We start from the raw sequence: 57,671 nt of genomic DNA on the forward strand, positions 1-57,671 counted from the left end.
GGCGTCATCGTAGCGTTTGGCTTGTGGCACCGGCGTCGCCGCAGTCGTGTGCTTGGGTTCAGCAGTCTTGAGCTTGTTCATGTGCGCTTTCTGTTAGCGCACCGCCCCCAAGGTGTCCATCAAACCGGGTGAGGCCCAGGCACTGCGTTCCGCGAATCCTCCGGCGACGATGCTCGTTGCTCGCCCGTGGGGCTCGCACTGCGCGTCTGGGCCTCCGTTGCCATCCGACTCGCTTTCGCTCCCCAGGACCGCCCTCGGCGCGGAAAGCTGCGGTGCCGCGCCTTCGCATGCCTTGCCGAAGGCCGGCAATCTCTGGCGGCGGTCTCGGGCCGCCGTTCAGCCCGGGCCGTCCCGTGGCTGGAAAGTTTGTCCGCCACGCGCACCAGGGACCGCTCCGCCCCCAGCTCCAGATAGATTTTGAATGCCGCAAATGCCCGGTCGCTCTCCTTGGGTTGCTGTTCAAATGCCATTGCCATGCATCCTGCTCCTTTCCGTGTTGAATACTCCCGGCCCTGATTCGTCGAATCTTGCCGTATGGTTCGTCTGCGTCGTCACTCGCAACAATTGCTTCCGGAGAGTCTTTCAACCCTCCGCCGTTTTCACTTCAAGCAGAACCAGCGGCTGCCGGTGGTGCCAGTCGTTCGCCTCGAACCGGAGTCGCACCCCGCGCGGCCACTGCCGGAAACGCAAGGCACCGCGACCCACCCGGTCTGAATCCCCCGCCGCCGCCTGCGGGCCCGCCGCACTCTCACTCCTCTGGCAGTGCGGAAAGGACAGCCCGAGCCTGACGAGGGCTGTTCCTTTCCACTGCCCGCCGTTGAGTCCTTCTCTCCTCTCTTTATAGGGATGTGAGAGTGTGAGAGTAAACCACCTGCTCACGACGCAACCTCCTGATGGCTGGCCCAATACAGCCCGCCGGAATGACCAATCATTCCGGCGGCCTTCAGCCGGTTCAAATAACGGTTCGCCGTGGCCTCGCTCATCTCCAGTTGCTCGCGGGCCTGACCAATCACCCGCTTGTAGCTCAAGGACTCCGCACCGAGCACGGTGTCGATGAATTCCCGGTCTGAGCACACCTTGTTCTTGGACTGGGTCCGGCGCAGCGCATCCGGGTTCAGATCCTTCGCGACCCGCATCAGGGGAAACTCCCACGCCACGACGAACTCGGGCAGTTGCGGCAGGTTGCGCAGAATGCTCGTCACCGTGAAGCAGTTCTCCTCCTCGTGCGGTGTGAGCACCACAATGCTGTCCGGGTCGCGGGACCACGCGCCGGCTCCGCTCATCCGGTCCATGGCGCTCTTCGTCGTGCTGTCCCCCTTGGCAAAATGATGCGCCACCACCACCGCGGCACCCGTGCGCTGGGCCAGGCCCTCCAGCTCGTTCATCAGCCCGGCAATCTCGCCGTTGGCATTCTCATCGCGGTTCCCCAGCACCTTGTAGGCCGGGTCCAGGATGATGAGGCCGAAAGGATGCCGCATGAGCTGCTCCTCAAGCTTCGGACGGAGCAAGGTCAGGTCCGCATTGTGTCCCCGCAGATTCCAAACGTGCAGCGTCTTGCCCATCGCCTTGCACTCGGGCCGGGCGCCGCACAACGCATTGATGCGTTGCGCCACCGCCCAGGTGTGCAGCTCGAAATTGATGTAAACCACGGGCAGCTTCGCGCAGGCTCGCCCCCACCACGGTTGCCCGCTGGCCACCGCGAGGGCCAGGTCGAGCAGACACCACGACTTGTTGCTCTTGCTCGTGCCGCCGAGGATCATCTTGCAACCCTGGTGCAGGATGCCCTCGATGATGAGCGGCGGCGGTGGCGTCGCCACGGTGCACAACTGCTCCAGCGTCAGGATTTCCGGCAACGCGGGCGCGGCGGCACCCAGGTCCACCGCAATGTCCACTTGCTCGCTCATTTGTAGACCTCCATGCTGGAGCAGGCATGCACGAGGATCTCCTGGGAAAGCTTGATGAGATTGAGGCTGAACTGAAAGCCATCGGCTTCTGGGAAGGGGAGCCCAACCACAAGCCCGTCTCGCCCCAATTCGAGTTGTGGCTTCAGAAAACATTCCTGCCCAATGCACGGTCTGCCGTTTGTGACAGTAAGCTCCCGCACCAGAGTCAGGTCGGCCTGGTGGCCATGCGCCAATACGACTATCACTCCACCGTGGACCGGGCCTTGAATCTCGTGCGCCTGCTCAATGAATTTGACCGTGCGGTTGAAAGTCGTGCTTCCCGCACGTGAACCGTCCTGGCGCTGACCCTCCGCGCCTGCGCGTCTCGGCGGTTGATTGGCCCAGGCGGCTCGCCTTCTGTGGCCGTCCGTGTTCATCCGTGGTTTAACTTTTTCCCTGCGGACCGAACGGGTCGCCTGGCAAAATTCTTTTGCCTCCGGTTCCAAATCGCTCATGCTGCCATCGTGATCTCGAAGCGGCGAAAGTGGGTGCTGGCTCTGGCGGGCGTGCTGTCCATTGCCGCTGGGATTGCCTTGCTTCTCAACCGCGAGGAGGGGCCGTTCTATCAGGGTAAGCGCCTTAGCGAATGGGTTTCCATTTACAGACTGGAGCCGGATGACGACGTCTCCAGGCAGGCCATTCGCAGCATTGGTGCCGAGGGTTATCCTTATTTGATAAAATGGATCGATTATGAGAGACCAGCGTGGCGCATCAAGCTGAGCCAATTGATTCCGTATCAAATTGTAGTCAACCGCGCCGTCGCCCGCTTGGTTTATGGTGATGACTCCAGAGCAACGGCAGCCGCGAGTGCGTTTCGTGCCCTCGGAACCAACGCGGCACCCACCATTCCCGCCCTCGAAGCGATGATGAATAATTCCAAACGCCCAAGCGCCGCCAGGCTGGCCCTCTTCGCCCTCGGCTATATGGGTGAGCCTGCCCTGCCGGCCTTGACGAACGCCTTTGCCAACCCACATCAAAACTTGCGATATATGATACCCGTTGCCCTTGATTTGATGGCCGCCAACGCGAGCAACTGCATGAGTCGTTGCACGTCTGTTCTGCGCGAACACTTGAACGACCCGGATCCAATGGTGAGCCTCTACACCACCATGTGCCTCCGGGATATTACCCATGAACCCCTCACCAATGCGCCCACCTCCGCACTTCCGCGGTGAATTGTCCCAGCTTCCTGTTTTCCTGATTTCCAAATTCACAAGCTTGCTCGTGCGGCTCGCACCTTTGTGTCTCTGTGCCTCTGTGGCTAATCATTGAGCCACACCAGCCGTTGCAGTTTGCCGTCCCGCGCGCGCCGAAGGAACTGCCGGTCACGGCACTCATTGGCAACGCGCACGGCGTTGCCGAGTGGAAGTTGTTTCTGAACGAATAAGACCACGAGAGGGCGGGTGTCAAAGCTCGCTCTTGGGCCTGCCGGAGTAGTGGCTACTGGCGGCGTGCTGAGGCGTGCCGTGAAAAGGCGATTGAAATGGGAATCGTGGCGAAGCCGACCGCAAGAGTGATTTCGGCGCCGCTCATCTTCGAGGAAAACAGCACAGCGGAATGATCCGGGCGCGGGGGACTCGCGCCGGGAGGACGACGGTCTCCGATGTCCGTGAGCGAAGCCAATGCTCGACGCCGTTTTGACGGAGCACGGGAAGAAAGCGCGGCCGGTCATGCCGGCCGGTCGCCGTGGGAATTCAGCCGCCGTTGGCCGCGTCAAGTGCGTGCGAGCCGACGGAACTGATACAGAACGAGGAACGCCAGGCCCATCAAGGCCGCAGTGGCTCCGCCATCCGGGACTGAAACCGGCGTTCCGGCAAAAACCTGCCCGGTGTTGAGGGTGCCGGCCGTGGCGGTCTGTTCCGAACTCCAGGTGAAATCGGCGTATTTGCCACCCGTTCCAACCAGCTGCAAAGACGATCCCGTGACATCGCCCGGTTCGGACACACCAATGTCCGTGCTCAACACCCCATCCGCCGCCCCGCCCACCGCAGTGAAGGTGCCTTCGTAACTCAAGAACTGAATCAGCGTGGAGCCATTCACCAACGCCAGCCCATCGGGCGCTCCGTTTTGAATCCCGTTGGACGCGTAGAAGAACGCCAGCGTGCCAAAGCCGTCCTGCAGATCGGGTATCACGCCCGTCAACGCAGTGGTGTTGTAGAGCGCGCCACCGCTGCCATTGTATAGCAGTATCGAATAACCTGAGAGATCCGTCCCGGCAAGCCCGGCAATTTCGACAAACTCGCCGGTGTCTGTGCTGGTATTGTCGTAGTGAATTTCGTTGATCCACGGAGATTCAATGGCGTCGACCGAGAACATGGCAACAGTCAGAACAAGACATGTGAAGAAGCTTTGTTTCATGGTTTAAGACCTTTCTGATTCCCAACACTATGAGCGCCAAAAGGTCGAGCAGCTTTAATACCGCAGCAACGGGAGACCGGCGAGCAACAGGACTTAACGATTTCAATACGTGGGCGTTACAAACATACCAACACGCTATTCTCAGAGAGTTTGAGCGCCCCAATTTGTAAACCTTACCGACATCGCATTGATGGCACACAAGCAGGCCGGCAGCGGATTTCCATTCTTATGGTCACCACCACACATATCGATGGGCCGCCTGGCCGACGTGGCGGAGCCACGGTTTATGTCTGCTTCGGACGGGTGTTGGGCTGGATGACCTTCGCTCCGGGCTGCGGCGAACTGCAATTGAGGGATGTCCATGGCGCCGGCGCGCGACGCACGATCCCAAGGCCGGCAACCGGCAGTTTTTAAATCGGCAACGCATTTCACTTTCACACCAAATCGAGGGTTTTTTGATATTGATGATCAGCCTTCAGTTCAAAGAAAACCTCAACAGTCCAAGGCACCGTTTCCTTCCTTCTCAAAAGAAGCTTCGCAGGCTACTCTGGTGCCATTCACCTCCCTGAATATGTTCCCATGAGTTACAAGCGAAAAACCTGGAACGAGAAGCTGGCCGACAACAAGGGCCTTCCCAAAGTGTGCGAGGCGATGGCGAGCAAACGAGGCGGCATCGGCACCTTTGTCATCCCTGCTCCGAGCGAAGTGGACGCGCTCATGCGCCGCGTGCGCAAAGGCAGGTTGACCACGATTGATGAATTGCGACATGTGCTTGCTCGACAGCACGGCACAAACAGCGCCTGTCCGATTACAACGGGCATCTTCGCCTGGATAGCAGCACACGCCGCCGCGGAGTCAGCGGCCGAAGGCACGTCGCGAATTACGCCCTATTGGCGCACCTTGAAGTCGAAGGGCGAGTTAAATCCAAAATACACGGGCGGTGTTCCGGCGCTAAAGAAACGGCTGCATGCCGAAGGCCACAAGATCGTGCAGAAAGGGAACCGATTTTTCGTCAAAGATTTCGCCAGGCATTTGGCCGCGTTCAAGGAGGCTTAACGCGAAATACCAAGTGTCACATCCAACCATTCAAATTCCCGACATGAAACAACACCTGTTGGCCGGGCTCCTGGCCACCGGCATTTTGAGCGTATTATCAGCCGCTTCGGCTGCATCTGCTGCGGACGAAAATCCGGTGGAAGATTTGCCCCCCTATATCACGCAAGTCACCTGGTTTGGCGAACGCGCGGACTGGTCGCACGATGGCAGCAAGATTCTCTTCCTTTCGAAAACATTTGGCGACGCCATGGAACTCGATGTCGCTTCAAAACGGATTCGCAATCTCACCGCGCATTATCCTCATCACGGCTACACTCGCGCGCTTTACCTGGCAAACGGGGATATTTTGCTGTCCGGGCCGGAAACTTTCGAGCCCAAGCGCGCAGGCGAGGCTCGCGTGCAATGCTGGCTCTACGTGCTGGATAAAAGCCTGACTCGTCCTCCCATCCCGTTGGGCACCAAATGCAGTGAAGGCCCGGCCGTATCGCGCCGCCGGATGCACATCGCCTGGACCCACGTTGCAGCCGAATATCCGGACGAAATGGCAGCCGGCAGTTCGCGCATGCAGGAAGCGGACATTGTCTATGAGGACGGCAAGCCGAAGCTCGCCAATCAACGGCTGATCATCAGCAGCCGAGACCTGCCGTTTCGTTGCACGTTGGAAACCCAAAATTTTCGGCCACCCGACGAGAAGGAACTGACCTTTAGCGCGTATGGCTACCAGGGCACCGACGTTTGCGGCATCGACCTCACGACCAGGAAGGTTACCAACTACTCCAACTCGCCCGACCAATACGACGAACCGGAAGGCATCTTCCCGGACGGACAGTTTACGCTGGTGGAGTGTGACAAGCAAAACCACCAAGGCCCGAGTCACGTGGACCTCTGGAAACTGAAACTCGATGGAAGCGGCAGTTACGAACGCCTCACTCACTTCAGCGACTACCCGGGCTTCAAGGCGTCCAACCCTGTGGTCAGCGACGATGGAAAATTCATCGCCTTTCAAATGGCGAAATCGCGCGAAGCCGCGGGCGTCGGCCACGGCCTGTTCATTTACGACATCGCAAAGGCAAAGAATGCGGAAAGTAAATGACCCAGGTTGCGCCGCGGCAAACTTTCCTTCACGCCTGGCGTTTTAAGCCCATTTTTTTCATGCGGGAGAGCAAGGTGGTGGGCTTGATCCCCAGCAGTTCCGCCGCCCCACCGCGCCCTTTGATTTTCCAGCCGGACTTTTCCAGCACAGCCGCCAGATTCTCCCGTTCACGCTGCTGCATTTCCAGTTCGGTCAAGAATTCAATCTGATTACCCGCTTCACCCTGCGGTTCAGCTAAAGGGATGGACAGGGGTGCGTTCGCGCCGGGCAAATCGAATTCAAGCAGGCCACCCCGAGCCAGAATCACGGCGCGTTCGATCACATTCCGAAGCTCACGAATGTTGCCCGGCCAGAGATAACTTTGAAGCTGAACAACCCCCGCACGAGTAAGACGCGGCTGGGCGTAACCGAGTTCCTTTACCGAAGCTTCGATGAAATGCCTGGCCAAAAGCGGTATGTCTTCGCCGCGCTCCCGCAAGGCCGCGACTTGAATGGGGAAAACATTTAGCCGGTAGTAAAGGTCTTCGCGAAATCTTCCCGCCGCAACCTCCTTCTTTAAATCACGGTTCGTGGCGCCAATGATGCGCACGTCGGCATGCCGCGTGCGATCTTCGCCGACCCGTTCGTAACATTTCTCCTGCAAGACACGCAGCAGTTTGCCCTGCAACTCCAATGGCACCTCGCCAATTTCGTCCAGAAAAAGGGTTCCGCCTTCGGCTGTCTCGAACCGTCCCGCGCGGTCCTTGATGGCTCCCGTGAACGCACCCTTGGCGTGACCGAAAAATTCACTCTCATACAGCTCCTTGGGAACCGAGGCGCAGTTTACGCGAATCAATGGCTTGTCTTTCCGCCGGCTGCGGCGGTGAATCTCATGCGCGACCAGTTCCTTGCCGGTGCCGGTCTCGCCAAGGATGAGCACCGAGGCATCGGTGGGCGCCACCAGGTCAATCTGGCTGACAACTTGTTTTAACGCGGCACTCTGGCCAACCAGATCTCCAAACGCCTTGGCTTCGATGACTTCTTCTTGAAGGTAGGCGTTCTGCTGTTCAAGTTGAGTTTTGAGCCGCTGGATTTCTTCAAACGCCCGCGCGTTTGCGATGGCTCCTGCGACGTGGTCCGCGAAGATGCGTCCCCAAATTTCCGCGCCCGCAGGAACATTCTGCCGGCTGAATACCGCAATAACGCCAAGCACCTCGCCCTTGAACGAAATCGGCACGCCGTTGAACCCCCGAATTTGTTCCGGCTTGAGCCAATCAATGTAAGCGAGTTCGCCGGGTTCCTGGTCCAGATCCCGCAGCACGAGTTGCTTTCCGTCAGCTCCAATCCTGCCGACCGGGCCGGCCCCCAGCGGAATGCGCGCGAAACGATCCGTCATGCGCGCGTATTCCTCTTCCTCTCCGTGCTCTATCAAGTGGCTGCCACCCGCCACCGCATGGAGACATCGCGTTTGGTCGGGACAATCCTTCCGGCGCACGCAGGTTGCGCAGATATCTCCTTTGTAGATGAGCCAGATCCGGACCCGCGCGACCGCTGGCCGTTCCAGGATCCGCGCGACCAGTTTTTTGAGCAAAGCCTCCAACGACTGCTCCTGCGCAATCTCCAAGAGCAAAGCACTTGCAAAGGCGGGGTCAAATTTGTCGTTGTCGCCGGATTCCACGTTCTGCTAATAGCCGAAGCTCGCCTTCAATTCAACCTGACAAACGGTTCGCACTGAAACGGCAAACTTTGGGCGTCATGTCTGGGGTTGCAATGCTTAACGTGTTGCAAGCCGCGACGTCAGCGCCCCAACGGCCAGCAGCAGAAATGCGACCGCCAGCCCGAATGAATAATCATTTGCATGCAAATGGACGATGATCGCAGCAATGAAAAACAGGGTGGCATGAATCACTCTCGTGCTTTGTCATGGATTGGCTGGCAATTCGCTCAAGCATTAAAGGAGACGAACTGGGGGGAAATTCTGTGACAAGTCCGCTCGACTTTTATCCCGCAACTGATCTGCGTCCCGAGTCGCAAACCCGATTAAAGAATCGTCCGCTTTGTGTCGAAAAAGGAACGCGAAAGGCATGGCCCTCCAGGAAGTTTGGTTTCGCGTGTCTCGCAGCCAATTGGCAACACAGGCTCGAATGATCAGGACGAACTCTCGACCATTACCAGTTCAATTTATCGCACGTTCAACATTTCGTCCCATTGCTTCCATCAAATCAACAATCTCATCTTGCTTACAATAAGCATATTACGAATTAAACTCCAGATGGCACGAAATCTGAGAAGGGAGGGACAAAGTAAGAACAGAACACGGCCAATGAAAGTAAATGACACCATGAGCACTGCGACAGCCACTCTCCCAGAAACCATCTCCCCGCGAGCCGTTGATTCGTCCGTTACACCCGGCAGCCGCGCGGTAGAAGTGCGTGAAACCACCGAAACGCTGACCAAGGCTGTAAACGGACATTCCCATCCGGCTGCCGCCCCCCGGAAAACCAATCGGCAACGCCATTGGATCGTTGGCGTCGCCGTGTTGGCAGTGGCCGCAGCAGTCGGAACCTATTATTGGAAATTCGTGGCGCCATACGAATCCACCGACGACGCGTTTATCGAGGCTCATGTTGCGCCGATTGCGCCGCAGGTTGCCGGCCGAGTAACCCGCGTGTTGGTGAAGGACAACGAAGACGTGAAGCAAGGCGATGTGCTGGTGGAAATCGACGCGAGCGATTATCAAGTGAAACTGGATCAAGCCCGTGCCAATCTCGCCGCCGCGCAAAGTCAGCTGGATCAAGCCAACGCGCAGTTCTCCGTCGATCAGGCCAAGGCGGCGCAGGAGAAGGCCAGTGTGGAGGCTGCCAAAGCCGAAGCCAATCGGGCCGAAGCCGATTTGAAGCGGTATCAGGCGGTGGGTGATCTGGGTGTTTCAGCCAGCCAACTGGATCTCGCCGCGACCGAAGCGCGTTCCACTGCGGCGCAAGTCGAAGTAGCGCGCAACAAGGAGCTGGCCGCAGAAGCGCAGCTGGGCCTGAGCAAAGCCAACATCCGAACCGCCAAGGCGGATGTTCAGCGAAATGAAGCGGCGGTGCACCAGGCGGAACTTGATCTCTCCTACACGCAGGTCAAAGCGCCGGAAGCGGGATTTGTGACGCATCGCACTGTCGAGGCGGGCGCCTACGTGCAAACCGGTCAGCCTCTGCTCGCGATTGTGCCGCGACACGTCTGGGTGGTGGCGAATTTCAAGGAGACGCAGTTGACTCACATGCATCCCGGCCAGCCAGTCGAGGTCAAGGTCGACGCGTATCCACAGATCAAGTTTACCGGTCATGTGGACAGCATCCAGTCCGGTGCCGGTGCGCGGTTCAGTTTGTTGCCGCCGGAAAACGCCTCCGGCAATTATGTCAAGGTCGTGCAGCGCGTGCCGGTGAAGATCACGCTCGATAACGCGAACGCCAGTCAATATGTCCTGGGCCCGGGCATGTCGGTCGAACCCGAGGTTCGGGTGAAGTAACTGCAACCGCACCCGCCCACACTTCATCGTCATGAACACCAACGAAACTCAGCCGAGCGTGAATCCCTGGACGATCGCCGTGTCCGTGATGCTGGCCACGTTCATGGAGGTGCTGGACACGTCGATCGCCAATGTTTCGCTGCGGCACATTGCGGGCAGCCTCTCGGTGTCCACCGATGAATCCACATGGGTGCTGACGACCTACCTGATTTCCAATGCCATCGTCATCCCGACCACGGCATGGTTTGGACAGAAATTCGGCCGCAAACGTTTCCTGATGACTTGTGTGGCCATCTTTACGGCGGCTTCGTTCCTGTGTGGTGTTGCCACCAGCCTGCCGATGTTGCTCGCGATGCGTGTGCTTCAAGGTGCCGGTGGCGGCGCGCTGCAGCCGATCGCGCAATCCATCCTGCTCGAGAGTTTTCCGAAGGAAAAGCACGGCACCGCGATGGGCGTGTATGGACTGGGTGTGGTGACCGCGCCGATTCTCGGGCCGGTGCTTGGTGGCTGGATCACCGACAACTACAGTTGGCGCTGGATTTTCTTCATCAATGTCCCGGTTGGAATATTTGCGTTGATGTTAATGCAACGCTTCATCCATGACCCGCACTGGATTCGCAATGCCCGTCCCGCGCGCCTCGACGTGATCGGCTTCAGCTTCATGTCGCTCTGGCTCGGCTGTCAGGAAGTGCTGCTGGACAAGGGGCAGGAAGACGACTGGTTCGGCTCACACTTCATCGTGATCATGGCTGCCCTGGCCGTGGCCGGCTTCATCGCCTTTATCTGGCGGGTATCGAGAACGGAAAAGCCGTTCGTGGACCTGAGCGTCCTGAAGAATTACAACTTCAGCCTCGGCCTGGGTTTGATGTTCTTTGCCGGCCTGTCGCTCTACAGCCTCACCGCGTTGATTCCCTTGTTCCTGCAATCATTGATGGGTTACACGGCGTTGCAAAGCGGTTACGCCATGATCCCGCGCGGCCTGGGCGCCTTGGTGGCGATGCCGCTCGCCGGACGGCTCGTGACCAAGATTCAGGGCCGTTACCTCGTGGCCGGTGGCTTTCTTTCCTTTGGCGGCGCGTCGTTCGTGCTGGCGCACCTGTCGCTCGACCTGTCGATCTGGGTTCTGTTCTGGCCGTTGTTCTTCAGCGGAGTCGCCATTGCGTTCATGTTCGTCCCGCTGAACACAATTGCGCTGGGCTCGCTCAAGCCGGAGCAAATCGGCAATGCCAGCGGCATTTTCAATCTCATGCGGAACGTCGGTGGCAGCGTGGGCATCTCGCTGGTCACAACCTTCGTGGCGCGCAGCGCCCAGGCACACCAAACAATATTGGCCGCGCATTTGACGCCCTACGACACAACTTACCAGTCCACCTTGCAAACCATGACCTCTTCGTTTGCGGCTCACGGCAATGCGGCAGCCCATCAATTGGCCGTTGGTTCCATGTATCACACGCTGCTGAGGCAGGCCAACCTGCTGGCGTATCTGGATAACTTCCGTTGGTTCGCGCTGTTGTGCTCTGTCTGCATCCTCGGTGCGCTGCTGTTGAGAAAAGTCAAGGTTCACGCGCCGGTCGCGGCTCATTAATGGAGAACAAAATCATGAAAGCAAATCAAGTGCTGCTCTTAACCCTTCTGGCGCTCGCCGCCATTGTGGCCATCTTAAACTCGGGTTGCGCTGTGGGACCGAACTATCACCGGCCTGAAACCAGCACTCCGGCGCACTGGAGTGAACCCCTTGCCGGCGGCGAAACCAATTCAACGGCAGCGGTCGTCATGTGGTGGAAGACTTTCAACGACCCCGAACTGGATTCGCTGGTTGATCGTGCGGTGCAGTCCAATCTGGATTTGCGCATTGCCGAGGCACGTGTGCGCGAAGCCCGGACACAATACCGGATTGCCTCGGCGGATCTTTGGCCGACAGCCAGTGCATCAGGTTCCTATGCGCGAGCGGGGACGAGTCATCACCAACCTGTGCTGGGGTCTTTGCCCCGTCCTGCGAATGTTCCCTTTGAAAATGACGTTTACCAGGCGGGGTTTGATGCATCGTGGGAACTCGACGTATTCGGCGGAAAACGCCGGGCCGTGGAGGCAGCCAAAGCAGATGTCGCGGCCATCGAATTTGGTCAGCGCGCCACCGTGATGACATTGTTGGGCGATGTGGCGCGAAATTACGCCGATCTGCGGGGGTATCAACGGCGCCTGGCCATTGCGAACGAGAACATCACGGCACAGGAGGCGGCGCTGGCCATCACACGCAATCGTTTCACCAACGGTGTCACCAGCGACCTGGATGTGCAGCAGGCGTCCACGCTGCTGGCCAGCACACTCGCCGAAGTTCCAACACTGGAGAGCGCAATCCAGGCCAGCATTCATCGGCTAAGCGTGCTGCTGGGCCAGCCGCCCGGCGCTCTGCAAACCGAACTATCAAGTTCAATCCCCATTCCAGCCGCGCCGCCGGAGGTTCCGGTTGGACTGCCCTCGGACCTGATGCTGCGTCGCCCAGATGTGCAAGCAGCGGAACGCCAGCTTGCCGCGGCCACAGCCAATATCGGCGTGGCGACCGCGGACTTGTTTCCAAAATTCTCACTCACCGGTGTGGCGGGATTCCAAAGCGTGAGCGCAAGCGACTGGTTCACGAGCGGCAGCAAGTTTTGGTCGGTCGGTCCTTCCATCCAATGGAAGATTTTTGACGCCGGTCGCATCCGCGCCAGTATCAAGGTCCAAAACGCCCGACAGGAACAGGCCCTGGCCAATTATGAACAAACCGTGTTGGCGGCTTTTGAAGACGTGGAAAACGCGCTGGTATTTTATGCCAAGGAACAGGTGCGCCAGCGCTCGCTGGGAGACGCCGTCAAATCCAGCCAGAATTCACTGGTGCTGGCGCAAAAGCTTTATGCTAACGGCCTGACCGACTTTCTCAATGTCCTGGAGGCCGAACGCTCGCTATACCAAGCACAGGATCAGTTGGTCCAAAGTGAGCGCACCGTTTCGGTGGATCTCATTGCGCTCTACAAGTCACTTGGCGGCGGCTGGCAAGTGGCAGCCCCGCAAACCGCGCTTATTTCGGCCAACAGCTCCATGCGTTGGAATCAAAGGCACTGACAAAAAGAATCATGAAAGCAATTTACCTGAACCGTAAAGGTGGTCCTGAGGCCTTGAGTTATGGCGACATCCCCAAGCCAGAGGCGGGTGAAGACACCGTGCTGGTCCGGGTCCAGGCCACGGCAGTTACTCCCACCGAGCTGGCCTGGTTTCCAACATTTCGCACACCCGCAGGTGGACCACGTCCGTTCCCAATCGTGCTGGGGCATGAGTTCTCAGGCGTTGTTGAATCCGTCGGGCTGAACGTGAAGACGTTCCGGCCCGGAGATGCCGTTTATGGGATGAATGATTGGTTCAGCAACGGAGCGCAGGCAGAATACGTCGTTGCTCCGGCTGGCGCACTGGCCCGCAAGCCAAGATTACTCGAACCCGGCCGCGCCGCCGCTGTGCCCATCTCCGCGTTGACGGCATGGCAGGGCTTGTTCGAAAAGGCAGAATTGCATTGCGGGCAAAGCGTTTTAATTCATGGAGCATCAGGCGGTGTCGGTCTGTTTGCCGTGCAACTGGCGCGCCGTCGCGGGGCCCACGTCATTGCCACGGCATCAGCGCCGCATCTCGATTTTATTCGGGCGATGGGCGCCGCAGAGGTAATTGACTATCGGGCCACACGGTTTGATTCCCAGCTTCGCGACGTGGATCTCGTCTTCGACACAATCGGCGGCGAAACGCTGGACCGCTCCTGGGCTTTGCTCGCGAATGGTGGCAGGCTGGTAACCATTGCCACATCCAGCGCCAGTTCAGCCGACGCCCGTGTCCGTGACGCCTTCATGTTGGTGCGCGCAGACGGAGCCGAATTGGATGAAATCGGGCGACTGATTGATGCTGGTGAACTTATGGTGTTTGTTGACAACGTGTTCCCGCTGGCCGACGCCCCCGCCGCTTACGAGCGAGCCCGGCGCGGCGGAAGGCGTGGGAAAATCGTCCTGCACGTGGCGGATTAATCCAAAAAAGCCGCCGTTCGGTCGAAGGGAAAATAATTGTCCAAATTCGGCTGGCTCATACGTCGTTACTTCGAGTAAGACAATATCACCTTACAGGAGCATCAATATGAGCAACACATCAGAACACGGATACATGCTGATTTTTCGCGGCACAGACTGGTATAAAGGCCTTTCGCCCGGGGAGATGCAGCAAATCACTGACCGCTGGATGGCTTGGTTCAACGGCTTGAAGGACGAGGGCAAATGTATTGCCGGCAATCCACTCGAACGCGAAGGCAAAATTATTGCGGGTAAAAATGGCCGCCTCGTTTCCGACGGGCCCTTCGCCGAATCAAAAGAGACCATTGGCGGTTATTTTCTACTTCGGGTAGGCACGCTTGATGAGGCGGTGGCCATCGGCCAGCAATGCCCCGGCCTGCCTTACGGCATCCGTGTTGAAGTCCGGCCCGTGGCAGGCGAATGCCCAATCGCCGAAGAATTACGCGCCGAAGCCCGACTGTCCCATGCTTAAATAACATGAGCACAGAATTTTCCGCCCGCCCTTCCAAGGTGCTCTTTTGGACAGGATGGGTGCTGACCTTGTTGCCGGCAGCATTGCTGGTGTTTAGCGCGGTAATGAAACTGATGAAACCGCAGCCCGTCGTGGAGGGGTTTGCGCACTTCGGCATTCCCGAATTGGTCATCGTTCCGCTCGGCGTTTTGGAACTGGGCTGCACGGTCATTTATCTCATCCCGCGGACGGCCGTGCTGGGCGCGATCTTGCTCACCGGTTACCTCGGCGGTGCCACCTTCGCAAACGTGCGCATCGGCGATTCCTTCATTATGACCGTCGTGGTCGGCATCGCTGTTTGGGGGGGACTCTTTCTCCGTGACCCGCGCGTGCGACAATTGATCCCCTTGCGTTCTGGCGGAGCACCGGCGGGAAAATAATTGAACTTCGTTGTCCCAAATCAGCGCCCTGGTTCGTCGTCATTGGGACGGAGACAAACATCAAACGAAAAGAAATCATGAGCACCAACAATGATCGTCACCTGGTTCAACCCTACCTCTTTTTCGACGGGCGCTGCGAAGAAGCCGTCGAATTCTACCGGCGCGCGCTGGGCGCGGAAATACAGATGCTGATGCGGTTCAAGGACGCTCCCGAGCCGCCGCAACCGGGGTGTGCGCCTGGTTCCGAGAACAAAATCATGCACGTCAGCTTTCGCATTGGCGGTTCTGTGATCATGGCGTCGGACGGACGCTGCGAAGGCAAACCAACCTTCGCCGGCTTTGCCCTGTCGCTCACCGTGGCCAATGCAGCGGAGGCGGAAAAGTCGTTCAACGCGTTGAGCGAAGGCGGGCAGGTGCAGATGCCGCTCGGCAAGACGTTTTTCTCCCCCAGCTTTGGCATGGTGGCCGACCGTTTCGGCGTGTCATGGATGGTTTATGTTGCGCCCTGACGCGGGCAACATTCCGTAAGCCTCAACAGCAATCAAAACGAATCCGCCATGACTGCTGAAACAATCACGCCGGTTGGAAGCCCGTTTGTCATCGCCCAGGTCTTCGACGCACCGCGTGAACAGGTCTGGCGCGCCTGGACCGAACGGGCGCGCCTCATGCAATGGTTTGGTCCAAAGGGATTCACCATGCCCGCCGCGAAGATGGATTTTCGCCCGGGCGGCATGTTCCATTACTGCCTCCAGGCCCCCGACGGCACCGAAATGTGGGGCAAATTTGTTTATCGAGAAATCGTCCCCCCAGAGCGCATCGTGCTCATCAATTTCTTCTCAGACGAGGACGGCGGCATCACGCGGCACCCCATGAGCGCGACCTGGCCGCGCGAAACCTTGTCCACCACGCGCTTCCTTGAACAGGACGGCGGCACGACGCTGGCCATTGAGTGGTCGGCCTGGAACGCCACGCCGGAGGAGCAAGAGACATTCGACGGCGCACACGACGGCATGCAGCAGGGCTGGCAGGGCACATTCGAACAACTCGCCGCGTATCTGGCCAAAGCGACGCAAGCCGGCCCGGCATCCGCCAACGCGGCGTCCGGCCAGCCCGCCCAATAACCCGCAACGACCCGTCACCGCATTCCACGCTACAACCGCAAAAACCAATAGGAGCATCCATGAGCAAAGTTCGAGTGTTGGTCGGCACAAAAAAGGGCGCGTTCATTCTTACGGCGGACGGCCGGCGCCAGAACTGGGAAATCACCGGTCCGCACTTCGCGGGGTGGGAGATTTACCACCTGAAGGGTTCGCCTGTGGATCCCAATCGTCTCTACGCGTCACAATCGAGCGGTTGGTTTGGCCAGATCATCCAGCGCTCCGATGACGGCGGCAAAACGTGGATCACGCCCGGCAGCAGTGCGGAGGAACTGAAGAGTCCGGATGGCTTTCCCAAAGGCGAGAGCAACAAGTTTGTTTACGCGGGCGAAGCCGGAAAACACCTCTGGTATGACGGCACGCCGCATCCGTGGGAGTTCAAGCGCATCTGGCACGTTGAGCCTTCGACAACCGATCCCGACACCGCCTACGCCGGCGCGGAAGACGCGGCGATTTTCAAAACCGCGGATGGCGGCAAAACGTGGCAGGAACTGCCTGGATTGCGCAACGTCAAGAGCCATCTCTGGCAGCCGGGCGCGGGCGGCATGGCCGTGCACACCATCCTGCTGGATCCGAAAAACCCAAACCGGATTTACGTCGCCATCTCGGCAGGCGGCTGTTTTCGCACGGATGATGGCGGCAAAACTTGGAAACCCATCACGCGCGGACTGAAGTCGCTTTTTGAACTGCCCGACCCCGACGCCGAAGTTGGCCATTGCGTGCATCGCATCGCCCTGCACCCCACTAAACCTGACGTGCTGTTCATGCAGAAACACTGGGATGTGATGCGCTCGGACAATGCCGGCGATCAGTGGGCCGAAGTCAGCGGCAACCTGCCAACGGATTTTGGTTTTCCCATCGATGTGCACTTCCACGAGCCGGAGACGATTTACGTCGTCCCCATCACCAGCGATTCGCTGCACTACCCGCCGGACGGCAAGCTGCGTGTCTATCGCAGCAAAACCGGCGGGAATGACTGGGAGCCACTGGGCAAGGGGCTGCCCGAGAAAAACTGCTATGTGAATGTCCTGCGTGACGCAATGGCGGTGGACCAGCTCGATGATTGCGGCATTTATTTCGGCACGACCGGCGGGCAGGTCTATTGCTCGCCCGACGGCGGCAACACGTGGAGCGCCATCGTGCGCGATTTGCCGCCTGTTTACTCGGTCGAAGTGCAGACGCTGCCATGATCCGGGTTCAACTTCCATTTCATCTGCGCACGCTTGCCGGGGTGAATGGCGAAGTGCAGCTTGCGGTCCCCGCCCCGGTCACGTTGGGTGCGGTGTTGGAGGCCGTGGAAACGCGATACCCCGTGTTGCGCGGCACCATTCGCGACCATGTCACCTTGAAGCGCCGTCCGTTTGTCCGGTTCTTCGCCTGCAAGGAAGACCTTTCGCTCGAACCGCCGGAAACGCCGCTGCCCGCGCCCATCCTCACCGGCGAGGAACCGTTCCTGATCATCGGTGCCATGGCCGGCGGCTGAGTCCGGACCGTTTCCAACCGCAACCAACCAACGTTCTCCCGCCATGCGCCAAAAACCTTTGCTCAAAACCATCCTCATCACGCTGGCCGCGCTGATGGGCATCTTTCTCATCGTGGTGGCGTTCCAGCCGTCTCAGTTCCGGGTCACCCGGTCGATCCTGATTGACGCTTCCCCCGCCGCGGTTTTCCCGCACGTGAACCAGTTGAAAAACTGGGAAGCGTGGAACCCGTGGGGCAAGGTGGATCCGGAAATGAAGCTCACCTATGACGGCCCGGCGGGCGGAGTCGGCGCCAGCTATGCGTGGGTGGGCAACAAGGATGTTGGCGAAGGCCGCGCCACCATCACGGAGAGCCGCACCAATGAACTCGTCCAGCTCAAACTCGAATTCTTCAAGCCGATGGCCGGCGTCAGCACGGCGGTGTTCTCCTTCAAACCCAGGGGCAATCAAACGGAAGTGACGTGGCTGATGACCGGCGAGAACAACTATCTCGCGAAAGCGCTCTGCCTGTTCATGAACATGGACAAGATGATCGGTGGCCAGTTTGAAAAGGGCCTGGCCGCGCTCAAAACAGCAGCCGAGACCGCTCAATGAGCACCCACGCCCCAAAATGTCATGTCCTAAAATCCCGGACTCGTTCGTCATCTTCATGAAGCGGCACAACCGCCGCGACCCAAAGAAAACCATGAACACATCTGCAAAAAACGAATACCTGCTGCTGTTCCGGGGCACGGCCTGGTATAACCACCACTCGCCCGAAGAACTTCAGCGCGCCATGAGCCAGTTCAAGGGCTGGTTCGACCGGCTGGCGGAACAAGGGAAAGTCAAGGCCGCGCAGCCGCTGGTCCGTGAGGGCGCCATCATTACGGGAAAAACTGCCCGTGTGGTGGCGGACGGCCCCTTCGCGGAAACCAAGGAAGCCGTCGGCGGCTATCTCCTGCTGCAAGCGGACAGCCTTGCCGAAGCGATTGCCATCGCTCAGAGCAGCCCGGCCCTGCAATACGACACGCAGATCGAGGTCCGGCCCGTCGCCGAAGAATGCCCCATTGAGGCCCGCATCCGCACCGCGGCCGCGGAACCGCAACTCGCCGCCGCGTGAATCCGGCCGCGCCTGCCAGCGACACCCCCACGCCACCACCCGGAGAAATCTCCGCGGTGGTGGAACATCTGTTCCGCCAGGAAGCGGGCAAGATGGTCGCCACGTTGACGCGCATTTTCGGCATCGAGCACCTCAGCCTCGCCGAAGACGTGGTGCAGGAAGCACTTTCCCGCGCGTTGCAAACCTGGCCGTTCTATGGCATCCCGCAAAATCCCGCGGCCTGGATCATGCGGGCCTCGCGCAACCTTGCACTGGATGTGTTGCGACGTGAAAAGGTCTTTCGCGACAAGGAGCCCGAAATCACCCGGCTGACCGAACTCCACGCCAGCGCGCCCGCCGAACCGGTCTTCACCGAACAGGAAATCCGTGATGACCGGTTGCGCATGATGTTCGTGTGCTGCCATCCGCTCATCCCCGCCGAGGCGCAGGTGGCGCTCGCGTTAAAAACGCTGTGCGGTTTCAGTCCGGCCGAAATCGCGAAGGCCTTTCTCACCAGCGAAGCCGCCATCGCCAAGCGGCTGACCCGGGCCAAACAAAAAATTCGCGAAGCGCGCATCCCGTTCGAGATTCCGGCGGGCGAAGAACTGGCGCGCCGGCTCGACGGCGTGCTGCAATCGCTTTACCTGCTCTTCAACGAGGGCTACAAGGCGTCCATGGGCAACAAGCTCGTGCGCGAGGATGTGTGTTTTGAAGCGGTTCGTCTGGCCACCCTGCTCGCCGAACATCCCGCCGGCAACCAGCCCAAGACCCGGGCGTTGCTCGCTTTGATGCTGCTGAACGCCGCCCGCCTGGCGACGCGCGTGGACAATGAGGGCAATCTGCTCCGCCTGCAGGAACAGGACCGAAGCCGCTGGGATCAGCCGACCATCGCCCGCGGCCTGTTTCACCTCGCCCAATCCGCCGCCGGTCAGGAAATCAGCGAGTATCATTTGCAGGCGGGCATCGCCGCGTGCCATTGCGCCGCGCGGGATTACGCGGCCACGGACTGGCGGCAAATCCTGAGCCTCTACGACCGGCTCGTGGAGTTTGACGATTCACCGGTCGTCGCGTTGAACCGCGCCGTCGCGCTCGCGGAAGTGCACGGGCCGCAGGCGGGCATCGCCGCGGTCAGCGCCATTCGCAATCTGCAATCGCTTGATTCATATTACCTGCTCCACGCCGTGCTCGGCGAATTTGAGTCGCGCCTGAACCATCCGCAGGCCGCCGCGAATCACTTCCGCCGCTCGCTGCAACTGGCGGAAATCAAGTCCGAGCAGGTCTTCCTCGCCAAACGGCTCCAGGCCTGCGAAGCCGCCGGTTGATCCGGTTCGCGTTCCCGGCTTGCGTCCCGGGGTGGGTGGGCGAAAGTTTGGCCCAGCGGGCATGAAGACATTCGACAGCTTGACGGAACGGGAAATTCTCGCGCTGGCCATCTCCCTCGAAGAGGAGGACGCGCGCATCTACGAGGATTTCGCGGACGGATTGCAGGACAACCACCCCGAGCAGGCGGCCAAATTTCGCAACCTGCGACGCGAGGAGGACGGTCATCGCCACCGGCTGCTGGAACTTTACCAGCAGCGTTTTGGTGAGCATGTGCCGTTGATCCGCCGCCAGGATGTGCGCGGCTTCGTAAACCGCCGGCCGGTCTGGCTCGTGCGCCCCCTCGGCTTGACCGCCGTGCAAAGGGCTGCCGAAGGCATGGAACTGGAGACGAAACGATTTTACGAGGCCGCGGCCGCGCGCGCCGCCGACACGGGGATCCGTCAGTTGCTCGGCGACCTCGCCGAGGAGGAACGCAACCACGCGCACACGGCGGAACAAATTGGCAAGGCGAAGCTCAGCGAAAGCGAAGAGGCCCGGCGCAAGCGGCTCTTTGTGTTGCAGGTGGTGCAGCCCGGGCTGGCGGGGTTGATGGACGGCTCGGTTTCCACGCTGGCCCCGCTCTTCGCCGCCGCCTTTGCCACGCACAACAGTTGGGCCACCTTTCTCGTCGGGCTCGCCGCCAGCGTGGGCGCCGGCATCAGCATGGGATTTGCCGAGGCGTTGTCGGATGACGGCAGCCTCACGGGGCGCGGCCACCCGTGGGTGCGCGGACTGGTGTGCGGTTTGATGACGACGGCGGGCGGCATCGGCCACACGCTGCCGTATTTGATTCCGCACGTGCGAACCGCCACCACGGTCGCCGTCTGCGTGGTGCTCGTGGAGCTGTTCCTCATCTCGTGGATCCGCCACCGGTTCATGGACACGCCGTGGTCGGCGGCACTGTTCCAGGTGGCGCTGGGCGGCGCCCTGGTCTTCCTCGCCGGCATTCTGATCGGCATTTCCTGAGTGGCGCCGCGGCGCGCCGCACGTTAAGAAGATACGCATGAACGAGAAAATTGGTTTTGTCGGGGTCGGCCGCATGGGCGCCAACATGGCCCGGCGGTTGCACGACCGTGGCCACGCCGTGACGGCCGTTTATGATCTCAACCGGGAGGCCGCCCAGGCGCTGGCCGGCGAAATCGGCGCCGCCGCTTGCGGGCAACTGGCGGACGTGACGGCGCGGGCGGACTGCATCATCACCGTTGTCAGTGACGACGCGGCGATGCGGCGGATTTTTTCCGAAACGGAGGCCGACAGCCTGCTGCGCAACGCACAGGACAAATTGTTCATCAACTGCGCAACTCTTTCGCCAGCGGTGCACGTTGAAGTCGAACAGGCGGCACGCCGCGCGGGCGCCGACAGCCTCGAAGCGTGCATGGCGTCGAGCATTCCGCAGGCGCGGCAAGGCACGTTGTATCTCATGTGCGCCGGGAGCGAAGCCGCCTTTCGCCGGGCGACGCCGGTGTTGCAGGAGCTCAGCGCATCCATGCGTTTTGTGGGCGGTGCCGGCCAGGCGGCGCAGGTGAAGGCGCTCGTGAACATGGTGATGAACATCAACACCGCCGGTCTGGCAGAGGGCCTCGCGCTCGGCGATGCGTTGGGACTCGACCTGACCCTGCTGCGCGAAGTGCTGTCGCAAACCGGAGCCGCATCGCGCGTGCTGGAGACCGACGGGGCGGACATGCAGCAGCGTGAGCATTCGGTGTTTTTCTCCGCCGCCCACGCGGCCAAGGACAGCGGGATCGCCCTCCAGCTCGGCGAGCAATGCGGCCTGCGCCTGCCGCTGGCGCGCGCCACCAAGGAGCAATACGACCGCATGGTCGCCGCTGGTCTTGGGGGCCTCGACAAATCCGGCATTGCCGAACTAACCTTCAAAGGCCGTCACGCCGGCCCACAGTCATGAACCCCCTACCCACCGTGAAATATCCCATCCCGGATTACCGGACACTGATTGTCCGCGGGTGGCGGCGCAAATGCCCGCAATGCGGCCAGGGACCGATTTACCGACGCTGGCTGAACTTCCACGAACGCTGCCCCGTATGCGGACTGCTCTATCTCCCAAACCAGGGCGATTTGTTCGGGCCGCTCGTGTTCCTCGACCGGGCGCTGTTTCTCATTCCGTTCATCGTGCTTTTTTACTTCCGCGTCTGGCATCCGCCGCTGGCGGTTTATCTGGTGTGCGGCGGGGCGATGATTTTTGGGCTGATTTACACGCTCCCGCACCGCAACGGTGTCAGCCTTGCGTTCGATTACCTGATGCGTCGTCGCGGCGGCGACTTGATGGATCCGAACGAGCCGGACGCAAAATAGGACGAATTCGCCGCCCGGCGCGGCCGCAAAAAAACTGTTCGCGGGCGGGTTGCGCGACGGCGCTTTGTAGTTCACCTTGCGCGCCTATGGAGCCAACCTTCAAAGCTTACGCCGCCCTCAACAAGGGCGAACCACTGCGCCCCTTCGAATTCAACGCGGGCGAACTCGGCGCCGAACAGGTCGAAGTCGCCGTCGAATATTGCGGCATCTGCCACTCGGACCTTTCCATGCTCGACAATGAGTGGGGCATGGCAAAATTCCCGTTTGTGCCCGGCCACGAAATCATCGGCAAAGTCGTGGCCGTGGGCCCGCACGCGAAGAACCTGCGCGTCGGCCAGCGCGTGGGCATTGGCTGGATGTCCGGCAGTTGCATGGCGTGCAAGCAGTGCCTTTCCGGCGACCACAATCTTTGCGCGCACGGCGAAGGCACGATCGTGCAGCGCCACGGCGGCTTTGCCGACCGGGTCCGCGCGCATTGGGCGTGGACGATTCCCCTGCCCGATTCGCTCGACCCGGCCCGGACCGGGCCACTGTTCTGCGGCGGCATCACAGTGTTCAACCCGATTTTGCAGGCGGGCGTCAAACCCACCGACCGCGTGGGGGTGATTGGCATCGGCGGGCTGGGCCACATGGCGCTTTCGTTCCTCGCCAAATGGGGCTGCGAAGTGCACGCCTTCACGTCCAGCGCGGCCAAACACGAGGAGGCCAAACGCCTCGGCGCGCATCACGTGGTGAATTCCCGCGACAGTGCCCAGATGAAAAAACTCGCGGGCGCCCTCGACTTCGTGCTGGTCACGGTCAATGTGCCGCTGGATTGGGACGCCATCATCCAGACCCTCGCGCCACGCGGACGATTGCACTTCGTGGGCGCGGTGCTGGAGCCGGTGCCCGTGGCGGCATTTTCGCTCATCACGGCGCAGCGGGCCATTTCCGGGTCGCCGACCGGCAGCCCGGCCGCCGTCGCGGCGATGCTCGACTTCTGCGCGCGGCACAACATCGCCCCCATCACGGAAACCTTCCCGATGTCGCAGGTGAATGCCGCGCTGGACCACGTGCGCGCCGGCAAGGCCCGCTATCGCGTCGTCCTCCAGAACGATTTCTGATCCACCCCGTCATTGTTTCATGAGCCAGGAAAACCTTTCCGCGCCGCACCTGTTTGCCCCGTTTACCCTGCGCGGGGTCACGCTCCGCAATCGCGTTGGCATGTCGCCGATGTGCCAATACTCGGCCACTGACGGATACGCCAACGACTGGCATTTCGTTCACCTTGGCACGCGGGCCGTGGGCGGCGCGGGGCTGATCCTCGTGGAAGCGACGGCGGTGGCGCCGGAAGGCCGCATCACGCCGGGCTGTCTCGGCTTGTGGGACGATGCCCACATCGCGCCACTCGCCCGCATCGCCGGCTTCCTCAAACAGCACGGCGCCGTGCCTGGCATCCAAATCGGTCACGCGGGCCGGAAGGCCTCGGCGGCCCTGCCATGGCGCGGCGGCGCGCACTTGTCCGAAGCCGAAGGCGGCTGGCCCACGATCGCGCCGAGCGCGATTCCCTTTGGCGCTGATCTGCCCAAAGTCCCCCGCGCCATGACCGCAGCAGACATCGTCCGGGTGAAAAACGACTTTGTGGCCACGGCCCGGCGCGCGTTGGCGGCCGGATTCGAGTGGCTGGAGTTGCATGCCGCGCACGGCTATCTCTTGAACGAATTCCTCTCGCCGCTCACGAACCAGCGCACCGATCAATATGGCGGCAGCCTCGAAAACCGCATGCGACTCCTGGTTGAAATCGCCCAGGCCGTGCGCCAAGCCTGGCCGGACAATCTGCCGCTCGCGGCGCGCATTTCGGCCGTTGATTGGGTGCCCGGCGGATGGCAGATCGAGGACAGCATCGCGCTGGCGAAACAACTCAAGGCGGCGGGCGTGGATTTGATTGATTGCAGTTCGGGCGGACTGGTGCCGGACGCAAAGATCAAGGTGGAGCCCGGCTATCAGGTGCCGTTTGCCGAAAGCGTCCGGCGCGGCGCGGCCATTGCGACCGCCGCCGTCGGTTTCATTACCGAGCCACAACAAGCGGACACCATCATCCGGCAAGGCCAGGCGGACCTGGTGCTGCTTGCCCGCGAAATGCTCCGCAACCCCTACTGGCCCATCCAGGCCGCACGCACCCTGGGCCAGAAACCGGCGCTGGCCACGCCCGTGCAATATGGTCGCGCGCTCAATTGACCGGCAGTTACAGAACAACCCGCAACCCAGAAAGGACCAGACATGAAACGCAAGGCATCCGCCGTTTGGAACGGCAGTTTGAAGGACGGCAAAGGCGCCATCTCAACGGAAAGTGGCGCGCTCAAGGCATTGCAATACTCGTTCGGCACCCGGTTTGAGAACGGCGTGGGCACGAATCCCGAGGAACTTATCGGCGCCGCGCACGCCGGCTGTTTCGCGATGGCCTTCTCGGCCGAACTGGGCAAGGCCGGGCTGACACCAGCCTCCATTCAGGCCACGGCCACGGTGACGCTGGACAAAACGGACGCCGGCTGGACGGTTACCGCCTCGCATCTCGACGTGGCGGCCCGGGTTCCCGGCGCCGACGCGAACCAGGTGCTGGCCATCGCCAACACGGCCAAGGCCGGCTGCCCCATTTCGCGCCTGCTCAAGGCCGAGGTGACCCTGACGGCCAGGGTGGAATCATAATCCTCTTCAATTGCCCCCCGGGGACCGGGCGGACCGGGCCCCGCGGGGCGGCGCTTTTTGGTGGCCAGCGGCCGGGCGGCGGGTGATGATGCGCCGCCACCGATGAATGGGCGAACGCAAGACGGCACGCATGCAGGACGCCGGAACGTGCTGCCAGCCACGGCTCCCAAATTCCGCGCCATCCAGATTCTCCTCAGCATTGTGGGGCTGCTGATCGGCCTGCCCGCCACGCTGCCCGCGCAGCCGGTCACCAACGCGGTCCTGCGCGTGGTAATGGACGACAATTACCCGCCCTATGTTTTTCGCAACGCCCAGGGAAAGCTCGAAGGCATCCTCATTGATGAATGGAAACTCTGGGAAAAGAAGACCGGCAGCCGGGCGGAACTGCACGGCATGGACTGGGGCTCGGCCCTGCAACGCATGCGCGCCGGAGATTTTGACGTCATCGACACCATTTTCCAGACCGAGGATCGTTCCGCCCTCTACGAGTTTTCCAAACCCTACGCGCGGATCGAGGTCCCCATCTTCTTTCGCAAGGATCTTTCGGGCATTACCGACATCGACTCACTGCACGGCTTTCCCGTTGCGGTGAAGCGGGGCGACGCCGCGGCCGACCTGCTGCAAACCCACGGCATCAACACCCTGCTGCTGTTCACCAACTACGAGGACCTCGTCACCGCCGCGGCTTCCGGCAAGGTCAACGTGTTCGTCGTGGACCTGCCGCCGGCGAATTATTACCTGCACAAGCGGGGCATCGCGGGCGAGTTCCGCCATTCCGCGCCCATCAACGTGGGCGCGTTTCATCGCGCCGTGCTCAAGGGCGACCACGCCACGCTGCAATTGGTCGAGGACGGTTTCCGCCGCATCAGCGCGGCCGAGCACCAGCAGATTCAGGACAAGTGGATGGGCACCTCCCTTGAGAACACGCCCATTCTCCGGCATGCGCTTTACGGCATTGGCGCGGCCGGGGTGTTGATCATCGTGCTGGTCATCTGGAGCTGGACGCTGCGGTTGGAAATTCGCCGGCGCACCGCGGCGCTCGCCGCCAGCGAAGAAACGCTGCGCCTCGCGGTGACCGGCGGCCACGTCGGGATTTGGGAATGGAACACCCGCACCGACGTGCTGTTCTGGAACGACGAGCTGAAGCAAATCTTCGGGCTGCCCGAATCCACCAGCGACCTGACGTTGCTGCAATTCGTGAAGGCCATTCACCCGGAGGACCGCGCCTGGGTTGAAGAATCCTTTCGCCAGGCGCTCGCGGAACGGACCGGCTTCGACCTCGAATTCCGCATCACCCGCCCCGATGGCCGCATCCGCTGGCTCGGCTCGCGCGGCCATGGCGACTACGACGCCAAGGACAATCCCACGCGCATGATGGGCGTCGCCCTGGACGTCACGGAACGGAAGCAAAACGAGGCGCTCGTCGCCGGACAAAGGAAGGCGCTGGAAATGATCGCCACGGGCGCGCCCTTGCCGGAAATCCTCGAGCATCTCCTCAACGTGCTCGAAGCCCAGTCCCCCGAGATGGTGTGCTCCATTCTCCTGTTCGATGCGGATCAGGGCCGTCTGCGGCACGGTGCCGCGCCGCGGCTGCCCCGCGAATTCGTGGCGGCGGTGGACGGCATGTGCGTCGGGCCGGAGGTCGGTTCGTGCGGCACCGCCGTGTTCGAGCGAACACCGGTGCTGGCGGAAAACATTGCCACTGACCCGCGTTGGACGCATTTCCGCGAACTGGCGCTGGCCCACGGGCTGCACGCGTGCTGGTCCACGCCGATTTTCGACGCCCAGAACCAGGTGCTGGGCACCTTCGCCGTTTATTTCCGCGAACCCGGCCGGCCGACGGACAAGCACCGGCGCCTGATGGAGGCCGCCACGCACACCGCCGCCATCGGGATTGTGCATCATCGCAACCGCCAGGCCCTGCTGACCCTGAATGAGCGTTACGCCCGGCAGGAGGCGGCACTGAGCACGCTGACACGCAACCACGCGCTGCAGGCCGGCAATTTCAACACCATCCTGCAACAACTCACGGAGATTGTTGCCCGGACACTGGACGTGGAACGCGTGAGCGTGTGGCGTTACACTACGAACAAGGCGGCAATCGTTTGCGCGGAACTGTTCGAGCGCGCCGCCCGGCGTCATTCCAGCGGCACCGAGCTCGCTGCCGCGTTGAATCCGCCGTATTTCCGGGCGCTGGCCGACTCGGATGTCATTGCCGCCCACGACGCCGCGCACGACCCGCGCACGGAACAGTTCACCGCCGCCTACCTCCAGCCGCTCGGCATCACGTCCATGCTGGACACGCCCCTGCACCTGCGCGGCGACACGGCGGGCGTGCTGTGCTGCGAACACATCGGCCCCGTGCGCCAGTGGACACCGGACGAACAAACGTTCGCCGTGGCGGTGGCCAACCTGGTTTCCATGCTGCTCGGCCAGCTCGAGGAGCAGCGGCTTGAGGAACAACTGCGCCACTCGCAAAAAATGGAGGCCATCGGCCAGCTCGCCGGCGGCGTGGCGCATGATTTCAACAACATTCTCACGTCGATGATGATGCAGGCGGACCTCGCGGCCCTGCACGAAGATCTGCCCGCGGAAACGCGCGATGCGCTCGCCGACATCCGCACCGCAGCCGACCGCGCCGCCGCACTGACCCGGCAACTGCTCATGTTCAGCCGCCGCCAGGTGATGCAGCCGCGGCCCGTGGACGTGGACGAAATCGTCACGCACCTCGTCAAAATGTTGCAGCGCATCCTGGGCGAGGATATCCGCATCGAGCTCAACCTCCACGCCTCGCCGGCGTTGACGCAGGCCGACGCGGGCATGCTCGATCAGGTGCTCATGAATCTGGCGGTGAATGCGCGGGACGCGATGCCGGACGGCGGACGGCTCACCATCGAAACGTCGCTCCGCCAGGTCGTGGCCGGCACCGCCGGCGAATTCCCCGACGTGGCGACCGGAGCCTATCTCTGCCTTGCCGTGCAGGACACGGGTTGCGGCATTCCGCCCGAGAATTTGTCGCGCGTCTTCGAGCCGTTCTTCACCACCAAGGCGCCGGGCAAGGGAACGGGCCTCGGACTCGCCACCGTGTTTGGCATCGTCAAACAGCACGGCGGCGCGGTGCGCGTGCAAAGCGAACCGGGCCAGGGCGCGCGGTTCGAAATCCTGCTGCCGCAACTGACCACGTCCCGCGAAACCGGTCTCGACCCGGCGAAGCCCGCACCCACGCAAGGCGGCCGTGAAACCATCCTGCTCGTGGAAGACGAGCCCGCCGTGCAACGCCTGACGCAGGCGGTGCTCGAGCGTCACGGCTACCGCGTGCACGCGGCGGCCGATGGACCGACGGCACTGGGGCTTTGGCGGGAACATCGGGAACACATTGACCTGCTGTTGACCGACCTCGTGATGCCCGGCGGACTGGGCGGTCATGACCTGGCCGTCCAGCTCTGCCGTGAGCAGCCCGCGCTGAAGGTCGTCTTCACCTCCGGTTACAGTGCCGAACTGGCCGGCCAGGAACTGGTCATGACGCCGGGCTGCCAGTTTCTGCCCAAGCCCAGCACACCGCAGCAAATTCTCGAAATCGTCCGGCGAACCATGGACGCCTGAACCGCGCCACCGGGCAATCGCCCATTGACCATCCCCACGGCTCAAGAATATCGTCGGGCGCGTTGGGCGCCAAAATTGCCAGATCATCGCTGCTCGCCGCGCATCCGCGCGCGGGCGGCGCCATCGTCGCCATGCTCGTGCTGGCGCTGGGCTTTTTCATTGCCGGCCTCTTCCGGCCGTTCACGGCGGTGACGAAGCTGTGGCTGTTTGAAAACCAGATTTCGGTTTATCGCGGGCTGGTCGTCCTGTGGCAGGCCAGCGAGCTGTTCCTGTTCCTCATCCTGTTCGTGTTCACGGTGTGTTTCCCCTTCGTGAAGATCAACGCCATGCTCGTGCTATGGCTGCATCCCAAGCTCGACAGCGACCACGCCCGGAAGCTGTTTCACTTCGTCGCCAACCTCGGCAAGTGGTCGATGCTCGACGTGTTCGTGGTGGCGATTCTCGTGCTGACGGTGAAATCTGGCGGTGTGGCCAGCATCAAGGTTGAGGACGGTTTCTTCCTGTTTTTCATTTCCGTCATGCTGACACAGTTCGCCTCGTTGTGGACGGGCAAGGTGGTTGCCCGGCTGAACCATTGAACCCGCCGGAAAGATGCGGGGCGACGCGCCGGTTAAAACACTTCCGCCTTCAGCCCCGACACGAGCCGGACGGTTTGGGCGATACGGGAGAGGCTTTTCAGCGGGAGATGACTGCAGCCGACGTTCTGTATCGGGCGCGAGGCTGAATAGATTTGCACCAGCGAAATCTGCGCCCCCTTCTCCTTCAACTCGCGCAACCGGAGCGCAAACTGCTCGATTTCCTCGGCCGGCGGCTCCTCGCCGTTGATGGCGGGAAAGAGGCTTTGAATCACCACGGGCCGTTGCTGGCCGACGAGCACAATGTTCGCCAGCGTCTGTTCCAGGGTCACACTGCGCGGACGGTTGACGCGGTTGATGTAGGCCTGCGTGCCGCCGTCGAGCTTGATCCAGATTTCGTCCTGGCGCGTCAGGAGTTTCAGCCCCTGTTGAACTTCCGGGCGGTCCAGCCCGGAGCCGTTCGTGATCAGGACCAGTTTGAAGAAGGGGAATTTGCCCAGCGCACGGATGTGCACCACCTCGCGCACGGCCGTGGCAAACTGCGGTGACAGCGTGGGTTCACCATCGCCGCTGAGCGCCACATGCCGCAGTTCCAGCAGTTCCACCGGCAGATTGCGATAGGCCGGCCGTTCCCGCAGTTGATTGGAGGCCACGAATTCGAGCGTGCGCTGCAATTCGACCGCCATCACGTCCGTGTCGAGCCGGGTGTCGCGCGGCGGCTGGGTGCGGTTCACCTCGCAATACACGCAGTCGAAGTCGCAGTAGCGGTCGGGGTTCAAGTTGACGCCCACTGACAAGCCGCGGGCCCGGGGTGAGAGCACGACATAGACGAACCGATTGTCGAGGAAGTCGCGCGGGCAGCCGAACGCCGTTTCGCGGGGCAGGTGCGACAGCGAACCGCCGCGCCGTTTCTTGTCGAACGGCTCGGTCGCAACGGCGGATTTGGAAGTCAACTCTTCCACAGTATTCATTGGCAATCTAGGTTTGCGCCGGCCCGCCTACTACACCCGCCTTGGCAATTCTCGGCCATTTCTTGGCAGGTCGCCGGATTCGGCGCCGGTCCGGCACGACATCATTGACCGGTCTAGCCAAGCCGGGACGTGGGCACTGGATAACTCGAGATGGCGCGCATGTATTGGGCGCGCTCAAAGGCGCTCGGATCGGCACAATTCCTCTGGCTCAAGCTGCCCTTGAGCTGCGTCACCGATTCGTATTCGTGTTCCTCCAGCCACGCGACCAGGTCCTTTTCCACGTCGGCGATGTGCTTGACACCGTGCCGCAACAAGGTGGAGCACAGCATCGCCACATCCGCGCCGGCCATCAGCACCTTCAACACGTCGGTCGCCCGGTGCACGCCGCTGGTCGCTGCAAGGCTCGCCTGGATGCGGCCGTGGAGAATTGCCACCCAGCGCAACGGCACCCGCATGGCCATCGGCGTGCTGAGGAGAATGTTCGGCTGGACTTCGAGCGTTTCGAGGTTGATGTCCGGCTGATAGAAGCGATTGAACAGCACCAGCCCGTTGGCCCCGGCTTCGTCCAGCCGTTTCGCCATGTTGGCAAAGTTGCTGAAGAACGGGCTCAACTTCACCGTCACCGGAATGCTCACCTCCGACTTCACGGCCTGAAGAATGTCGAGGTAGGTCTGTTCGACGTCAGTGCCCGTGAGGTTCACATCCGTCGGGATGTAGTAGATGTTCAGTTCCAGCGCGTCGGCGCCCGCCTGCTGGATTTGCCGGGCGTATTCCGTCCAGCCGCCCGCGGACGAACCGTTGAGGCTTGCGATGACGGGGATGTTCACCGCCGCCTTGGCCTGGGCGATGTGCTTGAGGTATTCCTCGGGACCGAGCTTCAGGTTCTCCGGCTCCGGGAAATAGGTCAGCGCCTCGGCGAAGCTCTCCGTCCCGTGCTCGAGGTGCTGCGCCAGCTCGATGCGATCCAGACGCAACTGCTCCTCGAAGAGCGAATACAACACCACCGCCGCCGCGCCCGCGTCTTCCATGCGCTTGATGTTGCCCAGATCCTCCGAGAGCGGCGACGCCGAGGGCACCAGTGGCGTGCGGAGTTTCAGTCCGAGATAATTTGTGCTGAGGTCCATGAGACAGTCCTGGTTGTGGGCGGCAGATCAGTTTTCGACCGTTGAGGGCGTCGCCGGTGCGGGTGCGGGCTGGGCCGGCGCAAACGGGCGCTGGGCGAGGTATTCGTAGAACTTCCACCGCCGGTCGGCGTCCGCCTGTGCCTGGGCGAAAAACTTCTTCGCGTCGTCGGGCCGGCTCTTGGTGAGCATCTTGAACCTGTTTTCCGTAAGCATGTAGTCCTGCACCTTCATCCGGGCCGCCGCGGAATCCAGTTGCAGCGGATTCTCGCCACGCTCGGCGCGCCGGGGGTCATAGCGGTAAAGCAGCCACTGGCCGGACTCCACCGCCGCCTTCTGCTGCCGGGCGCCCACTCCCAGGTCGAGCGCGATGCCGTGCGCGATGCAATGGCTGTAGGCGATGATCAGGGACGGTCCCGGATAACTCTCCGCCTCGACGAACGCCTTCAACGTATGCTCATCCTTAGCACCCATCGCGACACTCGCCACGTAGATGTTGCCGTAAGTCATGGCGATGAGGCCCAGGTCCTTTTTTCCGGCCGGCTTGCCGCCCGCGGCGAATTTCGCCACCGCGCCGCGCGGCGTGGACTTCGACATCTGGCCGCCCGTGTTGGAATACACTTCCGTATCCATCACGAGCACGTTCACATCACGGCCGCTCGCCAGCACGTGGTCCAGGCCGCCGTAGCCGATGTCATAGGCCCAGCCGTCGCCCCCGAGAATCCACACGCTGCGCTTTACGAGCGTGTCGGCGAGCGAGGCCAGCAACCGGGCCTCGGGCGTGGTCAAAACAGCAAGTTTCCGCTTCAAAATCTCCACGCGCTCGCGCTGCTCCTGGATGCCGGCTTCATCGTGTTGATCGGCCAGCAGCAGGCCCGTGATGAGATTGTCGCCGAGCTGCGGCGCCAGTTTTTTCACGAGTTCGGCCGCGAACTCCCGTTGCTTGTCCAGCGACACCCGGAAGCCGAGGCCGAACTCGGCGTTGTCCTCGAACAACGAATTGCACCACGTCGGCCCGCGGCCGCATTTGTTGGTGGCGTAGGGCGTGGTCGGCAGGTTCCCGCCGTAAATCGAGGAGCAGCCGGTGGCATTGGCGATCACGGCGCGGTCCCCGAACAGTTGCGACAGCATCTTGATGTAGGGCGTCTCGCCGCAGCCGGCGCACGCGCCGCTGAATTCGAAGAGCGGCTGCATCAACTGCTGCTGGCGCAACGTGGTGGTCTTCACCTTGCGCCGGTCCAGTTCCGGCAGGCCCAGGAAGAAATCCCAGTTGGCGCGCTCGGCCTCGCGCAACGGCGCCTGCGGCCGCATGTTGATCGCTTTCAATTTGGCCTCGGCCTTGTTGCGCGCAGGGCAGACATCCACACAGATGCCGCAACCCGTGCAGTCCTCCGCCGCCACCTGCAGGGTAAACTTCTGGCCCTTGAATTCCGGCAGGCGCGAGGCGGTGGACTTGAACAGGGCCGGCGCGTTCTTCAATTCCGCATCGTCATACACCTTCGCGCGGATGGTGGCATGCGGACAAATCGCCACGCACTTGAGACATTGGATGCAGACCTTCTCATCCCACACCGGGATTTCGAGGGCCAGATTGCGCTTCTCAAACTGCGCGGTGCCCGTGGGAAAGGTGCCGTCCGCCGGAAAGGCGCTCACCGGCAGTTCGTCGCCCTCCCCGGCCGTGAGCCGGCCCAGCACGTCCCGCACGAATGCGGGAGCCGCCGGGCTGACCGGCGGGAGCAACGGGCCGGCACCGTTGACGGGCTGCGTGAGCGGCACTTCATGCAGGTGCTCCAGCGTGTGATCCACCGCCTTGAGGTTCATCGCCACCACCTCCTCGCCTTTTTTGCCGTAGGTTTTTTTGATGGAATGCTTGATGGCCTCGATGGCGGTTTCGCGCGGCAGCACGCCGGCCAGGGCGAAGAAGCAAACCTGCATGATGGTGTTGATGCGCCCGCCCATGCCGCTGTTCCGGGCCACGGTGGTGGCATCGATCACGTAAAATTTCGCCCGCTTGGCGAGGAGCTGCTTCTGCACCGGCGTCGGCAGGTGCGACCACACTTCGTCCCGGCCGTAAGGCGTGTTGAGCAGGAAAACGCCGCCCGGCACGAGGTTCTTCAGCAGGTCGAACTTCTCCAGAAACCCGGGCAGGTGGCAGGCCACAAAATTCGCGCGGCTGACGAGATAGCTGGACCGGATTTGCTGCGGCCCAAAACGCAGGTGCGACACGGTCATGCTGCCGGATTTCTTGGAGTCGTAAACGAAGTAGCCCTGCGCAAAATTGTCCGTGCCCTCGCCGATGATCTTGATGGAATTCTTGTTCGCCCCCACTGTGCCATCCGCCCCCAGCCCGTAGAACATGGCGCGCACCACGCTGTCCGGCTCGGTCGAAAAGTCCGGGTCCACGGGCAGGCTGGTGTGGGAGACGTCATCCTGAATGCCCACGGTGAAACCATGCCGGGGTCTGGCCTGTGCCAGATTGTCGAACACCGCCTTGACCATGGCCGGCGTGAATTCCTTCGATGACAAACCGTAGCGGCCGCCGACGATTTTCGGCATGGCTGCAAACTGGCTGGAGCCGTTCATCACCGCCTCGGCCACGGCGGCCACCACGTCTTGGTAAAGCGGCTCGCCCGCCGCGCCCGGTTCCTTCGTGCGGTCAAGGACGGCCAGCTTCTTCACCGTCGCCGGCAACGCGGCCAGGAACTTGCCCAGGTCAAAGGGGCGAAACAGCCGCACCTTGAGCACCCCGACCTTCTCGCCCTGTTTCATCAGATGTTCGACCGCTTCGTGCGCAACCTCGCAGCCTGAGCCCATCAGCACGATGACACGATCAGCGTCCGGCGCGCCGACATAATCGAAGAGGTTGTAGCTGCGGCCCACAATGCGGGCGAATTGCGCCATGGCCTCCTGCACAATGTCAGGGCAGGCCTGGTAATAGGGATTGCACGCTTCGCGACCCTGGAAAAACGCGTCGGGATTTTGCGCCGTGCCCCGCAACACCGGCCGGTCAGGTGACATTGCCCGGGCGCGGAATGCATTGACCAGCGAATCATTGATCATCGCCCGGATGTCCGCCTCCGCGAGCATCTCGATTTTTTGCACCTCATGCGACGTGCGAAATCCGTCAAAGAAATGCACGAACGGCAGGCGCGCCTTCAGTGACGCCGCCTGCGCGATGAGCGCGAAATCCGTGGCTTCCTGCACGCTGGCGGAACACAACATGCCCCAACCGCACGAGCGCACCGCCATCACGTCACTGTGATCGCCGAAAATGGACAGCGCATGCGTCGCAATCGTGCGGGCCGTGACGTGAAACACGCAGGGCAGCAGTTCGCCCGCGATCTTGAACATGTTGGGGATCATCAACAGCAGCCCCTGCGACGCCGTAAACGTGGTCGCCAGCGATCCCGTCTGAAGCGCGCCGTGCACACCGCCCGCGGCACCGCCCTCGCTCTGGTATTGAACCACCGACGGCACCGTGCCCCACAAGTTCTTCCGCCCCTCGGACGACCATTGATCGCAAAACTCGGCCATGGGTGAGGACGGAGTGATGGGATAGATTGCCATGACCTCGTTCAGGCGGTAGGCGATGTTGGCGACCGCCTCATTGCCATCGAGGGTGACCAGTTTTCGTGCGTTCATGAGTTGAAATTGCGTTCACGAAGCCCGTGTGCAGGTTGGCTCCGTGCCATTTCAAACTAGGCCGACGGCCAATCGGAGCCTTCCCTATTTTGCCAAAGGCACAACATGGTTTGGCTTGTCCCGCGCCGCGAAGTCGCGAAGATGCGGATTTTGACGCCCGGCGGCCCGGGCCGGTTCTCTTAAAAAAATTTGCCGGCAACGCCCGCGGCATTGCCGGCAAACATGGTCCGCGAAGGACGCGGAAAAACTTCAATTCACGACGCCGGGGCGATCGTTCGGAGCACTGCCCCAGGCGCGATTGGGCTGCGGCCCCATGGTGAGTTCCAGGCGGCCACCCGCCGCGATTTCGTCGTGGGCCAGCCAGGTCCGCTCCAGCGGCCGGCCATTCAAACGAGCCGACTGGATGTAAACATTCTGCGGCGAGTTGTTTTTCGCCACCACCCTGAAGGTGTGCGCGTGGTAATGCTGATCGTCCAGCCGCAGCGTCACCTGATCCGCCATCGGACTGCCAATCACATACCGGCCGCTGACCGGATCCACCGGGTAGAAGCCCATGGCCGTAAACACATACCAGGCCGAGGTCTGCCCGCAGTCGTCGTTGCCGCACAGGCCGCCGGGGTGATTGTTGTAAAGCGACGTTGCGATGTGCCGGACGCGCGCCTGGGTTTTCCACGGCTGGCCGGCGTAATCATACAGGTAGGCCACGTGATGACACGGCTCGTTTCCGTGCGCATACATGCCGATCAGGCCCGTCACGTCCGAGAGCTGGTTGGGAATTTTTTCCCGCGTGTCGAACATCTCATCCAGCTTGGTCACGAACGCCTCGTCGCCGCCGAGTTTGGCGATGAGCGCCGGGACATCCTGCGGCACGAAGAACGTGTATTGCCAGGCGTTGGCCTCGGTGTAGTCGTTGAACTGGATGCGCTTCGGGTCAAACGGCGTGACCCAGCTGCCGTCGCGGTTCTTGCCGCGCATGAAGCCGGTGGACGCATCGAAGACATTCTCCCAGTTGCGGGCTCGCGTGGCATACTTGCGCGCCACGTCGGCCTGGCCGAGCGCCTGCGCAAATCGCGCAATGCACGAATCGTCGTAGGCATATTCCAGCACCTTGGAAACGCTCTGCACATCGCGGCGCGACGGGATGAAGCCCCGTTCGCGGTAGCTGTCGAGTTCGGCGCGGTTTTTGTCCGTGGTGGCGATCATGTCGGCGAGCGCCTCCTTGGCGTCCCAGCCGCGGAACCCCTTGCGATACGCTTCGGCAATGACGGGGATTGCGTGGTTGCCAATCATGCACCAGTTCTCCTTGCCGCCCTCCGTCCAGACCGGCAGGGTGTTTTGGCCGAAGCACGTGAAGTGCGTCAACATCGTCTGCACGATGTCATTCACGCGCTGGGGCTGGGTGAGCGTCAGCAGTGGTTGCTCGGCGCGGAAGGTGTCCCAAAGCGACAGTTCCGTGTAGTATTCGTAGCCTTTGGCCTCATGCACCTTCAGGTCGGGACCGCGAAACTGCCCGTCCACATCACTCAAAAGGGTCGGCGCCATCATCGTGTGATAAAGGGCCGTGTAGAAGGTCTGTTTGAAGGCTTCGCCATCGCTGCTCACCTCGACACCGTTCAGCGCCTGTTCCCATTGCCGCCGCGCCGCCTTGACGACGGCGTCAAAATCCCAGTTCGGCAGTTCGGCGTTCAAATTGCGTTGCGCACCGGCCACGCTCACGGTGGACAATCCCACGCGCACGAGCACCGGCTTGCCTGCCTGGGTTTTGAAATCGAAATGGCCGCGAATGTCCTTGCCCTGGGCCTCCTCGCCCGTGACTTCCTGCCCGTTGAATTGGATGCCCGACGTGGCAAACGGCTGGGAAAACTCGAGGTAGAAGTAATACACCTTGTCGCCGCCCCATCCGGCACTCCGGCGGAAACCGCTCGCGGCATGGTTGTTTTCCACCTTCAACTGCGCATCGGTCGGTTCATTCCCGACACCGTGGTGCAGGTCGATGATGACGTGCGCCTGGTCGGTCTGGGGAAACGTGTAACGGTGCATGCCCGCGCGGGCGGTGGCCGTGAGTTCCACGTTGATTTTTTCATCGGGCAGAAACACGCAGTAGTAGCCGGGGCGCGCCTCCTCCTGCTCGTGCGAGAACCGCGCGCGATACCCTTCTCCGGGTTTGTCGCCGGGGGCCAGTTTCACCTCGCCGACCAGCGGCATCAGCAGCACGTTGCCCAGATCGGCGCAGCCCGTGCCAGTGAGATGGTTGTGCGAAAACCCCATCACGGAGCCGTCCGAGTAATGATAACCGGAACAGCCGTCCCAAGTCGTGTCGCGCGTGTCGGGTGACAATTGCACCATCCCGAAGGGCACGGTCGCCCCGGGAAAAACGTGGCCGTGTTCATCCGTGCCGATGATGGGATTGACGTAATCAACCGGCGACTTGGCGAAGGCAGGGGCGGCGCCCAGCCCGAGCAGCAACAGCGCGAGGGCGGAACGCGATACGTGTCGAGGGATGTTTTGCATGGTCATTTGGTAAACCGGGCGCGGCTGCGAATCAAGGAATGACGCGGCGCGGCCAGCCAACCGGGCCACCCAAACAGCGCCTCTGCGATTGCTTTCGCCCTGGCAACTCCGGTAAACCTTCGCCACTTCCCATGCCAAATACGCCGCCGGAAAAGGTCGACGTGCACAGCGAAGGATTTCTTCATTCGCTGATGCGCAAGCAGCTCAAACTGTCCATCGCCTGCGCACTCGCCTTCCTGCTGGTGCTGCTCGGCCTGCCGCTGGCAAACTACTTTGCGCCCGGGCTGATGGCCACGCGCATCTTCGGCTTCACGCTCACGTGGTTCCTGCTCGGCATCGGTTTCTTCCCCGCCGTGTGGTGCATTTCGTTTTACTTCATCAGGCGGTCCATTGCGCTGGAGCAGGAAGAAGTAGCTGAAGTTGCAGAGGAGAAAGGGGGAAAGGGAGAAAGGGAGAATTTCAGCCGATGAGAGCAGCCGGCAAAATCACTCATCACTGGCAGTTGGAAGTCTATCAACTTTCCATCGCGACCGGAATGCGACTGTTCGAACTTTCCAAGAAGTTTCCACGCGAGGAGACATATTCGCTGACCGACCAGGTGCGCCGATCCTCCCGTTCCGTTTCCAGTCACATTTCGGAAGGCTGGCGCCGCCGGCGTTACGAGGCCGCATTTTGTGAGAAACTGAACGGCGCTGAAAGCGAGGCGGCTGAAACTCAGACTTGGATCGAATACGCCGTCCGGTGCGGCTACATCACCGCCAAGGATGGCCGGGAACTTCACCGCGCCTACGATTTCATCATGGGCAAGCTGGTAAAAATGCAGAACACCCCCGAAGTCTGGCTCCTCAAGAATCCACGCACGCGGTGCTGATCTCTCTTTCACCCCTTCACCCTTTCTCCCTTTCAAACCGACATGGAACCCATGCTCGCCCTCGCCTTCGACTCCTACATCCTCGCCTTCAGCTCCCTCACCGTCGTCGTGACGATCTGGATGGGCTTTCGCGCGGCGAAAACATCCAAGACCGCGAGCGACTTCTTCGTGGCGGGCCGCAGCGTGAGTGTGGGCTGGAATGCCAGCGCCATCTCCGGCGAATACCTCAGCGCCGCCAGCTTCATGGGCATCGCGGGCATGGTGATGTCGAGCGGTTACGATGCGCTGTGGTATCCGGTCTGTTACGCGTGCGGCTATCTGTTCCTGCTGCTGTTCATCGCCGGCCCGTTGCGCCGCTTCGGGGCCTACACAATTCCGGATTTCGCCGAGGGCCGGTTCGACTCGCCGCTGTTCCGCAAGATCGCCGTGTGCTTCGTGCTGTTCATTGGCTTCTTCTACACGATGCCGCAGATGAAAGGCGCGGGGACGACGCTGGCCTACATCTTCCCGGGCCTGCCGTATTGGGCGGGCGTGGTGCTGGTGGGCGCGGTCATCACGCTCAACGTCGCGCTCGGCGGCATGAAAGGCATCACGCTGGTGCAGGCGTTTCAATACTGGGTCAAGATGTTCGCCATCTCGGTGCCCATCTTCGTGCTCATGGCGGTGTATGGGCATTATGGGAAACAACTCGGGGCGAATGGGGGAAACGTCCAACATCCAGTGTCCAACGTCCAACGTTCAACGAACGGGACGAACGCTGCTTTGGAAGTTGGAAGTTCAAAGTTGAGCGTTGAACGTTCAGTTCTTCCGTTGACAGGGCTTGAAGTTCAAAAGCATCCCGATTTCCAAAAAAGCTTCATCAGCTTCGCGCTTAATTCTGAGCGTAAGATTGAGCAAATTGTTCCGGCACTTGCGAGTGATGCCACGGTTAAAGAAAAGGCTGACGTCGTTGCGGATTGGTTGACCGATGCTCCGCAGGTGGACGGAATGAAAACTCGGACAACGCTACAGACCATCGGTGCATATAATGCAGCCATTCGTCGCACCGTTTGGGTGGCAATTAGTCTGACAAACTCGTGGATGCAGAATGCAAGAACCAACCCGTCCTTTGGCGTAAAACAAACGCGCCAGCAAGCCGAGCTAGCGCTAGAAAAATTCTTGAACGAAGCTGGTATTGGCTTGGCAAGACTGGCTGGCGATGAGGTGGCAGCAATTCCGAACAGTGAAGCGGCGCAGTATGCGAAGTTATTCGCTGCGTGGAATTCGGCAACCATTGTTCGCAAACCGCTCCCCGAAAAAGCTCCCAAGGACGAAACGTGGCTTTCCCCCTTCGGCCCGCTCACGACCAAAGCCGCCAAGGCCGCGAAACTTTCGCCTGAAGAAGCCAAGCCTTACTCGCTGCTCTACACCTATTCGCTCATCATCGCGCTCATCTGCGGCACGGCGGGATTGCCCCACATCCTCGTGCGCTTCTACACCAACCCCGACGGCGGCGCGGCCAAGCGCACCACCATGTGGGTGATGATTCTCATCGGCATCTTCTACGTCTTCCCGCCCGTGTTCGGCGTGATGGGTCGCAACCTGTTCCCCGAGCTTTACTCCGGCATCGGCGCGAAAGGCACGGACAAGATCGTCCTCGAACTCCCGCGCCTGCTGAACGACAAATACGCGCCGCTCGGCTCAATCCTCTCCGGCATCACCTGCGCCGGCGCGTTCGCGGCGTTCATGAGCACGTTCAGCGGCCTGCTCGTCAGCATGACCGGCGCGATGGCCCACGACGTCTATGGCCGGATGCTGCGACCCAAGTCCACGCCCGAGCAGCGCATGAAGATGTTCAAGCTCTTCGCCATCGTCATCGGCGCGGTGGCGATGTTGTTGGGCAGCTTCGTTGAGGCGCTGGAAATCAACTTCATGGTCGGCCAGGCGTTTGCCATCGCGGCGGCAAGCTATTTCCCGCTGCTGTTCATGGCCGTCTGGTGGCGCAAGCTCACCATGAAGGGCGCCGCCACCGGCATGTTGACCGGCGGGTTGAGCGCGGTGGCGGCCATTTCGCTGACGAGCTTCAGCACGCTGGCGGCCGCGCCGGGCCAGGCGGGTGAGCTCTTCGCCGTGTTCAAACCGTTGAATGACTTTTGGGCGCACCATCCCCTGCTCCGCATCCTGTGCGAGCAACCCGCCATCTGGGCCGTGCCGCTGGCCATCGGCCTGATGATCGTCATTTCCAAGCTCACGCAAAAGGACGTGCCGGCGGACATCCGCATGAAGATGCTGGTATTGCACGCACCGGAGAAGCTGGGCCTGAAACAAGAATACATCCAGGAGCATCAACCCGGCGCGCACTGACGGAGCGCGGCTGTCCCCAGCCGCAGCACCCTCGATCTTGCGGACGATGCTGGAATTGGATTCGGCGGTCGCCCCGCATCCGCACCCGCTGCGGCTGGGGACAGCCGCGGTCCGTAAGCGGCGGCCGATCCGAACTTGCCAGCACTGCGGCTTTTCCATCCAATGCCTCGGTGAGCCAGCAATTACCGAAGTCTGGTCGAGGCCTGCCGCACAACCCCGACGTGCGCGAACTGGTGGCCGACAAACGGAAATGGTCGGCCACGTCACCGCAGGAACTCGGCAAACGAGGCTTTCCCGGCTGGCACGAACGGGGCTACCTGCCACATCGTGACGAGCCGGGCTTGATCCAGTTCGTCACGTTTCATCTGGCGGATTCATTCCCTGCCGCATTGCGTTCGGAGTGGGCGGCGATGCTGGAAGTCGAGGATGTGCCGGCGCGGCGTGAAATGTTGCAGGAGTATCTCGACAAAGGACGCGGCAGCCGTGTCCTCCAGCAGCCAGACGTGGCGAAGGTGGTGGAAGATTCACTGCGGTTCCGGCACAACCAAAGTTACGAGCTTCGGGCGTGGGTGGTGATGCCAAATCATGTTCACGTCCTGCTCAAGGTGGGAAACGTGAGCCTGTCGCGCGTTGTGGAGGATTGGAAGAGATTCACGGCCCACGCAATCAACCAGCGGGTGGGCAGAAAGGGACAGCTCTGGTTCAGCGATTATTGGGACACTTACATGCGCCATGCCGGGCATGAAGCGCATACCCAACATTACATCGAGGCGAATCCAGTGAAAGCTTTGCTGGCCCGCGAGGCGAAGCAATGGCCGTGGAGTAGTGCCCGATTGCGGGATGACTTCGGTCGACTGTGCCTTTGACGGACCGCGGCTGTCTCAGCCGCAGCACGCCCGAGCTTGCGGACGATGCTGGAATTGAATTTGGCGGTCGCCTCACCTTTGCACCCGCTGCGGCTGGGGACAGCCGCGGGCCGTTTACTGTTTCCCCTGCACCAGCGCCTCGACCACGTGCGGGTCCGCCAGCGTGGTGGTGTCGCCGATCTGGTCCACGGCGTTCTCCGCAATCTTGCGCAGGATGCGGCGCATGATTTTGCCGGAGCGCGTCTTGGGCAGGCCGGGCGCGAACTGAAGTTTGTCCGGCGCCGCAATGGCCCCGATCTCCTTGCGCACGTGGCCGACGAGTTCCTTCTTCAATTCCTCGTTCGGCTGGATGCCATCCTTGAGGGTGACGAACGCGTAGAGCGCCTGGCCCTTGATGTCGTGCGGCATGGGCGCAACGGCCGCTTCGGCAACTTTCGGATGGCTGACCAGCGCGCTCTCCACCTCCGCCGTGCCGATGCGGTGGCCGGACACGTTCACCACGTCGTCGATGCGCCCCATCAGCCAGTAATCGCCGTCGGCGTCCACACGACAGCCGTCGCCGGTGAAATACATGTCCGCATACATCGTGAAATAGGTGTCGATGAACCGGTCGTGATCACCCCATGTCGTGCGCATCATGCCGGGCCAGGGTTTCTTGATGCACAGCTTGCCGCCTTCGTTCGGCGCACAGGGGGTGCCGTCGTCCTTCAACACCACCGGCTCCACGCCGAAAAATGGCCGGCCTGCGCTGCCGGGCTTGAGCGTGTGGGCGCCGGGCAGCGGCGTGATCATGTGGCCGCCGGTTTCCGTCTGCCACCACGTGTCCACAATGGGGCAGCGTTCCTTGCCGATGACGCGGTAATACCACATCCACGCCTCGGGATTGATCGGCTCGCCCACGGAACCGAGCACGCGCAGCGAACTGAGATCGTGTTTGTTCGGCCATTCCTCGCCCAGGCGGATCAGGGCGCGGATGGCCGTGGGCGCGGTGTAGAACACCGTCACCTTGTATTTCTCAACAATCTGCCAGAAGCGGCCGGCATCGGGATAGGTCGGCACGCCCTCGAACATGAGGCTCGTGGCGCCGATGCACAACGGGCCGTAAACGATGTAGCTGTGCCCCGTCACCCAGCCGATGTCCGCCGTGCACCAATACATGTCGTCCTCGTGCAGGTCGAAGACGTATTTGGTCGTGAGTGCCGCCTGCAACAAATAGCCCGCCGTGCTGTGCACCACGCCCTTGGGTTTGCCCGTCGAACCGGAGGTATAGAGCATGAACAAATAATCCTCCGCATTCATGGCTTCCGGCGGACAATCCGGGCTCGCCGTCGCCATCGCGTCGTGCCACCACAGGTCCCGGTGCGTCTCGAAGTGGCAGGGCGTATCGGTGTGCTTCACCACCACGACGCGCTCGATGCTGGGCGTGTGCTGCAATGCCTCGTCCGCGATGTCCTTCAACGGAATGACCTTCCCCGCGCGCAGCCCGACGTTCGCCGTGACCAGCACCTTGCAGGTGGAATCGTTGATGCGGCCCGACAGCGCGTCGGCGCTGAAGCCGCCGAAGATGATCGAGTGAATGGCGCCGATGCGGGCGCAGGCCAGCATGGCCACCGCAAGTTCCGGAATCATCGGCATGTAAATCGCCACGCGGTCGCCCTTCTTCACCCCGAGGCCCTTCAACACGTTGGCGAATTTGCAAACCTCCCGGTGCAACTGCGCATAGGTGAGCGTCTGCGTCTGCGCCTCCACCTCGCCCTGCCAGATGATGGCCGGCTTGTTGGGAATGCTCTGCAGATGCCGGTCGAGGCAGTTGGCGCTCACGTTCAACTGGCCATCCTCAAACCAGGTGTGCTGAATGACGCGCGCCCTGGTGTTCCAGTTGTAGCGCCGGGCCACCGTGGGCTTTTTGATCCAGTCCAGCAAGGCGGCCTGCTCCAGCCAGAACGCCTCCGGCTCGTTCACCGAACGGCGGTAAAGCTGGTCGTAAGCGTCAGCCTTGATCCACGCGCGCTGCGCCACGGCGGCGGCGGGCGGAAAGGTGCGGTTCTCCTGCAACAACGAGTCGGTCTTGATCGGTTCAGCCATGTTCGTGAAATGGATTTCAACCTTTTTTGCCAAATGCCATGCCAAATAGCAAGGAGCGCGGCTTGCGCCGCGCTCCCTTCAACCAACCCAACTAACCCACGAACACCAACCACGGAACCAATCACTCAAAATCCAGCTCGTAGCTGAAGACGTCGCCGCGGTAGTGGCTCTGCACCTTCAGCCCGCTGCGGTTGAACACGGTCTGCATGCCCTTGTTTTCCGCCAGCACCTCCGCCGTGAAGCCGCCGATGCCGTTCCGCCGCGCGATGCGCGTCAGGTGTTTCAGCATGAACGTGCCGATGCCGCGCCGCTGCCAGCTGTCCGCCACGGTGAACGCCACCTCGGCCTTGTTCGTCTTCGGATCGAGGTAGTAGTTGCCCACGGCGATGATTTCCTCGCCGGCGGCCGACGGCAGCACGCCGACCACGCACACTTCGCTGCGGTGGTCGATGTAAACGAAGTCCTCGATCTGGCTGCGGGGCACGCGCGTGAGGTGGCCCATGAAGCGGTAAAACTTGGACTGCTCGCTCAGCTTGTAGAACAGGTCGCGCATGCGCGGCTCGTCCGTGGGATGAATCGGGCGATACACAATCTGCGTGCCGTCGTGCAGCAGGTGCGTGGTGCGGAGTTCCTTCGGGCCGACCAGGAGCTTGCCTTCCTTGTCCGCGAGTTCGGCGCTGAGATACTTCGCCTCGATGGCTTCGCGGAGCAGTTTGGCGCGGAACTTGGGATGCGCCACGCAGATGAGCGCCAGGGCGCGTTCCTGAATGCTCTTGCCGTGCAGGTAGGCCACGCCGTGTTCGGTGACGACGTAGTTCACGCCCGCGCGGGTGGTCACCACGCCGGCGCCGGGGCTCAGGTTCGTCACGATGCGGGAGATCGTGCCGTTGTGCGCGGTGGAGGGCAGCGCGATGACGGCCTTGCCGCCCGGCGCCTTGGCCGCGCCGCGGTTGAAATCCACCTGCCCGCCCACGCCGGAGAAGAACTTGCTCCCGAGCGAATCCGCGCAAACCTGGCCGGTCAGATCGATTTCCAGCGCGGTGTTGATGGCCACCATCTTGTATTGCTGGCTGATGATGGACGGGTCGTTGACGTATTCCGTGGGATGGAACGCGAACTTCGGATTGTTGTTCACGTAGTCGTAAAGCTTCTTCGTGCCAAGGCAGAAGCTGGCCACGACCTTGCCCTTGTCCACCTTCTTGCGGCTGCCGTTGGCGGCGCCGCTTTGGACAAGGTCCACAATGCCGTCGGTGATCATTTCGGTGTGGATGCCGAGATCCTTTTTGGTCTTCAGAAAGCGCAGCAACGCCTGCGGAATGCGGCCGATGCCGACTTCGATGGTCGAGCCGTCCTCGATCAACGAGGCGAGATACTCGGCGATGGGCCGGGTCTCCTCGTCCTCCGGCCCTTCCTGCACCTCCAGAATCGGCTCGTCCACCGGCACCAGCACGTCCAGCTCGTGGATGTGCACCGCGGTGTCGCCGTGCGTGCGCGGCATGTTCGGATTGACCTGCGCAATGACCAGCGAGGCGTTGGCCGCCGCGCTTTTCACGATGTCCACCGACACCCCGAGGCTGCACATGCCGCGCTCGTCCGGCGGGGTGACTTGAATCAGCGCCACGTCGAGCGGCAACTGGCCGGTGTCAAACAGACGCGGAATGTCCGAAAGATGAATCGGCGTGTAGTCACCCAGCCCCTCTTGAATGATGCCGCGCACGTTTTCCCCGATGAAGAAGCTGTTGACGCGGAAATATTGCGCGAGTTCGCGGTGCGCGTAGGGCGCCTCGCCAAATGTGAGCAGGTGGACGATTTCCGTGTCCGGCAAATCATAGGCGCGTTTGGTGAGCGCGCGGACGAGTTCAAGCGGTTCCGCCACGCCGGTGCCGATGAAAATGCGCTGGCCGGGCTTGATCCGGGCGACCGCCTGGGCGGACGTCGTGATCGTGGCGCTGTATTTCTCCCTCCAGAACGGATCGAAGCTGGTTTTTTCAGAGTTCATGTCAGCGGGAAAGGGTGGACAAAGTCATGCGGGCGTCGGCGACATACGGCTCGGTGCCGACTTCGCCGACAATCATGGGGTTGATGTCGAGTTCCGCGATCTGCGGGTAATCGGTGGCCAGCTGGCTGATGCGTTGCAGCGCGCTGGCGATGGCCTCCAAATCCACGGGCGCCTGGCCGCGCGCGCCCTTGAGCAGCGCGTAACTCCGCGTGCCCTTGAGCATCTGCATCGCCTCATCCTGCGTGATGGGCGCCAGGTAGAACGTCACGTCCTTCATCACCTCGACGAAAATGCCGCCGAGGCCGAACATGAGCATCGGACCGAACTGCGGGTCGCGCGTCATGCCGAGAATCACCTCGCGGCCCCGGGTGCCCATCTTCTCGATGAACCCGCCGCGGATGTAGGCATTGGGCGCACGCCGCTGGATGCGGAGCATCATCAGTTCGAAGGCGTCGCGCACCTGCTCGGCGTTGGCGAGGTTGATGCGCACGCCGCCAAAATCCGATTTGTGAATGATGTCCGGCGAGCTGATCTTCAGCACGACCGGATAACCGATGCGTTCCGCCGCGGCCACGGCTTCATCCGCCGTCGCGGCCAGATGGCTGTCGAGCACCTTGAAATCGTAGGCGCGGAGAATTTCCTTCGCCTCCACTTCGCCGACCTGCGTGATGCCGGCGCGCGTCTGCCATTGAATGACGCGATCCACGCGGCGGCGGTTCACGCTGAAGCGCGTGACCACGCGCGCGGGCCGGCGCCGCCACGCGGCGTAATCGCACATGGCCTTGAGCGCCGCCACGGCGCGATCCGGCGAGGGATAGCTCGGAATGCCCACGTCCATGAGAAAATCACGCGCGCCTTCAACTTCCTTGCCGCCCATGAACGCGCAGAGCAGCGGCTTCTTCTTGTTGTGTGTCGCGTGCAGGCGTTGCGCGAGTTCGAGCGGTTTGGTCATGTTCTGCGGCGTCACCACGATGACCATTGCGTCCACGTTCGGGTCTTCCTGGATCTGCTCCAGCGACTTGATGTAGCGATCCGGCTCGGCGTCGCCGATGACGTCAATCGGATTGCCCACCGCCGCCGCCGCGGGCAGGAACGAACGCAGCTTCGCCTGCGTCTCCGGCGAGGGCGGCGTCATGCGCAGGCCGAGCAGCTCCGCCGCGTCGGCCGCCATGATGCCAGGGCCGCCGGCGTTGGTGATGATGGCCACGCGCTCGCCGTGCGGAATCGGCTGCGTGGCGAACGCGAGCGCATAGTCGAACAGGGCTTCGAAGCTTTCCGCGCGAATCACGCCGCTGCGCTTGAAGGCCGCCCAATAGGCCATGTCCGCGCCCGCCAGACTGCCGGTGTGCGACGAGGCCGCCTTGGCGCCCGCCTGGGTGACGCCGACCTTCAGCACGACGACGGGCTTCACCTTGGCGATTTCCTCGGCCACGTCCATGAAGGCGTCGCCTTCCGTGATGCTCTCCAGGTAGGCGGCAACCACGTTGGTTTCCGGATCGCTCTGGAACGCCGTGAGAAAATCCACCTCGTTCAAATCCGCCTTGTTGCCGAAGCTGACCACCTTGCTCAGGCCGAGCTTCACGCTGGCGGCCCAGTCGAGGATGCCCACGCACAGGGCGCCAGATTGCGAGATGACGGAAATCCTGCCCGCCGGCGGCCAGGATGGCGCGAAGGACGCGTTCAAATTGGCGTGCAGATTGACCACGCCCAGACAGTTCGGTCCGATGAAACGCACGCCGCCCTCGCGCGCGGCCTGCACCACCTGCCGCTCCAGTTCCAGACCGGCGGCGCTGGTTTCCTTGAAGCCGGCGGAAATGATGATGGCGGCCTTGACGCCGGCGTGCCCGCACTCGCGAATGACGCCCGCCACCGTCGCGGCGGGCGTGATGATGACGGCGAGATCGCATTTCTCGGGCACGGCGCCAATGCTGGGATAGGCCTGCAATCCCAGGATGCTGGGCCGCTTGGGGTTCACCGGAAAGACCCCGCCCGGAAATTTGATGCGCTGGAGGTTCTCGACCACGGTGCGTCCGACGGCGCCGGGCGTTTCAGTCGCGCCGATCACGGCGATGTTTCTGGGCGTGAAGATCGCCTCGAAATCCCGGCCGTCAGGCGCAGGTTTGGCTCCGGAATTGGCAGTGGCAGTGTGCATCATGGTTTCGTCCAAAAAGAGCGGTCACAACCGGTTAACAGGGAAGCATCGCGGGGGGATTCCCAGGATTGGGGAAATTCGCCGGCGCACTTCCGGCCGCTGCGGGCAACGTGTCAAACCTCCGCACGCCGCTCTTCCCCGTGCTTGGCAAAAGTTCTCCGTTTTTTGCCGCCGCCAGGCAAACCCATGGTGCGTCTCAAATGCCGAGCACCTTGGCGCGATACTCCGTGGGCGACTGGCCGAGCACCTTCTTGAACACGCGGTTGAAATGCGTGAGCGACTGGAAGCCGACTTCGAACGCAATTTCACTGACGCGCAGATTTGGATTGAGCAGCAGGTTCTTCGATTTCTCGATCCGCACGCGCGACAGGTAGTCGGTGAAATTGATGCCCGTGGCCTTCTTGAACATCTTGCAAAAGTAAAACGTGCTCGTGTTCACCGCCTTCGCCACCTGGCCGAGCGTGAGGTCCTCGGTCTGATGTTCGTTGATGAACTCCTTGGCGCGGCGGATGACCGGCGGCTCGGAATTTTCCTGCTGCACGACGAGCTGGTTGCTCAGGATGGAGAGATGCTGCGCAAAGATGCTGAGCAGTTTGACCACGGACTCGTGCTGCCGCGATGAAACAACGCGCGTGCCGAAGAAGGCTTCGCGGAGTTCCGCCGGGCTGACTTCAAGGCCCCATTCCTTGGTCAGGCCCAGCACCTTCTTGAACTGCGCCTCGGTTGGACGTCGGCGGAACACCTGGCCCGTCTGGAGAAACCCCACCACCTTGTCGCCCAGGCGCACCGGCACCGCCGTGTCGCACATGCCGACCTCGCACGCCACGGTGGCCGGCTCCTGCGTTGCGGCGTCCAGCAGCTTTTCCTGAACCTGCAGGCACACCGCGCACGATTTGCTTTTCTCGGCCACCATCGCGCAAAACGGGCTTTCGCCCCGCTTCCCGTGATGCGGCAGCTGCCACGACTCGACGGGACGCAACGCCACCGGCAAGCCTGTGGCCTCGGTGAACGCGCGTTCGTAATCCTGGTAAATTTTGGAGGTCACCAACGCATCGATCAGCGTGCGGTGATTGTTCTCCACTGAAGGAGCCGACACCGGGTCTCCCATCCGCGCCCGACGCTTGGAGCGCTCCGGGGCGGTTTTGACCACCGGCGCGCTAACCGGAGATTCAGCTTGCAGGACACCGCCAGCACCGCTGCCGTTCGTTTCGCCCCTGACAAAACTTGTTGGCATGAACGCAAATTAGGCGAAAGCCCCAACTCTCTCAAGTGGCAACTAGGTCAACATCGAAAGAATTAGCCCAAGTTCAAACGTGTGTTAACCAGCACGACTGAAACCGCCAATTACGGATTTAATATAATGGCCATTAACACTTTACGAAGCGCACCCGGCACAGATGCCTGGGCATGGGGATAATATCAAATGCCTGTTTAACAATTCTAACTTTGAATTGGATTTAGGTTCTCGTCCAAGGGCCTCATTTTCGGCATCAACAAGTGAACGACTCCCAAAAGTATCATGTAGGCCGAACCGGAAACTAGAAAAGCAAAGAAGTAACCACTTGGACCGCTTGAAGCTAAGACTTCGCCCAACGTGAAATTGGCAATGATCGAAGCAACTGCGCCAACCATACCGCCAATGCCGGTCACTGATGCTATCGCCTTCTTCGGAAACACGTCCGAAACAAGAGTGAAGATGTTGGCCGACCACGCTTGATGACTTCCGGCAGCCAAAGCAATAAGCAAGACAGCAATCCAGTAAAGGTTATCGGATCGGGCGCTCGAGATCAGCGCCGATTCCATCTTGCCTACACGAGCCTTGCCAATCGCCGAAGACAGCGCTTCCAAGAAGGCCTCCTGAGAAGAGTATACTTTACCATGCAAAGCGTGAACAGCTCCTGATATGTCTGCTGGCAGCGCTTTCTCACCACGAGAAATAAAATCATCAGTCACTTCAAATCGACCAGCTGCCAGCTCCAGCAACACCGTTTGGTTGGAGGCAAGACCAGTCGCACCCAAAACCTCTGCGGCGGCGCCCGTAAACTCCTTGGCCGATTTGAAGCTCTTTTTGTCGAGCGAGTGCATTGCGGCTTGTATTTCAGCAGGCACGCTTTGTTCGACTTTTCTTTGCACCGGACGGCCATCAACAGTTTCGATATGTTCCGTCGTGAATTTGGCAGTTTGAAGCCGTTCAAAAAACCGTGCATCGACATTAAACTTCGTGCCCAACTGCGTGCTGAACATGACCGGCAAGATGCACAAGGCGCAAATAAAAAGGGTCGTTTTGCGTGCCCGACTTACCGCCCAACCGCGCTTGATAAAGTGCGAGGATAACCAACCTCCACCCACGCTGCCAATGTCAGCAAGCAGGTAAATGGTGATCAATGGCAAGGCGAGACTCTTAATATTCAGCCCGAACTGGTCATACAAAAACTTCCCCCCCCAAAACAAATAGAACCACCACACTGCGTCAGTGATCTTCGCACATGCGAATGCCCAAGTTTGGCGGTGAGGCAGCAGTTTTGCCCAAGATATCTTTTTGCCAGTCGTCTTGGTTTCAGAATCGCTGTTAATGTAGGCAAGTTCCGCCGCAGAAAGGTGCTTGTGTCGCTCCGGTGCTTGGTAAGCCTTAAGCCAAATTATGACCCATAACGCGCTAAAAAAGCCGGTCGTCAAGAACGCGTATTGCCAATGAGTGCCATCGGGCCAGACGATCAGAGGGATTACCAATGGAGCGAGAATGGCCCCCACATTGGAGCCGGCATTGAAGATTCCCGTGGCCAAAGCTCGCTCTTTTTTGGGAAACCATTCGCCCACGGATTTGATCGCCGCCGGAAAGTTGCCCGATTCACCCAGTCCAAGACCAAACCGAGCCACGCAAAACCCTAACAAACCAAACACCGGACGAATGGCCGCGTGCAGCATCCCAAAGATACTCCAAGCCGCAATGGAAAGTGTGTAACCAATCTTCGTGCCGAGTTTGTCGATCAGCGCCCCTATGGTCAGCATTCCAAGAGCGTAGGCGACCATGAAGGAAATGTTTATCAACGCATAGTCTTTGTCTGTCCAATTGAAGACTTTGTATTGCAAGGTAGGCGCGAGCACTCCGAGAATGCTGCGATCCATGTAGTTGATGGTTGTGGCAAAAAACAGCAATGCACAAATGCGCCAGCGGTATTTTCCAATTGGTGTTGATTGTTCAGCGTGCAAGCCAGCCTCCGTCGATGTTCAGGATCGTGCCGTTCAAATAGTCGGCTTCCGGGGAGCTCAGGAAGACGATGCCGCCCGCGATGTCGGCGGGCGATCCCCAACGGCCCTCGGGGATGCGGTCTTGAATGGCCTTGTTGCGCACGGGATCTTCGCGCAACGCCCTGGTGTTCTCGGTCGCAATGTAGCCGGGCGCCACGGCGTTCACGTTGATGCGTTCCCGGGCCCATTCGTTGGCAAGCGCCTTGGTCACACCCGCGATGCCGTGCTTGCTCGCCGCGTAGGCGGGCACGGTGATGCCGCCCTGGAATGACAACAGCGACGCGACGTTCACGATCTTCAGCCGCGCGTCCGCCGGGGATTTTTCCCGCCCCCCCGTGACCCACCACTTCGCCACCGCTTGCGACAAAAAGAAGGGCGCATTCAGATTGGTGCGGAGGACGTCATTCCAGTCGGCTTCGGAAAAATCCACCGCCGGCGCGCGGCGGATGATGCCGGCGTTGTTCACCAGACCGTCCACGCGACCGGCCTGCGCCAGCACCTGCGCGACGAGCGCCCTGGCTTCAGCCTGCGTGCCCTGGCCGAGGTCCGCATTCAGCGCGATGAATTTGCCGCCGGTGCCGGTCACGGCCGCGCCGGTCGCCGCCAGATCGCTGCGGGCCACGCCAACCACGGTGGCGCCAGCCCGGCCAAACGCCTCGCAAATTGCCTGCCCGATGCCCCGGCTGGCGCCGGTCACCACGATGACTTTGCCTTCGAAACGTGCCATAGAAATTAAAATGCGGGGCGCTCACCACCGCCCGCCTGCACAAACGCCGTCCACGCCGCAGTCGTTTACCGCAAGTCGAGCGGCCTGATGCCATCCATGTCGTCGAACCGCTGGTTCTCGCCGGCCATGCCCCAGATGAACTTGTAGTTCCCCTGCCCGCAGCCGCTGTGGATGGACCACGCCGGGGAAAGCACCGCCTCCTCGTTGTGCATGAACAGGTGCCGCGTCCCGGCGGCCTCGCCCATGAAATGCGCAAGCACGCGTTCGCCAAGGTCAAAGTAGAAATACACCTCCGTCCGGCGGTTGTGGGTGTGCGGCGGGAAAGTGTTCCACACGCAGCCTTCCGCGAGCGCCGTGTAACCCATCACCAACTGGCAGCTCTTGATCCCGTTCTCATGGATGTATTGGCGGATGACGCGCTGATTGGCCGCGGCCGTCGTGCCAAGCGGAATGGTGTTCGCCTGCTCCGGCGTGACGGCGATCGTCGGATGCGCCGCGTGCGCGGGGCAGCTCAGGATGAAATATTTTGCCGGATTTTTCGCGTCCTTGCTCGCGAACTGCACGTCCCTGGCGCCCATGCCCACGTAAATGCAACCCTCGGATTCCACCGTGAGCGGTTTTCCATCCACCGTCACCACGCCGGGTCCGCCGGTGTTGATGGCCCCGAGTTCGCGGCGTTCAAGGAAAAAGGCACGGCCGGTTTCCTTGTGATTGAGCAACGCCAACGATGCGCCGACAGGCACCGCCCCGCCCACGGCAAAGCGGTCGAGATCGGTGAATTGCACCCGGAGTTCGCCCGGTGCGTAAAGGCCCGTGAGCAAAAAAGCGTCGCGCAGTTCAGCCGTGGTCATGCGCGCCACATCCTGGGGACGCGGCAGGCGGCGAATGGCATCATTGATCATGATGTGCAGCCTAATCAACCCGGCAAGCTCGGGTCAACGGATGCTTTGTGCATTCTCCCTGACGAAAACTGCACCGCAATGACGAGCCGCTGGCAATCCTCAAGCGCCACCGTTCGCTGGCGGCGGCTTCATTTCGAGTTGGGCAGCGCGTGGTCGGGTTTGATGTCGTCCCCCGCCCAAATGCGCTTCTGCGTCCACGGCGCCGCGGGTGCAGTCCAAAACGCATCGTCGGCCGGCAGGCCCAAATCGGCCAGGCCCGCAAGACACAAATAGAGGCTGCCCGTCGAGATGTAGCCTTCGCGAATGGAAGGCTGATGCCCGACCGCGCCGACCTGCAACCAGCCCTGGGCGTTGAACGTGCCGGGCGCCTCCACCATCCGCCGCACGACCGCCGTCAGCGCGGAACGCACCGCACCAGCATCCATATTTTGGGGCAGTTCATGTCGCAGCGCCATGGTCGAGAGGAGTTGAAACGCCCCGAAACGATACGCACTCGAACGGCCCATTACGGGAAACGTGCCCTCGGGCGAAATCAACCGTTCCTGCACCGCGGCGTAACGTTCCGCCCGGGCCCGCACCTTGGGCAGCAGCGCGCCCAGCGGATGCTGCTTTTCGGCGCACACACTCACGACCTCGAGCAGCATCGGCTGGATGACGTAACTATTGTAGTAATCCCAGTGAAATTCCGGACCGTCACCGTAGGTGCCATCGCCCAGATACCAGTCCATGTGCCGGCCCACGGCGTATTCGATGGGTTTCAACTCGCATTCGCCAGTGAACTTCCACAGTGCCGTCTCCACCATCGCGGAAAAGAGCAGCCAGTTGCTTTCGTAGGGCTTGATGACCCGCGTGGCCTTCAGCGCGGCAATGACGTTGGTTTGCTGGGCCGCACTCAACCGGGCCCAGATTTGCGTTGGCGAACGCAACAACCCGTGCGCGAGAAACGCCGCGTCCACGAGCGGCTGGCCGTCGTGATTGAAGTTCATGTAGTCCGGCGAATGCGGATCGGTGGCGTTGGCCAGGGCGCGAACCGTCAGGTCGATGAAGCGCGCCCGCGTTTTTCCCTCCGGCGTTTCGTCCGGCCCCAGTTCGAGCCACGGCGCAATGCCGACGAACGTGCGGCCGAACGCTTCGAGCGGCGCGTAATTCGTGCGGCTCAACTCCCATTCATGCACGGGCAGCCGTTCGCGGAGCCGGCCGTCCGCCAGCGCCGTCAACACTGGTTCGGCCGTCCGCGTCAGCACCGCCACCGTGTAGGCGCGATCCGCGGCCCCGGCGGATTCCTGATCCGCCCGCGCCATGGAACCGGTCAACGTGGCCAGGGCAAAAACGATGGCGAAAAGGCGGGGCGCAGCATTCATGTGTGCGCCGATTCAACCACATTCCTGCGCCACGGCAATCCCGGCCTGCGCCCACAGCCCCGCCCGTCGCCGCGCAAGCGGGTTTGGAACGTTTTTTCGATTGAATCAAACAACGGCCATCGCCATCTATGGCCCCATGCGAAATCTCCTGCCCGGTCTCGTGTTGTGCGTCGCCGCCGGCTGCGCCGCGCGTTCGCCCATGAACGCCATGCTCAAACGCACCGATGTGCTGACAATCATGGAAAGTGTGGCGGACTGGCAGCTCGCCAATCCCGGCAAGCACCCGGCCGACGACTGGACGCAGGGTGCGCTCTACACGGGCATCATGGCGCTCGACGGGATTTCCCCCAGCCCGCGGTTCCGGGAGGCGATGCGGCGGATGGGTGAAAGCAACGAATGGAAACTCGGTGCGCGCACGTATCATGCCGACGACCAGTGCGTGGGCCAGACCTACGTCGAACTCTGGCAGCGCTACCACGACGACCGGATGATCGCGCCCATGCGCGCGCAGTTTGACGAAATCCTCGCCCACCCGCGGAACCTTCCGACGCTCGAATTCAAGCAAAAGGGCGTGCAGGATCTCTGGTCGTGGTGCGACTCACTGTTCATGGCGCCGCCCGCGTGGGTGCGGCTTGCCGCCGCCACCCATGACGAACGTTACCTGAATTTTGCCGTCACGAACTGGTGGCGCACCTCGGATTACCTTTACGACCCCGGCGCGCATCTGTTCTTCCGGGACAGCACCTACTTTACAAAACGCGAGGCCAACGGCGCGAAGGTCTTCTGGAGCCGCGGCAACGGCTGGGTGATGGGCGGACTGGTCCGCGTGCTGGAATACCTGCCAAAGAATCATCCGGACCGCCCGCGGTTTGAACGGCAGTTCAAGGAAATGGCGGCGAAGATTCTCACCTGTCAGCAACCCGATGGTCTCTGGCGCGCCAGCCTGCTCGATCCCCAAAGCTACCCGCTCAAGGAAACCAGCGGCTCGGGCTTTTACACCTACGCGCTCGCCTGGGGCATCAACCACGGGTTGCTTGACCGCGCCACCTACGAACCCGCCGTGCTCAAGGCGTGGCTGGCGTTGGTGAACTGCGTCTCGCCCGAAGGCAAGCTCACGCACGTGCAGCCCATCGGGGCCGACCCGCGCCATTTCCCGGCGGACGCGACCGAAGTTTACGGCGTCGGCGCGTTTCTGCTGGCCGGCAGTGAAGTTTACCGGCTGGCGGAATGATCCACATCCCGGCCGGGGGTGTTTCCGGATCAAAACAATTCAAGCTCGTTGATCGTTGGGCCCTCGGACGCATCGAGAATGTTCAAACGGAATTCCTGCGCCTTGACCGGCGCGAATGTCCGTTGGAAGGCCCGGCCCAATTGGGCCGTCGTGAAAATGGTTTTCCACGCGCCACCGTCGCGATACTGAAATTCGCATTGCTGCACCCGGCCGGCGAACGCTTCGTTGATGCGCACACCGCGCACCATCCGCGGCTCCTTGAAGGCCACCGCAATCCAGGCCTGCCGGGTGCCGCCATCCGTGGCCCAGCGGGTTCCGGCGTCACGGTCGAACGCGCGTTCAGGACCATAATCCGCCTCGTCGTGCTGGAACACATTCGAGGCGGTGACCTTGAAGCTCAAGGGAACGGCCACCGCCGGCAAATCCATTGCCGAACCGGCCAAAACCAGTTTCACCACGGTATCGATGCGGTCCCGCATCATCGCGGGCACGAAAAGCTCGAGGCCTGCCGGGCTTTGCCGGAAACGGATGGGACGCCCGTCCAGCAGTGACGCGGATTGAATCGTTTGCCCGATGTCCGGCAGCGCAACAGTGTCGCCATCGGCGCGCAGGACGTGCACGTAAACAAGATTGTCCCGCCGCGTGCTGACGACGCCGGCCGCGGGTTTCCAAGGTCCACCGCGCGTGCCGTAGATGCTTTCACCATTTTTCTGCAACCACGCGCCGATTTCCCGGAGCAGGCCGGCTTGCGCTGGATCAATTACTCCGTCCGGGCGCGGGCCCACGTTGAGCAGCATGTTGCCGTCGCCGCCGGCACAACGAATCAACATGTCGAGGCACGCGGAAACCGGCTTCACGCCATCGGCCGGCCCGCCCCAGGCCCATTGATTGTGCGCCGAAACGGTCATGCAGGATTCCCACGGACGGTCGAACTGATATTTGCCGATGCGTTGCTCGGGCGTGTCGTAATCGCCGCCATCGCCCGTGCGGTCGTTGATGAGAATGTCCGGCTGCAACTGCCGCGCCAGCTTGATGGTGGCGGCGCCCCGTCCCTCGAACCGTTGCGGCACGTCGTTCCAAATCGTGATCAACGGCCCGTAATTGACGATGAGTTCCCGGACCTGCGCGAGCAGGTAGCGGTTATACGCGTCGAGATCGCTCTTCTCCCGCTTCACGCTTCCCCCCGGACTGGTCAACGGAAAATCCGGGTGATGCCAGTCGCACGTCGAGTAGTAGGCGCCGAACGCGATGCCCTGCCGTTTGCAGGCCGCGGCGAGTTCCTTCACCACGTCCCGGTGGAAAGGGGTGTTCATGATGTTGTAATCGGTTTCCTTCGTGTCCCAGAGGCAGAAGCCATCATGATGTTTCGTGGTGAGCACGATGTATTTCATGCCGGCCGCCCTGGCGATACTGACCCATGCGTCGGCGTTGAAGTTCGAAGGATTAAACCGCTGGTAGAGGTGGTCGTAATCCGCCACGGAAATTGCGTCGCCGCGCGACCAGCCAATTTCCTTTCCGGTGAGACTGACCGGCCCCCAATGAATAAACATGCCAAAGCGGAGCGAACGCCAATGAGCAACCGCCTCCGGCGACGCGGCCGGCCATTGCGCAGCCGCCGCGGCGGGCTTCACCGGAACCGGTTCCGCCTTGAGCTCAGCCGTTGCGCCCACGGCCAGGCACCACGCCAGCACACCGACCACCAGAAAGGATTTCATGGCCGCAGGATGGCAGACCAGGCCGGGCGCGTCTTGCAATATCCTGCGGCGAAGATTATTGAACATCGATGCGCCGCCCGCCCATCTACCGCACGCGCCATACCCGCTACGAGATCGACCGTTGCGAGCCGCAAAGGCAGGCGATCCAGAACGGCAAAATCCATTTCCACGCGTTGACCAAGGGGCACTACCCCGGCACGCCGGTGCCGCACAACATCCTGCCGGGACTGAGCAGCATTGGTTTCTGGAACGCTGGCGGAAGCCCGGATTGGGGGCTGGACGAGCATCGCAACGAGGGCATCGAAATCATGTTCCTCGAAACCGGCACCACGGCATTCATGGCGGATCAGAAAAAATTCACGCTGCGCGCCGGGCAGTTCACCATCACGCGGCCCTGGCAACTGCACAAGCTGGGCGCCCCGAACATCGGACCCGGCCGTTTGCACTGGCTGATTCTGGACGTCGGCGTGCGCCGCCCCAACCAGGAATGGGTCTGGCCCAAATGGGTGGTGCTGACCAGGGCGGACCTGGGCGAACTGACGCGCAAATTGCGGCACAACGAAAACCCGGTCTGGCATTCAACGCCCGCCATCGCCCGGTCGTTCCGCGAACTGGCGCGCACCGTGACTGGCTGGAACCAGCCGCGCGCCGTTTCCCATCTGGCCACGTATCTCAATCAACTGCTCATCGGCATTCTCGACGCCCTGATGGAGCAGCAGAAGCACGAGAGTGAACAGCTCACATCACGACGCCGCGTG

49 protein-coding genes (1 of these 49 running past the window's edge) are annotated in these 57,671 nt (G+C 61.5%); 32 read left to right on the forward strand and 17 right to left on the reverse strand.

Annotation, left to right across the window (positions count from 1 at the left end; all coding sequences use genetic code 11):
* Positions 1-875: 875 nt before the first annotated feature.
* Together VFV96_14125 and VFV96_14130 are read right to left on the reverse strand one after the other, a co-directional pair.
* On the reverse strand, positions 876-1,904 hold the full coding sequence (locus VFV96_14125) for an AAA family ATPase (protein HEU5071536.1): 1,029 nt from the start codon (positions 1,902-1,904) through the stop codon (positions 876-878).
* On the reverse strand, positions 1,901-2,398 hold the full coding sequence (locus tag VFV96_14130) for a hypothetical protein (protein HEU5071537.1): 498 nt from the start codon (positions 2,396-2,398) through the stop codon (positions 1,901-1,903). The genes VFV96_14125 and VFV96_14130 overlap by 4 nt, the downstream gene beginning before the upstream one ends.
* A gap of 9 nt (positions 2,399-2,407) precedes the next feature.
* Between VFV96_14130 and VFV96_14135 the strand changes: the two genes are divergently transcribed.
* Together VFV96_14135 and VFV96_14140 are read left to right on the forward strand one after the other, a co-directional pair.
* Positions 2,408-3,118, forward strand: a complete 711-nt coding sequence (locus tag VFV96_14135) for a HEAT repeat domain-containing protein (GenBank protein HEU5071538.1) — start codon at positions 2,408-2,410, stop codon at positions 3,116-3,118.
* Between the two features lie 74 nt (positions 3,119-3,192).
* Positions 3,193-3,330, forward strand: coding sequence for a hypothetical protein (locus tag VFV96_14140; protein ID HEU5071539.1), 138 nt, complete (start codon positions 3,193-3,195; stop codon positions 3,328-3,330).
* Positions 3,331-3,656: 326 nt separating this feature from the next.
* Here the strand turns inward: VFV96_14140 and VFV96_14145 are convergent, their stop codons facing one another.
* Positions 3,657-4,259, reverse strand: a complete 603-nt coding sequence (locus VFV96_14145; GenBank protein ID HEU5071540.1) for a VPDSG-CTERM sorting domain-containing protein — start codon at positions 4,257-4,259, stop codon at positions 3,657-3,659.
* A 621-nt stretch (positions 4,260-4,880) separates the two neighbouring features.
* Between VFV96_14145 and VFV96_14150 the strand changes: the two genes are divergently transcribed.
* Complete coding sequence (locus tag VFV96_14150; GenBank protein HEU5071541.1) at positions 4,881-5,357, forward strand: hypothetical protein; 477 nt, start codon at positions 4,881-4,883, stop codon at positions 5,355-5,357.
* Entirely contained in the window at positions 5,269-6,450 is a 1,182-nt protein-coding gene (locus VFV96_14155; GenBank protein ID HEU5071542.1) for a hypothetical protein, read from the forward strand. Before VFV96_14150 ends, VFV96_14155 begins: the two co-directional genes overlap by 89 nt.
* A 28-nt stretch (positions 6,451-6,478) precedes the next feature.
* Here the strand turns inward: VFV96_14155 and VFV96_14160 are convergent, their stop codons facing one another.
* Positions 6,479-8,107, reverse strand: a complete 1,629-nt coding sequence (locus VFV96_14160; GenBank protein HEU5071543.1) for a sigma 54-interacting transcriptional regulator — start codon at positions 8,105-8,107, stop codon at positions 6,479-6,481.
* A gap of 180 nt (positions 8,108-8,287) precedes the next feature.
* Here VFV96_14160 and VFV96_14165 point away from each other — a divergent pair, with 180 nt between their 5' ends.
* The 22 genes from VFV96_14165 (at position 8,288) to VFV96_14270 (ending at position 29,170) form a co-directional block, all read left to right on the forward strand.
* Positions 8,288-8,413 carry a hypothetical protein gene (locus tag VFV96_14165; protein ID HEU5071544.1) on the forward strand — a complete coding sequence of 42 codons (126 nt, stop codon included), beginning with the start codon at positions 8,288-8,290 and terminating at the stop codon, positions 8,411-8,413.
* Positions 8,414-8,488: 75 nt separating this feature from the next.
* On the forward strand, positions 8,489-9,943 hold the full coding sequence (locus VFV96_14170; protein ID HEU5071545.1) for an HlyD family secretion protein: 1,455 nt from the start codon (positions 8,489-8,491) through the stop codon (positions 9,941-9,943).
* Between the two features lie 31 nt (positions 9,944-9,974).
* A complete protein-coding gene (locus VFV96_14175) occupies positions 9,975-11,528 on the forward strand; it encodes a DHA2 family efflux MFS transporter permease subunit (protein ID HEU5071546.1) in 1,554 nt (517 codons plus the stop codon).
* On the forward strand, positions 11,456-13,045 hold the full coding sequence (locus VFV96_14180; protein HEU5071547.1) for an efflux transporter outer membrane subunit: 1,590 nt from the start codon (positions 11,456-11,458) through the stop codon (positions 13,043-13,045). The genes VFV96_14175 and VFV96_14180 overlap by 73 nt, the downstream gene beginning before the upstream one ends.
* Before the next feature lie 11 nt (positions 13,046-13,056).
* Positions 13,057-13,986 carry an NADP-dependent oxidoreductase gene (locus VFV96_14185; GenBank protein HEU5071548.1) on the forward strand — a complete coding sequence of 310 codons (930 nt, stop codon included), beginning with the start codon at positions 13,057-13,059 and terminating at the stop codon, positions 13,984-13,986.
* A 106-nt stretch (positions 13,987-14,092) separates the two neighbouring features.
* Positions 14,093-14,497 (forward strand): YciI family protein, encoded by a 405-nt coding sequence (locus tag VFV96_14190; GenBank protein ID HEU5071549.1) that lies wholly within the window; start codon positions 14,093-14,095, stop codon positions 14,495-14,497.
* 5 nt (positions 14,498-14,502) lie between these two features.
* On the forward strand, positions 14,503-14,916 hold the full coding sequence (locus VFV96_14195) for a DoxX family protein (protein HEU5071550.1): 414 nt from the start codon (positions 14,503-14,505) through the stop codon (positions 14,914-14,916).
* Positions 14,917-14,993: 77 nt separating this feature from the next.
* Entirely contained in the window at positions 14,994-15,425 is a 432-nt protein-coding gene (locus tag VFV96_14200; protein ID HEU5071551.1) for a VOC family protein, read from the forward strand.
* Between the two features lie 48 nt (positions 15,426-15,473).
* A complete protein-coding gene (locus tag VFV96_14205) occupies positions 15,474-16,037 on the forward strand; it encodes an SRPBCC domain-containing protein (GenBank protein HEU5071552.1) in 564 nt (187 codons plus the stop codon).
* A gap of 59 nt (positions 16,038-16,096) precedes the next feature.
* Positions 16,097-17,263 carry an exo-alpha-sialidase gene (locus tag VFV96_14210; GenBank protein HEU5071553.1) on the forward strand — a complete coding sequence of 389 codons (1,167 nt, stop codon included), beginning with the start codon at positions 16,097-16,099 and terminating at the stop codon, positions 17,261-17,263.
* A complete protein-coding gene (locus VFV96_14215; GenBank protein HEU5071554.1) occupies positions 17,260-17,556 on the forward strand; it encodes a MoaD/ThiS family protein in 297 nt (98 codons plus the stop codon). Before VFV96_14210 ends, VFV96_14215 begins: the two co-directional genes overlap by 4 nt.
* Positions 17,557-17,599: 43 nt before the next feature.
* Complete coding sequence (locus VFV96_14220) at positions 17,600-18,148, forward strand: SRPBCC family protein (GenBank protein HEU5071555.1); 549 nt, start codon at positions 17,600-17,602, stop codon at positions 18,146-18,148.
* 91 nt (positions 18,149-18,239) lie between these two features.
* A complete protein-coding gene (locus tag VFV96_14225; GenBank protein ID HEU5071556.1) occupies positions 18,240-18,653 on the forward strand; it encodes a YciI family protein in 414 nt (137 codons plus the stop codon).
* The gene (locus VFV96_14230) at positions 18,650-19,954 is read left to right on the forward strand and encodes a sigma-70 family RNA polymerase sigma factor (GenBank protein HEU5071557.1); all 1,305 of its coding nucleotides are present in this window, start codon (positions 18,650-18,652) and stop codon (positions 19,952-19,954) included. Before VFV96_14225 ends, VFV96_14230 begins: the two co-directional genes overlap by 4 nt.
* A 61-nt stretch (positions 19,955-20,015) precedes the next feature.
* Positions 20,016-20,960 (forward strand): ferritin family protein, encoded by a 945-nt coding sequence (locus tag VFV96_14235; GenBank protein HEU5071558.1) that lies wholly within the window; start codon positions 20,016-20,018, stop codon positions 20,958-20,960.
* 37 nt (positions 20,961-20,997) lie between these two features.
* On the forward strand, positions 20,998-21,897 hold the full coding sequence (locus VFV96_14240; GenBank protein HEU5071559.1) for an NAD(P)-dependent oxidoreductase: 900 nt from the start codon (positions 20,998-21,000) through the stop codon (positions 21,895-21,897).
* Complete coding sequence (locus tag VFV96_14245) at positions 21,894-22,304, forward strand: DUF983 domain-containing protein (protein ID HEU5071560.1); 411 nt, start codon at positions 21,894-21,896, stop codon at positions 22,302-22,304. The genes VFV96_14240 and VFV96_14245 overlap by 4 nt, the downstream gene beginning before the upstream one ends.
* A gap of 86 nt (positions 22,305-22,390) precedes the next feature.
* Positions 22,391-23,407 carry an NAD(P)-dependent alcohol dehydrogenase gene (locus VFV96_14250; protein HEU5071561.1) on the forward strand — a complete coding sequence of 339 codons (1,017 nt, stop codon included), beginning with the start codon at positions 22,391-22,393 and terminating at the stop codon, positions 23,405-23,407.
* A gap of 19 nt (positions 23,408-23,426) precedes the next feature.
* Positions 23,427-24,521, forward strand: a complete 1,095-nt coding sequence (locus VFV96_14255; GenBank protein ID HEU5071562.1) for an NADH:flavin oxidoreductase/NADH oxidase — start codon at positions 23,427-23,429, stop codon at positions 24,519-24,521.
* 42 nt (positions 24,522-24,563) lie between these two features.
* Entirely contained in the window at positions 24,564-24,989 is a 426-nt protein-coding gene (locus VFV96_14260; protein HEU5071563.1) for an OsmC family protein, read from the forward strand.
* A 102-nt stretch (positions 24,990-25,091) separates the two neighbouring features.
* On the forward strand, positions 25,092-28,592 hold the full coding sequence (locus tag VFV96_14265) for a transporter substrate-binding domain-containing protein (GenBank protein ID HEU5071564.1): 3,501 nt from the start codon (positions 25,092-25,094) through the stop codon (positions 28,590-28,592).
* Between the two features lie 62 nt (positions 28,593-28,654).
* Entirely contained in the window at positions 28,655-29,170 is a 516-nt protein-coding gene (locus VFV96_14270; protein ID HEU5071565.1) for a paraquat-inducible protein A, read from the forward strand.
* Positions 29,171-29,202: 32 nt separating this feature from the next.
* Here VFV96_14270 and VFV96_14275 read toward each other — a convergent pair whose 3' ends face one another.
* The 4 genes from VFV96_14275 to VFV96_14290 all read right to left on the reverse strand — a co-directional run bounded on the left by VFV96_14275 (position 29,203) and on the right by VFV96_14290 (position 37,412).
* Entirely contained in the window at positions 29,203-30,138 is a 936-nt protein-coding gene (locus VFV96_14275; protein ID HEU5071566.1) for a radical SAM protein, read from the reverse strand.
* Between the two features lie 113 nt (positions 30,139-30,251).
* On the reverse strand, positions 30,252-31,262 hold the full coding sequence (locus VFV96_14280; protein ID HEU5071567.1) for a dihydroorotate dehydrogenase-like protein: 1,011 nt from the start codon (positions 31,260-31,262) through the stop codon (positions 30,252-30,254).
* Positions 31,263-31,289: 27 nt separating this feature from the next.
* Positions 31,290-34,901, reverse strand: a complete 3,612-nt coding sequence (gene nifJ, locus VFV96_14285; GenBank protein HEU5071568.1) for a pyruvate:ferredoxin (flavodoxin) oxidoreductase — start codon at positions 34,899-34,901, stop codon at positions 31,290-31,292.
* A 249-nt stretch (positions 34,902-35,150) separates the two neighbouring features.
* Positions 35,151-37,412 carry a GH92 family glycosyl hydrolase gene (locus tag VFV96_14290; GenBank protein ID HEU5071569.1) on the reverse strand — a complete coding sequence of 754 codons (2,262 nt, stop codon included), beginning with the start codon at positions 37,410-37,412 and terminating at the stop codon, positions 35,151-35,153.
* A gap of 131 nt (positions 37,413-37,543) precedes the next feature.
* Between VFV96_14290 and VFV96_14295 the strand changes: the two genes are divergently transcribed.
* The 4 genes from VFV96_14295 (at position 37,544) to VFV96_14310 (ending at position 41,492) form a co-directional block, all read left to right on the forward strand.
* On the forward strand, positions 37,544-37,882 hold the full coding sequence (locus VFV96_14295) for a DUF485 domain-containing protein (protein ID HEU5071570.1): 339 nt from the start codon (positions 37,544-37,546) through the stop codon (positions 37,880-37,882).
* Positions 37,879-38,283 (forward strand): four helix bundle protein, encoded by a 405-nt coding sequence (locus tag VFV96_14300; GenBank protein ID HEU5071571.1) that lies wholly within the window; start codon positions 37,879-37,881, stop codon positions 38,281-38,283. Before VFV96_14295 ends, VFV96_14300 begins: the two co-directional genes overlap by 4 nt.
* A gap of 42 nt (positions 38,284-38,325) precedes the next feature.
* Positions 38,326-40,626 (forward strand): cation acetate symporter, encoded by a 2,301-nt coding sequence (locus VFV96_14305; GenBank protein HEU5071572.1) that lies wholly within the window; start codon positions 38,326-38,328, stop codon positions 40,624-40,626.
* Positions 40,627-40,796: 170 nt separating this feature from the next.
* Positions 40,797-41,492 (forward strand): transposase, encoded by a 696-nt coding sequence (locus VFV96_14310; protein HEU5071573.1) that lies wholly within the window; start codon positions 40,797-40,799, stop codon positions 41,490-41,492.
* Positions 41,493-41,606: 114 nt separating this feature from the next.
* On the opposite strand, the gene acs is transcribed toward VFV96_14310, so the two are convergent.
* The 8 genes from acs to VFV96_14350 all read right to left on the reverse strand — a co-directional run bounded on the left by acs (position 41,607) and on the right by VFV96_14350 (position 53,967).
* A complete protein-coding gene (gene acs / locus VFV96_14315) occupies positions 41,607-43,577 on the reverse strand; it encodes an acetate--CoA ligase (protein HEU5071574.1) in 1,971 nt (656 codons plus the stop codon).
* A 121-nt stretch (positions 43,578-43,698) separates the two neighbouring features.
* A complete protein-coding gene (locus VFV96_14320) occupies positions 43,699-45,576 on the reverse strand; it encodes a GNAT family N-acetyltransferase (protein ID HEU5071575.1) in 1,878 nt (625 codons plus the stop codon).
* A gap of 1 nt (position 45,577) precedes the next feature.
* Positions 45,578-47,731, reverse strand: a complete 2,154-nt coding sequence (locus VFV96_14325) for an acetate--CoA ligase family protein (GenBank protein ID HEU5071576.1) — start codon at positions 47,729-47,731, stop codon at positions 45,578-45,580.
* A 193-nt stretch (positions 47,732-47,924) separates the two neighbouring features.
* Positions 47,925-48,962 (reverse strand): helix-turn-helix domain-containing protein, encoded by a 1,038-nt coding sequence (locus VFV96_14330; protein HEU5071577.1) that lies wholly within the window; start codon positions 48,960-48,962, stop codon positions 47,925-47,927.
* A 206-nt stretch (positions 48,963-49,168) separates the two neighbouring features.
* Entirely contained in the window at positions 49,169-50,938 is a 1,770-nt protein-coding gene (locus VFV96_14335) for an MFS transporter (GenBank protein ID HEU5071578.1), read from the reverse strand.
* On the reverse strand, positions 50,928-51,704 hold the full coding sequence (locus VFV96_14340; GenBank protein HEU5071579.1) for an SDR family NAD(P)-dependent oxidoreductase: 777 nt from the start codon (positions 51,702-51,704) through the stop codon (positions 50,928-50,930). Before VFV96_14340 ends, VFV96_14335 begins: the two co-directional genes overlap by 11 nt.
* 65 nt (positions 51,705-51,769) lie before the next feature.
* Positions 51,770-52,606, reverse strand: coding sequence for a 5-dehydro-4-deoxy-D-glucuronate isomerase (gene kduI, locus VFV96_14345; GenBank protein HEU5071580.1), 837 nt, complete (start codon positions 52,604-52,606; stop codon positions 51,770-51,772).
* Positions 52,607-52,734: 128 nt separating this feature from the next.
* Complete coding sequence (locus VFV96_14350; GenBank protein HEU5071581.1) at positions 52,735-53,967, reverse strand: DUF2264 domain-containing protein; 1,233 nt, start codon at positions 53,965-53,967, stop codon at positions 52,735-52,737.
* 136 nt (positions 53,968-54,103) lie between these two features.
* Between VFV96_14350 and VFV96_14355 the strand changes: the two genes are divergently transcribed.
* Positions 54,104-55,198, forward strand: a complete 1,095-nt coding sequence (locus VFV96_14355; protein ID HEU5071582.1) for a glycoside hydrolase family 88 protein — start codon at positions 54,104-54,106, stop codon at positions 55,196-55,198.
* Between the two features lie 29 nt (positions 55,199-55,227).
* On the opposite strand, the gene VFV96_14360 is transcribed toward VFV96_14355, so the two are convergent.
* Positions 55,228-56,913, reverse strand: coding sequence for an alpha-L-fucosidase (locus VFV96_14360; GenBank protein ID HEU5071583.1), 1,686 nt, complete (start codon positions 56,911-56,913; stop codon positions 55,228-55,230).
* A 68-nt stretch (positions 56,914-56,981) separates the two neighbouring features.
* Between VFV96_14360 and VFV96_14365 the strand changes: the two genes are divergently transcribed.
* Positions 56,982-57,671 carry the 5' portion of an AraC family transcriptional regulator gene (locus VFV96_14365; protein HEU5071584.1) on the forward strand. The gene runs 363 nt beyond the window's last position, so only the first 690 of its 1,053 coding nucleotides appear in the window; its start codon is at positions 56,982-56,984; its stop codon lies beyond the right edge, outside the window.

Source organism: Verrucomicrobiia bacterium, assembly GCA_035765895.1.
Classification (GTDB): domain Bacteria; phylum Verrucomicrobiota; class Verrucomicrobiia; order Limisphaerales; family DSYF01; genus DSYF01.

Coding starts and splice junctions, on each gene's coding strand:
- VFV96_14125 (HEU5071536.1), bottom strand. CDS start 1,904: ATGAGCGAGCAAGTGGACATTGCGGTGGACCTGGGTGCCGCCGCGCCC.
- VFV96_14130 (HEU5071537.1), bottom strand. CDS start 2,398: ATGAGCGATTTGGAACCGGAGGCAAAAGAATTTTGCCAGGCGACCCGT.
- VFV96_14145 (HEU5071540.1), bottom strand. CDS start 4,259: ATGTTCTCGGTCGACGCCATTGAATCTCCGTGGATCAACGAAATTCAC.
- VFV96_14150 (HEU5071541.1), top strand. CDS start 4,881: ATGAGTTACAAGCGAAAAACCTGGAACGAGAAGCTGGCCGACAACAAG.
- VFV96_14155 (HEU5071542.1), top strand. CDS start 5,269: ATGCCGAAGGCCACAAGATCGTGCAGAAAGGGAACCGATTTTTCGTCA.
- VFV96_14165 (HEU5071544.1), top strand. CDS start 8,288: ATGCAAATGGACGATGATCGCAGCAATGAAAAACAGGGTGGCATGAAT.
- VFV96_14175 (HEU5071546.1), top strand. CDS start 9,975: ATGAACACCAACGAAACTCAGCCGAGCGTGAATCCCTGGACGATCGCC.
- VFV96_14185 (HEU5071548.1), top strand. CDS start 13,057: ATGAAAGCAATTTACCTGAACCGTAAAGGTGGTCCTGAGGCCTTGAGT.
- VFV96_14190 (HEU5071549.1), top strand. CDS start 14,093: ATGAGCAACACATCAGAACACGGATACATGCTGATTTTTCGCGGCACA.
- VFV96_14195 (HEU5071550.1), top strand. CDS start 14,503: ATGAGCACAGAATTTTCCGCCCGCCCTTCCAAGGTGCTCTTTTGGACA.
- VFV96_14200 (HEU5071551.1), top strand. CDS start 14,994: ATGAGCACCAACAATGATCGTCACCTGGTTCAACCCTACCTCTTTTTC.
- VFV96_14205 (HEU5071552.1), top strand. CDS start 15,474: ATGACTGCTGAAACAATCACGCCGGTTGGAAGCCCGTTTGTCATCGCC.
- VFV96_14210 (HEU5071553.1), top strand. CDS start 16,097: ATGAGCAAAGTTCGAGTGTTGGTCGGCACAAAAAAGGGCGCGTTCATT.
- VFV96_14215 (HEU5071554.1), top strand. CDS start 17,260: ATGATCCGGGTTCAACTTCCATTTCATCTGCGCACGCTTGCCGGGGTG.
- VFV96_14220 (HEU5071555.1), top strand. CDS start 17,600: ATGCGCCAAAAACCTTTGCTCAAAACCATCCTCATCACGCTGGCCGCG.
- VFV96_14225 (HEU5071556.1), top strand. CDS start 18,240: ATGAACACATCTGCAAAAAACGAATACCTGCTGCTGTTCCGGGGCACG.
- VFV96_14235 (HEU5071558.1), top strand. CDS start 20,016: ATGAAGACATTCGACAGCTTGACGGAACGGGAAATTCTCGCGCTGGCC.
- VFV96_14240 (HEU5071559.1), top strand. CDS start 20,998: ATGAACGAGAAAATTGGTTTTGTCGGGGTCGGCCGCATGGGCGCCAAC.
- VFV96_14245 (HEU5071560.1), top strand. CDS start 21,894: ATGAACCCCCTACCCACCGTGAAATATCCCATCCCGGATTACCGGACA.
- VFV96_14250 (HEU5071561.1), top strand. CDS start 22,391: ATGGAGCCAACCTTCAAAGCTTACGCCGCCCTCAACAAGGGCGAACCA.
- VFV96_14255 (HEU5071562.1), top strand. CDS start 23,427: ATGAGCCAGGAAAACCTTTCCGCGCCGCACCTGTTTGCCCCGTTTACC.
- VFV96_14260 (HEU5071563.1), top strand. CDS start 24,564: ATGAAACGCAAGGCATCCGCCGTTTGGAACGGCAGTTTGAAGGACGGC.
- VFV96_14265 (HEU5071564.1), top strand. CDS start 25,092: ATGAATGGGCGAACGCAAGACGGCACGCATGCAGGACGCCGGAACGTG.
- VFV96_14275 (HEU5071566.1), bottom strand. CDS start 30,138: ATGAATACTGTGGAAGAGTTGACTTCCAAATCCGCCGTTGCGACCGAG.
- VFV96_14280 (HEU5071567.1), bottom strand. CDS start 31,262: ATGGACCTCAGCACAAATTATCTCGGACTGAAACTCCGCACGCCACTG.
- nifJ (HEU5071568.1), bottom strand. CDS start 34,901: ATGAACGCACGAAAACTGGTCACCCTCGATGGCAATGAGGCGGTCGCC.
- VFV96_14290 (HEU5071569.1), bottom strand. CDS start 37,412: ATGCAAAACATCCCTCGACACGTATCGCGTTCCGCCCTCGCGCTGTTG.
- VFV96_14295 (HEU5071570.1), top strand. CDS start 37,544: ATGCCAAATACGCCGCCGGAAAAGGTCGACGTGCACAGCGAAGGATTT.
- VFV96_14300 (HEU5071571.1), top strand. CDS start 37,879: ATGAGAGCAGCCGGCAAAATCACTCATCACTGGCAGTTGGAAGTCTAT.
- VFV96_14305 (HEU5071572.1), top strand. CDS start 38,326: ATGGAACCCATGCTCGCCCTCGCCTTCGACTCCTACATCCTCGCCTTC.
- acs (HEU5071574.1), bottom strand. CDS start 43,577: ATGGCTGAACCGATCAAGACCGACTCGTTGTTGCAGGAGAACCGCACC.
- VFV96_14320 (HEU5071575.1), bottom strand. CDS start 45,576: ATGAACTCTGAAAAAACCAGCTTCGATCCGTTCTGGAGGGAGAAATAC.
- VFV96_14325 (HEU5071576.1), bottom strand. CDS start 47,731: ATGATGCACACTGCCACTGCCAATTCCGGAGCCAAACCTGCGCCTGAC.
- VFV96_14330 (HEU5071577.1), bottom strand. CDS start 48,962: ATGCCAACAAGTTTTGTCAGGGGCGAAACGAACGGCAGCGGTGCTGGC.
- VFV96_14340 (HEU5071579.1), bottom strand. CDS start 51,704: ATGGCACGTTTCGAAGGCAAAGTCATCGTGGTGACCGGCGCCAGCCGG.
- kduI (HEU5071580.1), bottom strand. CDS start 52,606: ATGATCAATGATGCCATTCGCCGCCTGCCGCGTCCCCAGGATGTGGCG.
- VFV96_14350 (HEU5071581.1), bottom strand. CDS start 53,967: ATGAATGCTGCGCCCCGCCTTTTCGCCATCGTTTTTGCCCTGGCCACG.
- VFV96_14355 (HEU5071582.1), top strand. CDS start 54,104: ATGCGAAATCTCCTGCCCGGTCTCGTGTTGTGCGTCGCCGCCGGCTGC.
- VFV96_14360 (HEU5071583.1), bottom strand. CDS start 56,913: ATGAAATCCTTTCTGGTGGTCGGTGTGCTGGCGTGGTGCCTGGCCGTG.